General features: G+C 70.3%; 51 protein-coding genes and 1 pseudogene (1 of these 52 only partly in view). 20 read left to right on the top strand and 32 right to left on the bottom strand.

Going from position 1 to position 55,614, the window contains the following annotated elements:
- Positions 1-126, top strand: partial view of a Crp/Fnr family transcriptional regulator gene (locus Q0741_RS05580; protein WP_298232201.1) — the final stretch only. 567 nt of this gene lie to the left of the window's left edge; 126 of the gene's 693 nt are visible here — the last part of the coding sequence; the start codon falls outside the window, past its left edge; the stop codon is at positions 124-126.
- Between the two features lie 39 nt (positions 127-165).
- Here Q0741_RS05580 and Q0741_RS05575 read toward each other — a convergent pair whose 3' ends face one another.
- From Q0741_RS05575 to Q0741_RS05535, 9 genes and pseudogenes are all read right to left on the bottom strand, one after another.
- Positions 166-1,746 (bottom strand): nitrite reductase, encoded by a 1,581-nt coding sequence (locus Q0741_RS05575; RefSeq protein ID WP_298232230.1) that lies wholly within the window; start codon positions 1,744-1,746, stop codon positions 166-168.
- Positions 1,747-1,805: 59 nt separating this feature from the next.
- Positions 1,806-3,032, bottom strand: coding sequence for a heme d1 biosynthesis radical SAM protein NirJ (gene nirJ / locus Q0741_RS05570; RefSeq protein ID WP_298232200.1), 1,227 nt, complete (start codon positions 3,030-3,032; stop codon positions 1,806-1,808).
- Positions 3,033-3,043: 11 nt separating this feature from the next.
- Entirely contained in the window at positions 3,044-3,517 is a 474-nt protein-coding gene (locus Q0741_RS05565) for an Lrp/AsnC family transcriptional regulator (RefSeq protein WP_298232229.1), read from the bottom strand.
- Positions 3,518-3,634: 117 nt separating this feature from the next.
- Positions 3,635-3,829: pseudogene (locus Q0741_RS05560) on the bottom strand (Lrp/AsnC family transcriptional regulator); the annotation flags it as partial.
- A 250-nt stretch (positions 3,830-4,079) separates the two neighbouring features.
- Positions 4,080-5,066, bottom strand: a complete 987-nt coding sequence (locus tag Q0741_RS05555; RefSeq protein ID WP_298232199.1) for an Lrp/AsnC family transcriptional regulator — start codon at positions 5,064-5,066, stop codon at positions 4,080-4,082.
- Positions 5,063-6,271 carry a cytochrome D1 domain-containing protein gene (locus tag Q0741_RS05550; protein ID WP_298232198.1) on the bottom strand — a complete coding sequence of 403 codons (1,209 nt, stop codon included), beginning with the start codon at positions 6,269-6,271 and terminating at the stop codon, positions 5,063-5,065. Before Q0741_RS05550 ends, Q0741_RS05555 begins: the two co-directional genes overlap by 4 nt.
- Positions 6,268-6,597 (bottom strand): cytochrome c, encoded by a 330-nt coding sequence (locus Q0741_RS05545; protein WP_298232197.1) that lies wholly within the window; start codon positions 6,595-6,597, stop codon positions 6,268-6,270. Before Q0741_RS05545 ends, Q0741_RS05550 begins: the two co-directional genes overlap by 4 nt.
- A gap of 7 nt (positions 6,598-6,604) precedes the next feature.
- Entirely contained in the window at positions 6,605-6,919 is a 315-nt protein-coding gene (locus Q0741_RS05540) for a c-type cytochrome (RefSeq protein ID WP_298232196.1), read from the bottom strand.
- Between the two features lie 93 nt (positions 6,920-7,012).
- Entirely contained in the window at positions 7,013-8,749 is a 1,737-nt protein-coding gene (locus Q0741_RS05535; protein ID WP_298232195.1) for a nitrite reductase, read from the bottom strand.
- 148 nt (positions 8,750-8,897) lie between these two features.
- Here Q0741_RS05535 and cobA point away from each other — a divergent pair, with 148 nt between their 5' ends.
- On the top strand, positions 8,898-9,725 hold the full coding sequence (gene cobA, locus Q0741_RS05530) for a uroporphyrinogen-III C-methyltransferase (protein ID WP_298232194.1): 828 nt from the start codon (positions 8,898-8,900) through the stop codon (positions 9,723-9,725).
- A 13-nt stretch (positions 9,726-9,738) separates the two neighbouring features.
- On the opposite strand, the gene Q0741_RS05525 is transcribed toward cobA, so the two are convergent.
- The 5 genes from Q0741_RS05525 to ppk1 form a co-directional block, all read right to left on the bottom strand.
- Complete coding sequence (locus Q0741_RS05525; RefSeq protein WP_298232193.1) at positions 9,739-11,682, bottom strand: diguanylate cyclase; 1,944 nt, start codon at positions 11,680-11,682, stop codon at positions 9,739-9,741.
- Between the two features lie 367 nt (positions 11,683-12,049).
- Entirely contained in the window at positions 12,050-12,880 is an 831-nt protein-coding gene (locus Q0741_RS05520) for a PPK2 family polyphosphate kinase (protein ID WP_298232192.1), read from the bottom strand.
- A 25-nt stretch (positions 12,881-12,905) separates the two neighbouring features.
- On the bottom strand, positions 12,906-13,433 hold the full coding sequence (locus Q0741_RS05515; protein ID WP_298232191.1) for a riboflavin biosynthesis protein RibA: 528 nt from the start codon (positions 13,431-13,433) through the stop codon (positions 12,906-12,908).
- Positions 13,434-13,553: 120 nt separating this feature from the next.
- Positions 13,554-14,018 carry a histidine phosphatase family protein gene (locus Q0741_RS05510; RefSeq protein ID WP_298232190.1) on the bottom strand — a complete coding sequence of 155 codons (465 nt, stop codon included), beginning with the start codon at positions 14,016-14,018 and terminating at the stop codon, positions 13,554-13,556.
- Positions 14,019-14,024: 6 nt separating this feature from the next.
- Positions 14,025-16,130, bottom strand: coding sequence for a polyphosphate kinase 1 (gene ppk1 / locus Q0741_RS05505; protein ID WP_298232228.1), 2,106 nt, complete (start codon positions 16,128-16,130; stop codon positions 14,025-14,027).
- A 138-nt stretch (positions 16,131-16,268) separates the two neighbouring features.
- Here ppk1 and Q0741_RS05500 point away from each other — a divergent pair, with 138 nt between their 5' ends.
- On the top strand, positions 16,269-16,589 hold the full coding sequence (locus Q0741_RS05500) for a winged helix-turn-helix domain-containing protein (RefSeq protein ID WP_298232189.1): 321 nt from the start codon (positions 16,269-16,271) through the stop codon (positions 16,587-16,589).
- Between the two features lie 56 nt (positions 16,590-16,645).
- Here the strand turns inward: Q0741_RS05500 and Q0741_RS05495 are convergent, their stop codons facing one another.
- Both Q0741_RS05495 and pstS read right to left on the bottom strand, forming a co-directional pair.
- On the bottom strand, positions 16,646-17,629 hold the full coding sequence (locus Q0741_RS05495; RefSeq protein WP_298232188.1) for a sulfite exporter TauE/SafE family protein: 984 nt from the start codon (positions 17,627-17,629) through the stop codon (positions 16,646-16,648).
- Positions 17,630-17,845: 216 nt separating this feature from the next.
- On the bottom strand, positions 17,846-18,889 hold the full coding sequence (gene pstS, locus Q0741_RS05490) for a phosphate ABC transporter substrate-binding protein PstS (RefSeq protein WP_298232187.1): 1,044 nt from the start codon (positions 18,887-18,889) through the stop codon (positions 17,846-17,848).
- Between the two features lie 277 nt (positions 18,890-19,166).
- Between pstS and Q0741_RS05485 the strand changes: the two genes are divergently transcribed.
- Positions 19,167-20,666, top strand: coding sequence for a Ppx/GppA phosphatase family protein (locus Q0741_RS05485; protein WP_298232186.1), 1,500 nt, complete (start codon positions 19,167-19,169; stop codon positions 20,664-20,666).
- A 40-nt stretch (positions 20,667-20,706) separates the two neighbouring features.
- Here Q0741_RS05485 and Q0741_RS05480 read toward each other — a convergent pair whose 3' ends face one another.
- The 5 genes from Q0741_RS05480 to Q0741_RS05460 all read right to left on the bottom strand — a co-directional run bounded on the left by Q0741_RS05480 (position 20,707) and on the right by Q0741_RS05460 (position 24,413).
- The gene (locus Q0741_RS05480) at positions 20,707-21,402 is read right to left on the bottom strand and encodes an RES family NAD+ phosphorylase (protein ID WP_298232185.1); all 696 of its coding nucleotides are present in this window, start codon (positions 21,400-21,402) and stop codon (positions 20,707-20,709) included.
- Positions 21,399-21,806, bottom strand: a complete 408-nt coding sequence (locus Q0741_RS05475) for an antitoxin Xre-like helix-turn-helix domain-containing protein (protein ID WP_298232184.1) — start codon at positions 21,804-21,806, stop codon at positions 21,399-21,401. Before Q0741_RS05475 ends, Q0741_RS05480 begins: the two co-directional genes overlap by 4 nt.
- Positions 21,807-21,939: 133 nt before the next feature.
- Entirely contained in the window at positions 21,940-22,257 is a 318-nt protein-coding gene (locus tag Q0741_RS05470; protein ID WP_298232183.1) for a polyhydroxyalkanoic acid system family protein, read from the bottom strand.
- A 99-nt stretch (positions 22,258-22,356) separates the two neighbouring features.
- Positions 22,357-23,868 (bottom strand): CYTH and CHAD domain-containing protein, encoded by a 1,512-nt coding sequence (locus tag Q0741_RS05465; protein WP_298232182.1) that lies wholly within the window; start codon positions 23,866-23,868, stop codon positions 22,357-22,359.
- A gap of 17 nt (positions 23,869-23,885) precedes the next feature.
- Complete coding sequence (locus tag Q0741_RS05460; protein ID WP_298232181.1) at positions 23,886-24,413, bottom strand: histidine phosphatase family protein; 528 nt, start codon at positions 24,411-24,413, stop codon at positions 23,886-23,888.
- Positions 24,414-24,630: 217 nt separating this feature from the next.
- Between Q0741_RS05460 and Q0741_RS05455 the strand changes: the two genes are divergently transcribed.
- Positions 24,631-26,178, top strand: a complete 1,548-nt coding sequence (locus tag Q0741_RS05455; RefSeq protein ID WP_298232180.1) for a methyl-accepting chemotaxis protein — start codon at positions 24,631-24,633, stop codon at positions 26,176-26,178.
- Positions 26,179-26,191: 13 nt separating this feature from the next.
- Here Q0741_RS05455 and Q0741_RS05450 read toward each other — a convergent pair whose 3' ends face one another.
- From Q0741_RS05450 to Q0741_RS05435, 4 genes are all read right to left on the bottom strand, one after another.
- Positions 26,192-28,051, bottom strand: a complete 1,860-nt coding sequence (locus tag Q0741_RS05450; protein ID WP_298232179.1) for an EAL domain-containing protein — start codon at positions 28,049-28,051, stop codon at positions 26,192-26,194.
- A gap of 209 nt (positions 28,052-28,260) precedes the next feature.
- Positions 28,261-28,812, bottom strand: coding sequence for an isochorismatase family protein (locus Q0741_RS05445; RefSeq protein WP_298232178.1), 552 nt, complete (start codon positions 28,810-28,812; stop codon positions 28,261-28,263).
- 2 nt (positions 28,813-28,814) lie between these two features.
- Positions 28,815-29,420 (bottom strand): GNAT family N-acetyltransferase, encoded by a 606-nt coding sequence (locus Q0741_RS05440; RefSeq protein WP_298232177.1) that lies wholly within the window; start codon positions 29,418-29,420, stop codon positions 28,815-28,817.
- Positions 29,421-29,537: 117 nt separating this feature from the next.
- Positions 29,538-30,491, bottom strand: coding sequence for a LysR family transcriptional regulator (locus Q0741_RS05435; RefSeq protein ID WP_298232176.1), 954 nt, complete (start codon positions 30,489-30,491; stop codon positions 29,538-29,540).
- Between the two features lie 160 nt (positions 30,492-30,651).
- Between Q0741_RS05435 and Q0741_RS05430 the strand changes: the two genes are divergently transcribed.
- The 3 genes from Q0741_RS05430 to Q0741_RS05420 all read left to right on the top strand — a co-directional run bounded on the left by Q0741_RS05430 (position 30,652) and on the right by Q0741_RS05420 (position 34,996).
- Positions 30,652-31,656 (top strand): TRAP transporter substrate-binding protein, encoded by a 1,005-nt coding sequence (locus Q0741_RS05430; RefSeq protein WP_298232175.1) that lies wholly within the window; start codon positions 30,652-30,654, stop codon positions 31,654-31,656.
- A 51-nt stretch (positions 31,657-31,707) separates the two neighbouring features.
- Positions 31,708-33,489 (top strand): IlvD/Edd family dehydratase, encoded by a 1,782-nt coding sequence (locus tag Q0741_RS05425; protein WP_298232174.1) that lies wholly within the window; start codon positions 31,708-31,710, stop codon positions 33,487-33,489.
- A 310-nt stretch (positions 33,490-33,799) separates the two neighbouring features.
- Positions 33,800-34,996: a fumarylacetoacetate hydrolase family protein gene (locus Q0741_RS05420; protein WP_298232173.1), complete on the top strand. Its 1,197-nt coding sequence runs from the start codon at positions 33,800-33,802 to the stop codon at positions 34,994-34,996.
- Positions 34,997-35,079: 83 nt separating this feature from the next.
- On the opposite strand, the gene Q0741_RS05415 is transcribed toward Q0741_RS05420, so the two are convergent.
- The 3 genes from Q0741_RS05415 to sugE form a co-directional block, all read right to left on the bottom strand.
- Positions 35,080-35,559, bottom strand: coding sequence for a VOC family protein (locus Q0741_RS05415; RefSeq protein WP_298232172.1), 480 nt, complete (start codon positions 35,557-35,559; stop codon positions 35,080-35,082).
- Positions 35,560-35,612: 53 nt separating this feature from the next.
- Positions 35,613-36,125, bottom strand: coding sequence for a hypothetical protein (locus tag Q0741_RS05410; RefSeq protein WP_298232171.1), 513 nt, complete (start codon positions 36,123-36,125; stop codon positions 35,613-35,615).
- 308 nt (positions 36,126-36,433) lie between these two features.
- Entirely contained in the window at positions 36,434-36,754 is a 321-nt protein-coding gene (sugE, locus tag Q0741_RS05405; RefSeq protein WP_298232170.1) for a quaternary ammonium compound efflux SMR transporter SugE, read from the bottom strand.
- Between the two features lie 93 nt (positions 36,755-36,847).
- On the opposite strand from sugE, the gene Q0741_RS05400 reads away from it, so the two are divergent.
- From Q0741_RS05400 to Q0741_RS05390, 3 genes are all read left to right on the top strand, one after another.
- A complete protein-coding gene (locus tag Q0741_RS05400; protein WP_367184070.1) occupies positions 36,848-37,747 on the top strand; it encodes a LysR family transcriptional regulator in 900 nt (299 codons plus the stop codon).
- A gap of 179 nt (positions 37,748-37,926) precedes the next feature.
- On the top strand, positions 37,927-40,041 hold the full coding sequence (locus Q0741_RS05395) for a TonB-dependent receptor (RefSeq protein WP_298232168.1): 2,115 nt from the start codon (positions 37,927-37,929) through the stop codon (positions 40,039-40,041).
- Between the two features lie 184 nt (positions 40,042-40,225).
- Entirely contained in the window at positions 40,226-40,558 is a 333-nt protein-coding gene (locus tag Q0741_RS05390) for a DUF4148 domain-containing protein (RefSeq protein WP_298232167.1), read from the top strand.
- A 47-nt stretch (positions 40,559-40,605) separates the two neighbouring features.
- Here the strand turns inward: Q0741_RS05390 and Q0741_RS05385 are convergent, their stop codons facing one another.
- The 3 genes from Q0741_RS05385 to Q0741_RS05375 form a co-directional block, all read right to left on the bottom strand.
- Positions 40,606-41,706: a hypothetical protein gene (locus Q0741_RS05385; protein ID WP_298232166.1), complete on the bottom strand. Its 1,101-nt coding sequence runs from the start codon at positions 41,704-41,706 to the stop codon at positions 40,606-40,608.
- A gap of 62 nt (positions 41,707-41,768) precedes the next feature.
- Positions 41,769-42,035, bottom strand: coding sequence for a hypothetical protein (locus tag Q0741_RS05380; protein WP_298232165.1), 267 nt, complete (start codon positions 42,033-42,035; stop codon positions 41,769-41,771).
- Positions 42,036-42,504: 469 nt separating this feature from the next.
- The gene (locus Q0741_RS05375; protein ID WP_298232164.1) at positions 42,505-44,226 is read right to left on the bottom strand and encodes an alpha/beta fold hydrolase; all 1,722 of its coding nucleotides are present in this window, start codon (positions 44,224-44,226) and stop codon (positions 42,505-42,507) included.
- 138 nt (positions 44,227-44,364) lie between these two features.
- On the opposite strand from Q0741_RS05375, the gene Q0741_RS05370 reads away from it, so the two are divergent.
- On the top strand, positions 44,365-45,189 hold the full coding sequence (locus Q0741_RS05370; RefSeq protein ID WP_298232163.1) for an alpha/beta hydrolase: 825 nt from the start codon (positions 44,365-44,367) through the stop codon (positions 45,187-45,189).
- A 105-nt stretch (positions 45,190-45,294) separates the two neighbouring features.
- On the opposite strand, the gene Q0741_RS05365 is transcribed toward Q0741_RS05370, so the two are convergent.
- Positions 45,295-46,575, bottom strand: a complete 1,281-nt coding sequence (locus Q0741_RS05365) for a nucleotide sugar dehydrogenase (RefSeq protein ID WP_298232162.1) — start codon at positions 46,573-46,575, stop codon at positions 45,295-45,297.
- A gap of 756 nt (positions 46,576-47,331) precedes the next feature.
- Between Q0741_RS05365 and Q0741_RS05360 the strand changes: the two genes are divergently transcribed.
- The 8 genes from Q0741_RS05360 (at position 47,332) to Q0741_RS05325 (ending at position 55,470) form a co-directional block, all read left to right on the top strand.
- Positions 47,332-48,198 carry a TauD/TfdA family dioxygenase gene (locus tag Q0741_RS05360; protein ID WP_298232161.1) on the top strand — a complete coding sequence of 289 codons (867 nt, stop codon included), beginning with the start codon at positions 47,332-47,334 and terminating at the stop codon, positions 48,196-48,198.
- Between the two features lie 70 nt (positions 48,199-48,268).
- The gene (locus Q0741_RS05355; RefSeq protein ID WP_298232160.1) at positions 48,269-49,285 is read left to right on the top strand and encodes an ABC transporter substrate-binding protein; all 1,017 of its coding nucleotides are present in this window, start codon (positions 48,269-48,271) and stop codon (positions 49,283-49,285) included.
- 20 nt (positions 49,286-49,305) lie between these two features.
- Complete coding sequence (locus Q0741_RS05350; protein WP_298232159.1) at positions 49,306-50,097, top strand: ABC transporter ATP-binding protein; 792 nt, start codon at positions 49,306-49,308, stop codon at positions 50,095-50,097.
- The gene (locus tag Q0741_RS05345) at positions 50,094-51,047 is read left to right on the top strand and encodes an ABC transporter permease (protein ID WP_298232158.1); all 954 of its coding nucleotides are present in this window, start codon (positions 50,094-50,096) and stop codon (positions 51,045-51,047) included. Before Q0741_RS05350 ends, Q0741_RS05345 begins: the two co-directional genes overlap by 4 nt.
- Before the next feature lie 231 nt (positions 51,048-51,278).
- Positions 51,279-52,034: a GntR family transcriptional regulator gene (locus Q0741_RS05340; RefSeq protein WP_298232157.1), complete on the top strand. Its 756-nt coding sequence runs from the start codon at positions 51,279-51,281 to the stop codon at positions 52,032-52,034.
- A gap of 18 nt (positions 52,035-52,052) precedes the next feature.
- On the top strand, positions 52,053-53,786 hold the full coding sequence (locus Q0741_RS05335) for a fumarate reductase/succinate dehydrogenase flavoprotein subunit (protein ID WP_298232156.1): 1,734 nt from the start codon (positions 52,053-52,055) through the stop codon (positions 53,784-53,786).
- Positions 53,787-53,801: 15 nt separating this feature from the next.
- Positions 53,802-54,044 (top strand): ferredoxin family protein, encoded by a 243-nt coding sequence (locus tag Q0741_RS05330; protein WP_298232155.1) that lies wholly within the window; start codon positions 53,802-53,804, stop codon positions 54,042-54,044.
- 25 nt (positions 54,045-54,069) lie between these two features.
- Positions 54,070-55,470 carry an ABC transporter substrate-binding protein gene (locus Q0741_RS05325; protein WP_298232227.1) on the top strand — a complete coding sequence of 467 codons (1,401 nt, stop codon included), beginning with the start codon at positions 54,070-54,072 and terminating at the stop codon, positions 55,468-55,470.
- Positions 55,471-55,614: the final 144 nt, after the last annotated feature.

Raw genomic sequence — 55,614 nt, 5'->3', positions numbered from 1 at the left:
TCCATCACGCCGGAGTACTTCTCGCGCGTGCTGGGCGAGCTCGAAAGCGCGGGGCTGATCGAGGTGGACAAGCGCGACATCCGCATCCTGGATACGCAGCGGCTGGCGCGGTATCCGATGCAGTGAGGGCGCGGATGGCGGGGCTCTCCCGCCCGGCCCTTGCGCTCAATGCGAGGTCCCCTCCGAGCGCGTGATCTTGTTCCACACGTTGTACTTGCCCACCGGCTTGCTCATGGGCAGGCGTTTCACTTCCTTGAGCGTGCGCGCGTCGTAGACCACCAGCGCGCCGTCCTTCTCCCACACGCTCACCAGCGCGTAGCGGCCGTCCTTGGTGAACTCGGTGTGCGCCAGCGTGCGCCCGGGCTCGCGGATCTGCGCCGCCACCTGCAGCGTGCGCTTGTCGATGAGCGTGAGCGTGTCCCTGGCGCCGGGGCTCATCATCGAGTCGGTCCAGGCGTAGGGTGTGGCCTCGTGGCTGCGCATGAAGAAGCCCGGGCCCGGCGTGGGGATGCTGCGCAGCGGCTTCCAGGTCTTCATGTCGATCACGTCGATGGCCCCGCCCTGCAGGTTCGGGCTCGCCAGCACCGTGGTGCCTTCCCACGCGAAGGTGGTACCAGAGCCCAGGTGCGGCATGCCGGCGATGGGCAAGTCGGCGATCTTCTTGCGCACGTCCAGGTTCACGACCTGCGCCGTGGGCGTCGGCGCCGCTGCGGCGCCTGAAGCTCCGGAGGCGGCCGGCGTTGCCGCCGTCTTCGGCCGCGTCGCCCCCAGCGCGTGGGTGTAGCTCTGGTCGAAGAAGAAGTCGTCCAGCGGCTCGTCCAGCAGCGTGCGGCGCACGTTGAAGGTGCCCGGCTTGGCGATGCCCTCGCCCATCTTGTAGTCGTGCACGTAGCCGTCGAAGATCGGCGCGGCCTTGGGGTCGTAGCTGATCTCCCACAGCTCCGGCAGGTCCTTGAGCGCCACCACGAAGCTCTTGCGCGGCGCCGCGTCGTAGACGGCCGAGACGCGCGAGCTGCTCTTGCCGTCCAGCGTGGCGGCGGCGTAGCCCTTCACCAGGTTGAGATCGGCATCGAACAGCGCCAGCGTGTGCGGCAGGTAGTTGGCCGCCATCACCCACTTCCCGTCGCCGCTCACGGCCACGTTGCGCATGTTCAGCCCGGCGCGCACCTCGGCCACCACCTGCAGGTTCCACAGGTCGTACTTGGTGATCCAGCCGTCGCGCGAGCCGAAGAACACGAAGCGCCCGTCCGGAGTGAACTTCGGGCCGCCGTGCAGCGCGAAGCGCGAGGCGAAGCGGTGGATGACCTCGAAGCGGTCGCCGTCCACCAGCGAGACGTGGTGGTCGCCGCCCTCCACCACCACGAACAGGTTCATGGGGTCGGCCTTCCACAGCGGCTTGTGGGGCAGCTCCTTCGCCTTGGGCGTCTCGGTGCGCGAGGCGCGGATGTCCGCCTCGGCCCAGGCGGGCGCGGGCGACACCGGCGCGTAGATCCACTGCGCCAGCGCCTGGATGTCCTCGGCGCCGAGCTGCGCCTTGAAGGCCGGCATCTGCGTCGCGGCGCGGCCGTGGGTGATGACCTGCTTCGCCTCGGCGGGCTTCAGCCGCTCCAGGCTCTGCGGCAGCAGCGCCGGGCCCATGCCGCCCAGGCGCTGCTCGCCGTGGCAGGCGGCGCAGTGCTCCTTGTAGAGCGCGGCGGCGCGCACGGTGGCGTCGGTGCCTTGCGCGTGCGCGAGGTCCACGCCCATGGCGACCAGGCCCGCGGCCACGGCCACGCGCCAGGCGGTGCTCAGCCAGGCGGTGTCCATCACGCGGCCCTCACGGTGATGGTGCGCGGGCGGTGCTTGAAGGGCGTGATCTCGACGCGGTGCGAGGGCTGCCGCAGGCCGATCTCGGCGTCCTCCAGGTAGCAGCCCGGGTCCTCGGCCCACGGGTCGCCGGTGAGCTGTTGCGCGCGCACGCGCGTGTTGCCGCCGCAGATGGCCAGGTGCCGGCAGTCGGCGCAGCGCCCCGTCACGGCGCGCGGCTGCTGCTTCAGGCCCGCCATCAGCGGGTCGGAGAGGTCGTTCCAGATGGCCGAGAACGGCCGCTCGCGCACGCTGCCCAGGTCGTGGTGCCACCACATGGTGTCCGGGTGCACATGGCCGAGGTTGTCGATGTTGGCCACATTCAGGCCCGAGGCGTTGCCGCCCCACTGGCGCAAGTGCGCTTGGAGCTGCGGCGCCCAGTGCGGCAGGTGCCGTTGCGCCCACATCAGCAGGTAGGGGCCGTCGGCGTCGTTGTTGCCGGTGACGTACTCCTCGCAGCCGCCACGGCGGGCATCGTCCCAGGCGCGGTCGAACAGCAGGTCCAGCGCCTCGCGCGTGGCGGCGAAGCGCGCGTCGCGCCCGCGGTGGATGTTGCCGCGCCCGGCGTAGTTCAGGTGCGAGAAGTAGAACTTCGGGATGCCCTCGGCGCGCATGAGCTCCAGCAGCGGGCGCAGGTCGCCGGCGTTCATGTCGGTCATGGTGTAGCGCAGGCCCACGCGCACGCCGCGGTCGCGCAGCAGCCGCACCGCCTTGAGGCTGCGGTCGAAGGCGCCTTCCAGGCGGCGGAAGCGGTCGTGCACGGCGCCGATGCCGTCCAGGCTGATGCCCACGTAGTCGAAGCCGACCTCGGCGATCCGGTCCGCCAGCGCGGCGTCGATGAGCGTGCCGTTGGTGGACAGCCCCGCGTAGAAGCGCATGTCGCGCGCGCGGCGGCCGATGTCCAGGATGTCCGATCGCAGCAGCGGCTCGCCGCCGGAGAGGATCAGCACCGGCACGCCGAAGGCCTTCAGGTCGTCCATGACCGTGAACACTTCCGCCGTGTCCAGCTCGCCGGCGTAGTCGTGGTCGGCCGAGAGCGCGTAGCAGTGCTTGCAGGTGAGGTTGCAGCGGCGGATCAGGTTCCAGATCACCACCGGCCCGCGCGGCTTGCGGCTGCGCGTGTCGGGATAGAGGCCGGTGCGCTCGGCCTGCGCCAGCGCGTGCATGTAGTGGGAGATGCGGAACATGGTCAAACCCCTTACGGGTGCAGGCGCAACCCGGTCTTCTTGAGCACCGCGCTGCTGAAGAGGATGTCGTGCGCGCGGCAGGCCGGGCCCAGCACTTCGGCGATGGCGCGCGCCTGCGCGTGCACCGCCTCGCGCGAGCGGCCGTGCAGCATCGCGAACAGGTTGTAGGGCCACTCGGGCGCATGGCGCGGGCGGCGGTAGCAGTGGCTCACGCCGGGCAGGCGGCCTACGGCCTCGCCCAGCGCATCGACCTGCGCGTCGTCCACGTCCCACACGCTCATGCCGTTGGCGGTGAAGCCCAGCCGGACGTGGTGCGGCACGGCGCCGATGCGCCGGATCACGCCGCGCGCGAGCATGTCCTCCAGTGTCAGCCGCACCGTGAGCGCATCGGCACCGACCACGGCGCCCACGGCTTCGTAGGGACGCTCCACCAGCGGCAGCCCGCTTTGCGTGGCGGCCACCAGCGTGCGCTCGAAGTCGCTCAGCGGCTGCGCCTCGCCGGGACGCGGCCCGGGGCGCGGCGGGGCCTTGGGCAGCGGCGCGTCCTTGCCGCCGGCCGCCGCGCGCAGCGGCAGGCGCAGCTCCACGTGGTACTCGCGTTCCTTGGGGAAGGCCCAGACCTTGAGCGCCGTGGCCTGGGCGATGCGTCCCAGCGCGGCCTGCGCGCCTTCGGGCGTCTCGGCCGCGACCACGAACCACATGTTGAGCTCGTGCTCGCGCCGGTAGTTGTGCGCCACCTCGGGCATGGTCTGCAGCAGCGCGGCCACCTGGTCGAAATCGGCCTCGGGCACGGCCATGGCGGCCAGCACGAACAGGCCGCCGGCGCGCTCGATCTGGTACAGCGGCCCGAAGCGCGAGAGCAGCCCGCGCGCCAGCAGCCGGTGCAGCCGCTCGATGACCTGCGTCTCGCCCATCTCCAGGCGCCGGGCGACCTCGGCAAAGGGCCGCTCGGTGAGCGGGAAACCACCGTGCAGCGCCTCGATCAGCAGCGCGTCGGCCATGCTCAGCGGCGGCTGCGCCGCACTGGCCGCAGTGAGGTTGCTGGAATCACGCATGTCGAAACTCCCGCGGCGCGCCGAAGTAGCGTGCGCCGCGCTGGGTGAAACGTCGCCGGCTGAAGAGCACGGCGCGGGGCACGGCGAGCAGGTCCACCGCCGTGGCGGCGGCCTCCACCTGCGCCAGCACCTGCGCGCGCTCGCGGCCGTGCACCATGGCGAAAAGGTTGTAGCGCCAGCCCGTGTCGCGCTGGCGCCGGTAGCACAGGGTCACGCCCGGCTGCCGCGCCAGCAGCGCGCCGGCGGCATCCACCCGGTCGTCGGCCACGTCGAACACGCACATCGCGTTCTGGTCGAAGCCCAGTTCGTGGTGGCGCACCACCACGCCGAAGCGGCGCAGGGTGCCCTGCTCCAGCCAGCCCCGCAGCGTGGCGAGCACCGCGCCGGTGGATCGGCCCAGCCGCGCGGCCCAGGCGGCGTAGGGCTCCTCCACCAGCGGCAGCCCCTCGCCGGCCAGCGCGGCCAGCGGCCGGTCGGCCTCGGCCACCGGGGCCGCGGCCCGCGCGGGGCGCTGTGCCTTGCACTGGCGCCGCGTGCCGAGCAAGTCGAAACCCAGGTCGATGCGGTAGGGCCGCAGCATGGGCAGGCGCAGCGCGCGCAGCCCCGTGGCGGCGTCGAGCGCGTCGATGCCGGCCTGCACCGCGGCACGGTCGCTGCCGGTCATCACGAACCACAGGTTGAAGGCGTGCTCGCGCTCGTAGTTGTGGTTGACGCCCGGATGCGCCGAGACGGTGGCGGCGACCGCCTCCAGCCGTTGCGGCAGGGTTGCGTAGGCGCACAGCGCCGCCGCGCCCCCGGCGCCGGCGGCGAACACGCCGCCGATGCGGCTGAGGCTGCCCGCCGCCTGCAGCGCGCGGTATTGCCGCAGCACCTCGGTGCGCTCGCAACCCAGCTCGCGGGCTAGCGCGTCGAAGGGGCGCGGCCGCAGCGGAAAGCCGTGCTGCCAGTCGTTGAGCAGGCGCAGGTGGGGGGCGTTCACAGTCCCACCCTCGCGGCGCGGCTGGTGAAGAAGATGCCGCTGGGCGCTTGCAGCGGCAGTTGAGCCAGCGTGTCGAAGCTGTCGGTGGCGATCACGGACACCCGGTTGGCGTCGCGCGAGCTGATCCACACCGCCTCGCCGCGCGGCGTGAATTCCATGTGCAGCACGGCCTCGCCCGGCTCCAGCGTGCGCACCACGCGGCGCGAGGGCGTGTCGATGACCTGCACCCGGTTGTAGTGGGGCACGGCGAAGTTGACCCACACCTGGCGCCCGTCGGGGCGCGCCATGGCGAACACCGGCTGTCCGGCCACCGGGATGCGGTCCACCTCGGCCCAGGTCTCGGTGTCCACCACCAGCACCTCGTGGCGGCCGATGGCGGGCAGGTACGCGTGGCGCCCGGCCACGGCCCAGCCGCGCAGGTGCGGCATCTTGAACACCGGCAGCGGCGCCTGGCCGCGCCCGTAGCCGGCGAGGATGCGGCGCGCGCGCGGCTGCTCGTCCCACAGGTCGATCAGCGCCAGGCCGTCCTCGCCGAACAGCCCGGCGATGTAGTGGCGGCCGTTGGGCGTGACCAGCGCGTCGTAGGGCTGCCGGCCGATGTCGCGGAACTTCGTCACCTTGGGGGCCTTGGGCTCGGACAGGTCGGCGATCCAGATCTCGCCCGCGTCGAAGAGCGCGTAGATGAAGCGGTGGCCCGGCAGGTCGGCCAGGCCCACCACGCGCGAAGCCTTGCCGTCGGCACCAATGGCGGGGATGTCGGCCACGAGCTCCAGCGTGCGGGCGTCGAAGACCTTGATGCCGCCGGGCTGGTAGTTCTGCGCGGCGACGAGGCGGCCGTCCTGCGAGATGGCGCCGCCGATGGAGTTGCCGGCCTGCATCACGCGGCCGGTGAGGCGGCGCTGCAGCAGGTCCACGCGGCTCATGGCGCCGTCGCGGCCGAAGACGAAGGCGCTGGCGGCGTCGCGCGAGAACACGACGGAGGCATGCGACAGGTCGCCCAGCCCCTCGACCTCGGCCAGCACGCGCGGCTGGCTGGTGTTGACGATGGCGAGTTTTCCGGTGGCGCGCTCGACCACCACGCCCAGGTCGCCGGTGCCGGTGCTGGATGCGGATGCAACGGAGAGCGGCGTGCCGGCGCAGCCGGCCAGGCCCAGCAGCGCGGCGCTGCCGGCGGCGGACTGCAGCCACTGGCGGCGGTTGATCATGGGGTCTCCTCCGGCACGCCCGCGAGCAGCAGGCGGGCGAGCCATTGCGCCTCCTCGGCGCTCATGAACGAGCTCCACGGCGGCATGGGCGTGCCGGGCCGGCCGTGGTAGATGGTGGCGGCCAGGCTGTCCAGCGGCACGTCCGCCAGCGCCTGGCGCGTGAGGGCGGGGCCGAGCCCGCCGGTGAGCCGCATGCCGTGGCAGGAGCCGCAGTCCTGGCGCAGCAGGCGCTGGAGCTGTGCCTGGCGCGCGGGGGACACGTCCTGCGCCCAGGCACCGGCGCAGGCCAGTGCGAGTCCGAGGGCGGCCAGCAGCGGCTTCGTCATGGCCGGCTCAGGACTTGAGGATCTGCTCGACCGCGGCCTTGAGGTCGCCGTCGCTGATCTTGTCCGCGCCGTGGGGCGGCATGGGGATGGGGCCGAAGTTGCCGGCACCGCCCTTGCGCACCTTCTCGGTGAGCCGCGCGGTGGCGTCCTGGCCCTTGTACTTGGCGGCGACGTCCTTGAAGGACGGACCCACGAGCTTCTTGTCCTTGGCATGGCAGGCCATGCAGCCGGCCTTGTTCATGGCGGCGTCGGCATCGGCGAAGGCGGGGGCCGACAGCAGCGCCGCCGTGGCCGCGGCGGTGGCGATGAGCAGGGATTTCATGGTGGTGTCTCTCCTGTGCGCCGGCCCTCTCCCCTGCCCCTGTCCCGCCTTGCGGGCGGGGGGCAGGGATGGACCGGTTGCCGTGTCAACGGGTCAGTAGACGTCGTGCTGGGTGTTGTGGATGTTGAAGTGGCCCGTGGGCGTGACCAGGCGCGGGTCCTTGATCACGGCCTTGAGCTTGAGGGTCTTGTCGTCCACCACGACCAGCGCGCTCTGCTTGTCCTTGGCCGACCACACCGCGAACCACACCTCGTCGCCGTCCTTGTTGAACTCCGGCTGCACGACCCGCATGGCGCCGCCGTCCTTGATGCCCGACCATTCGGCGATCGGCAGCACGGTGAAGCCCTTGTCGAGGTTCTTGATGTCGTACACCGCCACCGACTGCGACAGCTTCGGGTCGGGGTTGAGCGGCGTGTCCACGTACAGGTGCTGGGACTTCGGATGGCTCTTGAGGAACAGCGAGCCGCCGCCCTGGCCCTTGAGCGTCTGCACCACCTTGAAGGCGTGCTGCTTGTTCTTGACCGGGTCGGTGCCGATGAGCGAGATGGTCTCGTCGCCCAGGTGGCCGGTGGACCACACCGGGCCGTACTTCGGGTGCACGAAGTTCGCGCCGCGGCCCGGGTGCGGGATCTTGCCCACCTCCACCAGCGCGGCGAGCTTGTCTTCCTTGGCGTCGATCACGCCGACCTTGTTGCTCTGGTTGGCCGCCACCATGAAGTAGCGCTTGCTCGAATCCCAGCCGCCGTCGTGCAGGAAGCGGGCGTTGGCGACCTCGGTCACCTTCAGGGCGTCGAGGTTGGAGTAGTCCACCATCAGCGTCTTGCCGGTTTCCTTGACGTTGACGACGAACTCGGGCTTGAAGTGCGAGGCCACGATCGAGGCCACGCGCGGCTCGGGGTGGTACTCCTGCGTGTCCACGGTCATGCCGCGGGTGCCCATGATCTTGAGCGGCTCCAGCGTGTCGCCCTTCATGATCACGTACTGGGGCGGCCAGTAGGCGCCGGCGATGGCGAGCTTGTCGGTGAAGTCGCCTTCCTTGCCCTTGTACTTGCTGGTGTCCACCGAGCGGGCTTCCAGGCCGATGCGGATCTCGGCCACGTTGTCGGGCTTGGGCATCCACAGGTCGATCATGTTGACCTTGCCGTCGCGCCCGATCACGTACAGGAATCGTCCGGAGGCCGAGGTGCGCGAGATGTGCACCGCGTAGCCGGTCTTGACGATGTTGATGATCTGCTTGGTGTCGCCGTCGATCAGCGCCACTTCGCCGCTGTCGCGCAGCGTGGTGGAGAAGATGTTGGCGATGTTGTAGTTGTTCTCCTTCTTCGTCGGGCGCTTCTCGGGCGGGATCAGCACCTTCCAGGTGCCTTTCATCTCGGCCATGCCCCACTCCGGCGGCTGCGGCGGGTCCTGCTGGATGTAGCGGGCCATCAGATCGACTTCCTTGTCATCCATCTCGCCCGAGGTCAGCCAGTTGGGCATGCCCGCGGCGGAGCCGTAGGCGATGAAGACCTTGAGGTAATCGGTGCCCTTTTCCAGCGTGATGTCGGGCGTCAGCGGCTTGCCGGTGGCACCCTTGCGCAGCACCCCGTGGCAGCCGGCGCAGCGCTCGAAGTACACCTTGCGCGCCTTGTCGAACTCCGCCTGCGTCATCGGCGGGGCCTTGGGGTTCGTGCTCTGGTACATGGGCTCGTTGCCCACGGGAGAGCCGCCGGCCTGGTAGCCGGCCTCGGACGGCGAGACGTGAGGCTTGGCGTCCTGCGCGTGGGCTTGCAGCGCCACGGCCGCGATGAACGCCGCGGTGGCCAAGGGGGTGAGTTTGTGGATGTTCATGCGCTTTCTCCGGCTGGTGCAGCGTCCTTGCTGTGCCGGGGGCGATGCTCCGCCTGCCCCTGCGGGCCGTCCTTGAACTGGTTTAAGGACGCCGGTTCAGCCCGCGCGGAGCATTGCGCCAACGCAATTCATCCCATGCCGGTGAGCCATGAGCGTCCTCGACGAACCGCTGTTCTTCAGCCCCGCGCCCTTGCCGGCTTCGCCGCGCGCGGCCCGCGTCACGCTCGTGGGCGCCGGCCCGGGCGACCCGGAGCTGCTGACGGTGCGCGCGGAGCGCGCGCTGCGCCGGGCCTCCCTGGTGCTCTACGACCACCTGGTGTCGCGCGACGTGCTGCGCCTGGTGCCCGAAGGGGCCGACCTGATCTACGTGGGCAAGGAGAGCGCGCACCACACGCTGCCGCAGGAGGACATCTGCGCGCTGATGATCCGCCTCGCGCGCAGCGGGCGCGCGCTGGTGCGGCTCAAGGGGGGCGACCCCTTCATCTTCGGCCGCGGCGGCGAGGAGGCGCAGGCGCTGGCCGCCGCGGGCGTGCCCTTCGAGGTGGTGCCGGGCATCAGCGCGGCGCAGGCCGCCGCGGCCGAGGCCGGCATGCCGCTGACGCACCGCGACCACGCGGCTTCGGTTGTGCTCGCAACCGGCCACCGCCGCAGCGAGGCGGGCGTGCTGGACATGGACTGGGCCGCGCTGGCGCGCCCGCGCCAGACGGTGGTGATCTACATGGGCGTGTCCACGCTGGCGTCCATCTGCGCGCAGCTCACGGCGCATGGGCTGGGCGCCGACACGCCCGCGGCGCTGGTGGAGCGCGCCTCGCAGCCCGACAGCCGCCGCGTGGTGGGCTCGCTGCGGACGCTGCCCGGGCTGGCCGTGCTGCACGCGGTGCGCTCGCCCGCGCTGCTGATCGTGGGCGGCGTGGTGGGCCTGCACGCCACCCTGGCCGCGCCGGCCCGCTGCGCGCTCGCCGGGCAGCCTGGCTGAAGCCAGAGGTTGCTCAGGCCAGCTCCCGGGCCGGTAAGCCGTGGACGCGGTTGCGTCCGGCCTTCTTGGCCTGGTACATGGCCTCGTCCGCGGCCGTCATCAGGCTCTCGGGCGTCGTGTGCCGAGGACCGTGGAACTCGACGCCGATGCTGGCCGATACCGTGCACGGGCCCTTGCCCGGAATGATGATCGGCTCGGACACCACGGACCGTATGCGCTCCAGAATGGCTGCGCACTGGGCCCGTTCCTCCAGATCGTTAAGGATCACGACGAACTCGTCGCCACCGATGCGGGCCACGGTGTCGCACGCGCGAACGGCGCCCTGCATGCGTTGCGCGGCAACGCGCAGCACCACGTCGCCGGCATCGTGCCCATGCGCGTCGTTCACGGCCTTGAAGCCGTCCAGATCGATGAAGGCCACGGCGAGCTGGCTGGTGAATCGCTCGCAGCTCTGCATGCACAGCTTCAGGCGTTCGAGCATCAGCCGCCGGTTGGGCAGGCCGGTCAGCAAGTCGTAGAGCGCCGCGTGCACGACCTCGTCGTGCTGCAGCTTGTCCTTGGTGATGTCCAGCGTCATCCACACCATTTCGCCGGGCTGGCCTTGCATCCACGTACCGCTGGCGTCCACCCAGATCGGCTCGCCGCTCTTCCTGCGCAGCATCAGCGGGGCGCGGAACGCACGGCCGGCTTCGAGGTGGGGATAGGCAAGCTTGCCGAACTCCTCGAAGGTCTGGTCGTCGCCGTAGAAGATCCGGGCCGATTGGCCGATGAGCTCATCGGCCCGGTACCCGAACATGCGCTCCAGCCCCTTGTTGACCCAGGTGATCCGCCGGTGCTTGAGCCGCACGATGCCGATCAGCTCGCTGTCGAGCATCAGCGCCTGCTCGGCTACCAGCCGCGACACTTCCTGCTGGGCGTGGTATTGGCGCGTGCGCGACCGCAACACCAGCGCCGAGGAACCCGCGAGCAGGAGCGTCAGCGCCGCGAGCAGCGCAATGTTTGCGGCCGCATCGACACGCCAGGGTGCGAAGAACTCGTCCGTGGCGAGGCCCGCCAGAATGTAGAGCGGAAACGAATCGATCCGGCGGTAGGCGTTGGTGCGCTCGATGCCGTCCAGCTTCGTGCGCGACACGAAGAATCCCTGCGCCGGCGCGGCCTTCACCGCGGCAGCCAGTTCGGCCGACACGCGGGCGCTGCCCACGGGCTGGGGCCCCGTGTCTCCCGGCGTATGGCGGGCCACCAGCCGCAGCGAGCCGCTGCGCAGCGTGATGGCGCCATGCTGGCCCAGCGCCATGCCCTCGAACATGGCACTGAAATGCCCGGTGAGCAGCGTTCCGTACACGACACCGGCAAAGCGTCCCTCGGTATCCGCCATGCGCCGCGCCAGTACCACGATCCACTTCCCGTTGATGCGGCTTTCAAGGGGTTCCGAGACGAACACCTCATCGCTGGAAGCGTCGCGTGCACGGCGGAAGAAGTCGAGGTCACTGATGTTGACCCGCGGGGCCGTCGGCACGCCGGCGCCGAAGAGCAGGTTGCCTTGCGCATCCGTGACACGCAGGCTCTCCATCTGCGGCACGAGCGACTGCTGCTCCGACAGCACGCGATGGACCTCGTCGCGCTCCAACGGGGCGTGCTGCCGCAGATGCCCGAGCGCGAGCCGCGTGTTCAGCAGCGCGCTGTCCACGAGTTTCAGGTGGGCCGAGATGCTGTCCTTGAGCCCTTCGACGAGGTTTTCGGTCGCATTGCGGGCGCGGTTCGCGTGGACCTCGTGGCTGGCGTTCAGGGCCTGGAAGATCGCCAGCGCCAGCACGCCGCCGACGATGACGTTGACGGCAACCAGCCAGCGCACGAAGCGCCTGAGCTCCCTGGCAGCGACGCAGGGAACCGGCGCATTCGCCTCAGCTTCGGCTTGCCGCGGCGCGGTCGCGCTGGACTTTGAACCGGGGTACTTCATACGGAACCGCAAGGCTTCCGGCAACCGTCTCGTGAGGCGTTGTCTCTACACAGCGCAAGCCGCTCACGCGTCCCGCCGCTGACGCGGAATCCGCGAAACAACGAACATCCACAGGGCGAGTGCCCGGCGCTCCCTCAAGTGCTGCTCACTCCATTCGGCCGACGTCCCTGTCATTCGGCCAGCGCATCAGTGAGTTGAGCGCGCGGGCCGTAGAAATCGGCGATGGCGTAACAAATTACCGAAAAGCGCAATGCCCGCTGTCGCGGGCATTGGAAGGGATGGCGGCGTCAGCGGCGCCCGTCATGGCAGGGCATCGCGTGGCGTGTTCAAACCCCCACCGTCCCGCCGTCCGTGATCGGGCTCCGTGCTACTCGATGCGCAGCCCCTTCAGCGCCGGGTCGCCCTCCGGGTAGTGCAGCTCCAGCCCCTGCAGCGCGCGCTCCAGCAGCGTGGCGATCATCAGGTTGCGGTGCGTCTTGGAGTCCGCCGGCACCACGGTCCACGGCGCCCAGGGCGTGCCCGTGGCCGAGAGCAGGTCGGCGTAGGCCGCTTGGTAGTCGTCCCAGTGGCGGCGCGCCTCCACGTCCTCCATCAGGAATTTCCAGTGCTTGGCCGGGTCGTCCAGCCGCGCCTGCAGCCGCCGCTGCTGCTCCTGGCTGGAGATGTGCAGCATGAACTTGCAGACCACGGTGCCGGTCTCGGTGAGCATGCGCTCGAAGTCGTTGATCTGCGCGAAGCGCTGCTTGAGCTGCCTGGGCGTGAGCTGGCCCTTGACCGCCGGCACCAGCACGTCCTCGTAGTGGCTGCGGTTGAACACCGTGATCTCGCCCGCGGCGGGCACGCGCTGGTGGATGCGCCAGAGGAAGTCGCGGGCACGCTCGTCCTCGGTGGGCGCGCGCCAGGAGACGGCATGCACGCCCAGCGGGCTCATGCGGCCGAAGACGTGGCGCAGCGTGCCGTCCTTGCCCGAGGCGTCCGTGCCTTGCAGCACCACCAGCAGCTTGTAGCGGCGGTCGGCCCAGAAGCGGTTCTGCAATTCGTCCAGGCGCACGGCGAGTTGCTCCACCGCCGCCTTGTCCCGGACCTTGTCGCCCTGGGAAAAGGGCTTCGAGGACGGATCGATGCCGGAAAGGTCGATCCGCGCCTTGGGATCGCGGTGCACCAGGCCGTTCAGGCGCTTGTCGTCGGACCTGCTCATGCCTGGTGCTCCCGTGTGGATGCGGTCACAGCGACCGCAACGGTTCAGCGCCGGCGCGGCGCAAGGCGGCGACGGCGGCCTGCGCCCTCAGCTCGTTCATCGGGTGCACGACCACCGCGTGGGCGCCGCGCGCCAGGGCCGCGCGCACCTTGCGGATGACGATGGCATGGTCCGGGCGCAGCGTCAGCAACCCGGCGACCAGGCCGCCGAAGAAGGCGCCCATCATCCCGAGGAACCCCATGGCGAAATAGGGCGAGTCGGCCACCGCTCGGATGTCCGCCGCGGCCAGCGCCAGCGCAACGGCCACGCCCAGCAGCGCGCCTGCGGGCATGAACAGCGCATGACTGCGCAACAACGTGCGCCAGATGCCCCGCTGCTCCGGTTCGAGTTTGCGCCCGATGCGCCGGTCGCCCGGGTGAAGGACGGTGGTGTGCAGGCCCGGGGCCTGGCGCAGCGAGGCCGCGGCCTGCTCGGCGCTTTCCACGTCATCGAAAACGCCGGCCACCAGGGTCAGCGAGTGTTCACCAAAGGGACTCAGTGAGCTGTTGTTCATGTTTGACCTCTCGTTTCGTGAAACGCCATGCAGCCATTGGGCTCCACGCGCCGTTGCGCCGCCATCGAACGGCGCCGCGTTTCCTGGTCAGACTTCTCCTACACCCTTGGCAGCCGCGGCTCAGAGCAGCGAAGGCGACTGCACCGTCAACAGCGCCACCTGCTGGCCGCCGTTCCTTTCCCTGCAGCGCAGCCACCAGATGGCACCCTTGCGGATGCTCCAGGGCTGCGCGGTGCCGCAGAGCAGGCAGGCCGCCGCCAGCCCCAGCGTGGGCTGGTGGCCCACCACCAGCACCGGTTCGCGCGCCTCGGGCCAGCGCGCCGCGTCCAGCAGCGCGTCCACCGAGCCGTCGGGCGCCAGCGCCGCCACGGTCCTGAACTTGCGCTCCAGCGCCGCGGCCGTCTGTTGCGTGCGCACCGCGGGGCTCGCCAGCACGCGCGTGGTGGCCGGCAGCACCTGGTTGAGCCAGTGCGCCATGCGCGCGGCGTTGCGCTCGCCCTTGGGCGTGAGCGTGCGCGCGAGGTCGTTGGTCTCGCCTTCGCGCAGGTCATGGGCCTCGGCATGGCGCCACAGGATCAGGTCCATCTCGCTTCACCCCTGGTAAAGATCCATCAGCGCCTGCTGCGCCCCGATGCCCTGCGGCTCGGCCAGGCTGCGCCAGCTGCCGTCAGGCTGCAGCGCCCAGGCGTCGCGCGTGTCGTGCAGGTAGGGCACCAGGCATTCGTCGATGACGCGCTGGCGCAGCACGGGGTCGCGCATCGGCCAGGCCACCTCGACGCGGCGCAGCATGTTGCGGCTCATCCAGTCGGCGCTGCTGAGATACAAGGCCTCGTCCTCGTCGCCGGGGCCCCAGCGGAAGTAGAAGACGCGCGTGTGCTCCAGGAAGCGCCCCACCACCGAGCGCACGCGGATGCGGTCGCTCAGGCCCGGCACGCCGGGCGGCAGCATGCAGGCGCCGCGGATGATCAGGTCGATGCGCGCACCGGCCCGGCTGGCCAGCACCAGCGCGTCGATGAGCAGCGGGTCGGTGAGCGCGTTGCACTTGACCACCACCCGCGCCGGCAGCCCGTGCAGCGCCGCCTGCGTCACCTGCACCAGGTGGTCCAGCATGGCCGCCTGCAGCGCGAAGGGCGCGGCCAGCAGCCGGTGCAGCTTGCCCAGTTCCACCTGGCCGGTGAGCTGCTGGAACACCGCATCCGCGTCCGCCGTCAGCTCGGGGTCGGCCGTCATGCAGCCCAGGTCCGTGTAGAGCCGCGCGGTGCGCGCGTTGTAGTTGCCGGTGGACAGGTGCGCGTAGCGGCGCAGCACGCCGTCCTCGCGCCGCCCGCTGGCGGTCCTGGCACCTTCGCGCCGCGTCACCAGCAGCAGCTTGGCGTGGGTCTTGAGGCCCACGATGCCGTACACCACCTGCGCGCCCACGGCCTCCAGCCGCTCGGCCCAGTTGATGTTGGCCTCCTCGTCGAAGCGTGCCTTGAGCTCGACCACCACCGTCACTTCCTTGCCACGGCGCGCGGCTTCGAGCAGTTGTTCCATCAGCACCGACTCCGTGCCGGTGCGGTAGATGGTCTGCTTGATGGCCAGCACGTCGGGGTCGGCCACCGCCTCGCGCAGGAACTGCACCACCGGCTCGAAGCTCTCGAAGGGATGGTGCAGCAGCACGTTGCCCTGCTGCAGCCGCTCGAAGATGGAGGTGCCCTGCGGCAGGCTCGCCGGCCAGGCCGGCTTCCACGGCGGAAAGCGCAGCCCGCGCGCGTCGGCCTGGTCGATCAGCTCGGTCAGCCGCACCAGGTTGACCGGGCCACCCACGCGGTACAGCGCCCAGGGCGGCAGCTGGAACTGTTGCAGCAGGAACTGCACCAGCGTTTCGGAGCAGCTGTCCACCACCTCCAGCCGCACGGCCTGGCCGAAGTGGCGGGTGTAGAGCCCGCTGCGCAGGGCCTGGCGCAGGTTGGTGGCATCGTCCTCGTCCACCTCCAGCTCCGAGTCGCGCGTGACGCGGAACTGCGAGAAGGCCAGCACCTGGCGCCCGGGGAACAGCTCGTCGAGGTGCGCGCGGATCACGCTGCTGAGCAGCACGAAGGCCTGCCGCCCCTCCGACACCTCATCGGGCAGCCGGATCACGCGCGGCAGCACGCGCGGCACCTTGACGATGGCGATGGCGTTCTCGCGCCCGAAGGCGTCGCGGCCACCGAGCTGCACGATGAAGTTCAGCGTCTTGTTGGCCACCGTCGGGAACGGGTGCGCCGGGTCCAGCCCCACGGGCACCAGCAACGGGCGCACCTGCGCCTGGAAGAAGCCCGCCACCCAGCGCCGCTGCGCCGCGTTGCGCTGGTGGTGCTGCACCACGCGCAGGCCTTCGCGCTCCAGCGCCGGCATCACCTCGTCGTTGAACAGGGTGTACTGCTCGTTCACCAGCGCGCGCGCCTCGGCCGCGATGGCCTGCACCTCGCCCACGGTCACCGCGGTGCCGGGCAGCCGCGCCGCTTCCATCACGTCGGCGAAGCGCACCTCGAAGAACTCGTCCAGGTTGGAGGAGACGATCGTGACGTAGCGTAGCCGCTCCAGCAGCGGCACGTCCTCGCGCCGCGCCTGCGCCAGCACCCGGCGGTTGAAGGCCAGGATCGCCTTCTCGCGGTCGAGCATCACCAGGCCCGGCGCGGCGGCCGCCGCGCTGGCCGGGGCGGCGGACACGGGCATGGAGCCGGCCTCCGTGGATGAGAAATCGTTCATCGGCAAGGACTCTATGAAGCGATTGCGACAACTCCGTGACCAGGCGGGCGTGCCTGCTCCGTGAAAGGTGTGCCACGCACGGCGGACGCGCCAGCCGCAACGGCCATGCGGCAAGCGGCCGGCCTTGGCACGCTGCGCCACGAGGGGCGCGTGGCGCGCGGCCACAAGACCGCCGTGATCTCGCCGCCACGCGCGGAGCTGGAGTTGCTGCGCTGCCTGGTCGAGCACCAGGGGCGCGTGGTCAACCGCGAGCAGATCATCGCGGCGGCCTGGGGCCCGGACCACGCGGTGGACGTGCGTACCGTGGACGAGCACATCAAGCGGTTGCGCCGTCACCTGGACGGCAGCCGGGGCCGCTCCATGGTCCGGACCCGGCGCGGCGACGGGGACCGGCTCAACGTCGGGGCGTTGGGCGTGCAGGCCTGAAATGAAAACGGCGCGGGAACACCCGCGCCGTCGTCCTGGTCCTCAGGGCTGCAGTTTCAATGCAGCGCCTTGTAGATGTTGAAGGCGCTGATCAGCGTGATCAGCACGCCCACGATCGTCATCAGCGTGCGCGGCTTGAGGCTCTTGCACAGCAGCGCGGCCAGCGGCGCGGCGAACATGCCGCCGAACACCAGCCCCGCCACCATCAGCCAGGTCGCGGGCTCGCCGGCCAGCAGGATGAAGGACGTGGCGCTGGAGAGTGTCAGGAAGAACTCGGCGAAGTTCACCGAGCCGATGGTGGTGCGCGGGTCGCCGCCGGCGCCGATGATGTTGCTGGTGACCACCGGGCCCCAGCCGCCGCCGCCCGCGGCGTCCACGAAGCCGCCCACCAGGGCCAGCTTGCCCACGTGGCGCGGCTCCTGCTGCTGGTTCTTGAACTTGCCGCGCCAGGCCTTGCGCAGGATGTACACGCCCATCAGCAGCAGGTAGGCCGAGATGAAGGGCTTCATCACCGCGCCGTCGAACTGCGTCACCAGCACCGCGCCCAGCACCGCGCCCAGGATGCCCGGCACCAGCAGCCGCACGAACAGCGACTTGTTGACGTTGCCCAGCTTCACGTGCGAGATGCCCGACAACCCCGTGGTGAAGACCTCGGCGATGTGCACGCTGGCGCTGGCCGCCGCCGGCGTGGCGCCAGCCGTGAGCAGGAACGTGGTGGCCGTGATGCCGTAAGCCATGCCCAGCGCGCCGTCCACCACCTGCGCCAGGAAGCCCACCGCCAGCGCGCTCCAGAAGGTGGGACTGGACAGCGCGCCGCTGATCAGCTCGAAGCCGCTGTGGCCGCCGTTGTCCCCGAAGAACAGCCGCCACACCACCGCCACCACCAGCGTCGCCAGCACCGCCACTGCCGCCCACATCGCCATGCGCAGCACCGGGTGCTGGTCCGGGTGCGAAACGACGTCCTCCACCGGAGGCAGACCTGCCGCCTGGTGCTGCAGGTTGATCGGGCTGGCGCTGAGATCGAGGTCGCGAATTTTCATGATGTGGGAAGGTCAGCCCGATAATTCATGCCTTATGACTGACTTGTATAAGCAAGCGCACAAAGATACGCTGCACTGCTTATGACCCAAAAGAAGATTTGCGAGCTTGAGTATGCGTTTTACGTGCTTAAAGCTTCAGCGCCGTTGGAAGCTCGTGGTGCGTGAGGGAGTCCGCACCACCGGCCGTACCCGCGTCGCCGGCGCCAGCAGTCCGCATCAGTTGACGGCGGCCAGCACCTTGCCGTCGGCGCTCTTGATGGTCGTCCATTGCTTGCGCACCAGGGCCTTCAGGGAGGCGGGCAATGCCACGTACTCCAGCTCGGTCGCCATGGCGTCGCCGTTGGCGTAGGCCCAATCGAAGAACTTCAGCGCCGCGGCGGCGTTGGCCGGCTTCTCGGGCGTCTTGTGCATGAGGATGTAGGTCGCCCCGGTCAGGGGCCAGGCGTCCTTGCCGGGCTGGTCGGTGAGCACCTGGAAGAAGCTCTTGTTCCAGTCGGCGCCGACGGCGGCGGCCTTGAAGGTCAGGTCGTCCGGCGCCACGAAGTGGCCGGCCTGGTTCTTCAGCAGCGCATAGCTCATCTTGTTCTGCTTGACGTAGGCGTACTCGACGTAGCCGATGGCGCCCGGCAGGCGCTGCACGAAGGCGGCCACGCCCTCGTTGCCCTTGCCGCCCGCGCCCGTGGGCCAGTTCACCGCCGTGCCCTCGCCCACCTTGGCCTTCCAGTCGGCGTTGACCTTGGACAGGTAGTTGGTGAACAGGAAGCTCGTGCCCGAGCCGTCGGCGCGGCGCACCACGGCGATGGGCGCATCGGGCAGGCTCACGCCGGGGTTGATAGCGGCGAGCGCGGGGTCGTTCCACTTGGTGATCTTGCCCAGGTAGATGTCGCCCAGCACCTGGCCGGTGAGCTTCAACTGGCCGGGCTGCAGGCCCTGGACGTTGACCACCGGCACCACGCCGCCGATGGCGGTGGGGAACTGCAGCAGGCCCTCGGCGGCCAGCTCCTCGTCCTTGAGCGGCATGTCGGAGGCGCCGAAGTCCACTGTCCTGGCCTTGGTCTGCTTGATGCCGGCGCCCGATCCGACGGACTGGTAGTTCACGCGCACGCCGGTGGCCTTGTGGTAGGCCTCGGCCCACTTGGCGTAGATCGGCGCGGGGAAGGTAGCGCCCGCACCGGTGACGTCCTGGGCGGCGGCGTTGCCGGTGGTGGCGACGAACAGGGCTGCGGACAGCAGCGGCAGGGTGAAGGCAATGCGATTCATCACGGCTCCTGGGTGAAAAGCGGATGGCGCCAGCTTCGTTGCGGCGTGTGTCACGGCGATGACAGCGGTGCGGCGCTTCGCGGCCGCATGGCGCGTGTGCCGCGGCAGCTGCGGTCCCTGGTGGTGACGGCCGCGCATGTCATGGAGGCGTCACGCGGGCGCCTTAGGCTTGGCGGCGCTTCCCTGCCGTGGAAGACGAGAAGTACGAATATTCGCGAGGGCCGCATGGCATGCGGCCTGCCCCGCGCCTGAAAGCCCGCCCCTGCCCGCCACGCCCATGAACGACGCCGCGACTTCACTCCCCCTGGCCGCCATCGACATGGGGTCCAACAGCTTTCGCCTGGAGATCGGCCAGCTCAAGGGCGGGCGCTACCAGCGGCTGGACAACCTCAAGGAGGTGGTGCGGCTGGGTGGCGGGCTGGACGCGCAGGGCCTGCTGCAGGAGGAGGCGGCCGAGCGCGGGCTGCAGACGCTGCGGCGCTTCCGCGATCGGTTGTCGGGCTTCGAGTTGGGCGGCCTGCGCGCCGTGGCCACGCAGACGCTGCGCGAGGCGCGCAACCGTGACGAGTTCCTGGTGCGCGCCTCGGAGGTGCTGGGCTCGCCGGTGGAGGTGATCTCCGGGCGCGAGGAGGCGCGGCTGATCTTCATTGGCGTGGCGCAGCTGCAGCCCTCGGCCTTGCCGCGGCTGGTGGTGGACATCGGCGGGCGCTCCACCGAGCTGGTGCTGGGCTGCGGCCGGGTGCCGGGCGAGGCGGAGTCCTTCCAGGTTGGCAGCGTGTCGCTGTCACTGCGCTACTTCGCCGACGGGCGGCTCACGCCCCAGGCTTTCGAGGCCGCGCGCGTGGCGGCGCAGGCCGAGTTCGAGGAGGCCGAGACCAGCTTCGAGCCGCACCTGTGGCGGGAGGCGCTGGGCTCCTCCGGCACGGCCGGCGCGGTGTCGCTGCTGCTCGCGAACCACGGCATCACCGACGGGCGCATCACGCCCTCGGCGCTGAACTGGTGCATCGAGCGCTGCATCGATGCCGGTCACATCGACCGCTTGCAGCTGCGCGGCCTGCGCGACGACCGCCGTCCCGTGATCGCCGGCGGGCTGGCGATCCTGGCGGCGCTGATGCGCGAGTTCGGCATCAAGGAAATCGCGCCGGCCAAGGGCGCGCTGCGCCAGGGGGTGATCGTGGACCTGTACGAACGCCAACGCAGCGCCGGCGGCGAGGTGCCGGACCTGCGCGACGCCTCCGTCGCGGCGCTGCAGCAGCAGTTCCACTGCGACCTGGCGCAGGCGCGGCGTGTGCACGACGCGGCGCTGGCGCTGCATCACGACATTGCCCCGGACGCCGGCGCCGACGAGCGCCGCGAGCTGGCGTGGGCCTGCGCGCTGCACGAGATCGGGCGCTGCGTCTCGCACCACGACTACCACCGCCACAGCGCCTACCTGATGGGCCACGTGGACGCGGCCGGCTTCTCTCAGAGCCAGCAGCGGCGCATCGCCGAGCTGATCCTGGCGCAGCGCGGCGGGCTGAAGAAGGTGGAGGCCTCGATGGCGCGGCGCTCCTTCGCGCGCCAGGCGCTGTGCCTGCGGCTGGCGGCCATCCGCTGCCATGCGCGGCGCGACACCGACGGCCCGCAGCTGCGCATCGACGCCCAAGGCGCCAGCCGGCTGGCGCTGCGCTGGGAGCCCACGGGCGTGCCGGCCGACCCACGCACGCTGCACCTGCTGCGCGAGGAGATCGCGCTGTGGGCGCAGCAAGGGCATTTCACGCTCTCCCTCAAGAGCTGAACCGATGGCGCAGGACGGCGGCCTTCTGAATCTCTGACCGTCAACGATTTCCAGGAAGCGGGTGGTGGTCCGACTTGCGGTACCAGCCCGAGATGGCCTGTCCGTCCCAGACCAGGCTGACGTGCGCGCCCTGCACGACGGGAATCTGGACCGCCTTGGGCCTGAACACCGCCACGCACTCGCCTCCCTCGCGCCGCACAGACCGGTACAGCAGTCCCCACGAGCCGGCCGCCCGGTATTCACGCGCCAGTTGCTTGGAGGCGGCGTAGCCGTGCGGATCGTGGGCTGGTGCCCAAGGCTCACCGCGGATGTCGTGCATGGGTTGCACGATGTGGGCGACGCAGGCCCGGTAGTCCACCTCGATCGGCGGCTGACGGGTTTCGCCGAGGAAGCGCTCGGCGTGAAAGCTCGCCTCGGCGATGGCCGTCTCCAGGCTTTCGCCGGCGTAGTACACGCCCCAGGTGCCGTCACTGAATCGGGAGCCGCCGCGGTTCAGGTACGTGAAGGCCGCCATCACTGGGGTGCTGCCGGTCCCGAACACGCGCTCACCTTCCGGCACGAGATCCAGCTCACCAAGCTCTTGGCGCAAGCGGGGGTTGGTGTAGGCCTGTACGGCGAATACCGCGTCCAACTCGTCCTGGCTGGCCACGTCGTCGAACAGCGACACCGGCGGGAAGCGGCTCGGGATCACGCGGTACGAGGGACGCCACGGGACCTCGATGCACGCCGCGATCAAGCGAAGTCCCCGCCGCGCTGCGCATCCAGGAAATCGGCCACGTCCTTGAGGTCACCCACCCGGCCGCCCAGCATGTGTGCGAGTGCCGTGCTGCCGCCAAAGAGCGGCGACGAATTCGGCTGCCGGGGCCACGCGTAGGCCCGCTCGGGAATCGGCAGCAGCACCTTCAGCGCGGCGTGGATGCGGAAGACATAGCTCAGCCGCTCCAGGGTCGCCGGGTCCAGCGGTGCCGTGATCTTCCCGGCCTGCCATCGGTAGAAGACCGAGCGGCTGGTGCCCAGGAGCGTCTGCTTCTCGGACGGGTTCAGGCCCCACAAATCCGCGATACGGAAGAACACGGCCAGGGCTTTCGCTGAGGTATCGGACGACCGCAGGTCGGCGCGGTCAGCAGCGTGATCAAGCATGGACGCCTCCTGTCCATGATTGTGCCACCCGGGACCAAACAATGATTCCTATCCCCAATGGGATATTGTTGCCAGGAAGCGGGCCGGATCGGCTCTTGGCTGGCATCCACCAACTTTCCTGGCCAGCTTCGCCTCAAACCCTCGCCCCCTGCCCCGCTTGCGCCTTCTCGATCTGCCGCTCCAGCTTCTGCGTCAGCTGGGTTTCGATGGTGCCGGCGAACACGCTCATGAGCAGGCCCAGCTGCACGTCGATACGGAAGCGGTCGGCCGTCACGTCCAGCGTGCCGCTGACGCCGGAGCGGCTGAAATGCAATTGGTCGGCGCTCGCGCCCTGGTCGAAGCGGCAGTGCAGCCCATGCTCGGTCACAACCTTCTCGGCCCAGCGCCGGGCCAGGCGGCGCGCCGTGGGCAGGCCCAGGCTGTGCACGCGTTCGATGTGGATGCGGGACATGGTTCGACCTCGTAACAAAAAACCATGCGAGTTTCACCCGGCTTCCCGGCATGGCTGCCATGCGCCGGACATCGCGACGCCGCAACGCGGTTGCATTGCTCAGGACTTGCCTTTTTTCTTCCAGAAGCGCGGCGCCTCGGCCACCTTGCGCAGCGCGCGGCGGCAGTCGCGGGCGCTCTGCTGCTGCCGAGCCTCCAGCCAGCCGACGGCGAACCAGGCCTCAGGCTGCGCTGCCGTGGCGCGGCGGAAGGCCTCCAGCCCCACGGCCTCGTCGTTGTGTTGCCCCAGCGCGTCCTGCGCCGGACGCAGCGAGTCGACGTAGCGCTCCACCGCGTGCGTGCCGTACAGCGGCGCGACGAACTCGCTCAGGTAGCGCAGCCGCTTGAGGCGCTTGCGCACGCGGTGCTGCCGCTGCACCGGCAGCTCGGTGAAGCGCTCGCCGTCGCGCACCACCTGCTTGTGCAGCTTCGCCAGCCGCTCGCGCAGGGCCTTGCGGCAGCCGCCGTCGTGCTTGCAGCCGGGCTGCTCCGGCGCGTCCTCGGCCAGGGTGAAGGCCAGCAGGTCCAGCAACACGGTCTGGAACGCGGTATCGCGCACGGCCCGCGCCGGCGTGTGCGGCTCGCCCTCGGGATCGGGCCAGCGCAGCCCTTGCGGTGCGCCCGCCTCGGCCAGCCGAGCCAGCACGGAGCGGCTCACCTCCTGCTGGTCGCGCGTCTCGCCCAGGTGCGAAAAGGCGGTGGCCAGCACGGCCTGAGCTTCGTCGTCCAGCACCGCGCCGAAGCCGCCGAGCTCGCGCAGCGCGGTGCGCAGCCGGCGCAGGCCCACGCGCGCCTGGTGCACGTGCTCCGGGTCGGCGCTGCCGGTGGCAACCTCGCCGGCGTTGGGCAGGATCTGGTCCAGGCAGCACCCCACCACCGCGCGCAGCAGCGCCGGTGCCGGCATCGACCACGCCAGCGCCGGCACCCCGGCCTTCACCGGCGGGGCATGCTCGCGCCCGGCGGCCAGCAGCGTGCCGCGCTGGGCCTTGGAGGCGGTGGACAGCCACAAGCCCTGCGCCGCCACCCAGGGCCGCGCCAGCGCGAACAGGCCTTCGGCGGGGCCGTCCTTGAGCTCCAGCTCCAGCTCGCACACCGGGACGCCGCGCCCCTGCGCGTGCAGGCTGCCGAGGTCCAGCGCGACCTCGACCCGCGCGTCGCCCTGGCACATCTCGCACGTGCGGCGCTCGATGCGGGTGTGGAACTGTTCCACCACCAGCGTGGAGAGGTCGTCCAGCGAGCCGCCCAGCGCCTGGGCCAGCGCACGGCCGGCGGGGCTGTCGCGATGGCGGGCGATGTCCGGGCGCGGCATGGCGCGGCCTTCCTCCGGCGGCACTTCCACCTCGTGTTCCAGGCGCTGCAGCCGGTGCCCGCCGGCGCCCTTGAGCGTCTGCACCCAGCGCTCGTTCTCGCGGCGCAGGCGCCAGGAGAAACCGTGCGCGGCGAGTTGCCCGCCCGCCGTGTCGAAGTAGTGCGCTTCCAGCCGGGTGCGCGGCCACTGCGCGGCGTTCAGCGCCTTTTCCAGCGCGGCGCGGCTCTCCGGGGGAATCCGCAGCTTGAGCTCGAGTTCATGCATGGCGGGTCATTCCCTCCTCAACCATCGTGGTGCAGCAGCCGCTGCCGCAGTTCGGTGAAGCGCCAGCCTTCGCCCTGGTGCTCGAAGACCCACACCAGGTCATAGCGCGCGGCGTCCCAGGTTCGCGGCGCGCCGTCGCACAGCGCCTGCGCGATGTCGCCCATGGCCTGGTGGCGCCAGCACAGCAGCACCGGGCCCGGGCTGGCGCGCAGGGCGTCCAGCAGCGGCGCGACTTCTCCTTCGGAGCCGAAGCGCGTATCCACCCGCAGCCCCAGCAGCCGCGCCAGCGGCAGCACGGTGCAGAGCGGGCGGTGGCTCTTGCCGCTGTCGGTGGCGGCAAAGATCGATGCGGGCCGCGCCAGCGGCTGCGGCGGCATGCCGCCGCAGGGCGCGAACAGCCGCGCCAGCGCACCGGCGCGCTGCCAGCCCCGCACCGACAGGGCCTCGCCGTCAGGCCGCCCCTGCTCGTCCACGCCCAGGATGCCGGTCGCCTGGTCGGGCTCCTCGGCATGCCGGATCAGCATCACGTGGCGGGTGGAAGACATGGTTCGACTGCAGGCAAGCACCGGGCCCGGACAGCTCCGGAAAGCACCAGGCCGGCAGCTTGGCGCGCGCCGTGTGACACGGTGATGACAGGGCCGTGAAACCGCACGCGGACTCGGGGGTGTCACGGAGATACAGCTGGTCACGTGGCTGAATCGCGGCTTCGATGCAGGTGCAACCAGCCTGCAGTGATCCGCTGTGCAACTTCCGAGCCTGACCATGACTCCTGGACCCCGTGCCTCCCTGCGTGCCAAGCTGGCCGCCGGAGCCGTCGCTTCCATCCTCACGCTGCTCGTCGTCGTGGCCGCCGCGACGCTGGCGCTGCGCGACATCAACGCCGAGTTCGCTTCATTTGCCGATACGGAATTCGCGGCGCAGTCGGGCGTGGCCAGCCTGCGGCTGCACCTGGGCGACGTGATGCGCCAGGAGAAGGAAACGCTGATCAACATCGACGACCTGCAGGCCGCCAAGGCGAGCCAGGCGCGCTGGCAGGCGTCGCTGCGGGCCGCGCGCGCGAGCCTGCAGCCCCTGCGCCAGGCCGGCGGTGCCGATGCCCGACAGCTGGAGGCGCTGCTGGCCGACTACGAGAAGGCCGCCGCCCCGGTGCTGCGGGACTGCATCACCGGGCGCATCGTCACCGCCACCGAGGGCTACCAGGTGCTGGCCGGCGCGCGCCAGCAGGCGACGAGCATCGACGCGCTGGTGGGCCGGCTGTCGGCGGAGGTGGCACGCCGCGGCGAGGAGCGCCGTGCCGAGGCGCAGGCGCGCTCGGACCACTGGCAACGAGCCATGCTGGCCATCGCGGCCGTGGCCGCGGTGGTTTTCGCCTGGCTGGCCTGGTGGGGCGTGCGCGCCGCCACCGCGCCGCTGGCGCATGCCGTGGCGGTGGCGCAGCGCATCGCCCGGGGCGACCTGGCCGGCGAGGTCAGCGCCGGCGGCCTGCGCGAGTTCGCTCAACTGCTGCAGGCCATGGGCGCGATGCAGGCGCGGCTGCGCGAGCTGCTGCACGACATGCAGCATTCCAGCCACGCCGTTGCCGAGGCCAGCGCGCAGATCGCCGCGGGCAATGGCGACCTGTCCGCGCGCACCGAGCGCACCGCCGCGGACTTGGTGCAGACGGCCTCGGCCATGACCGAGCTGGCGCGCAGCGTGGGCGACACCGAGCAGACCGCGCGCGCCATGGCGCGGCTGGCGCACTCGGCCACCAGCGCCGCGCGCGACGGCAACGAGGCGGTGGCCGCCGTCAGCGGCGCCATGGTCCAGCTGGACCGCAGCGCGGCGCGCATCACCGAGATCACGGGCCTGATCGAGCGCATCGCGCTGCAGACGCGGCTGCTGGCGCTCAACGCGGCGGTGGAGGCGGCGCGCGCGGGCCAGCAGGGCCGCGGCTTCGCGGTGGTGGCCCAGGAAGTGGGTGCGCTGGCCGAGCACGTGGCCTCGGCCTCGGCGGAGATCGCCAAGCTGGCCGGCGAGTCGGTGCAGGTGGTGGATCGGGGCAGCCAGGCCGCGCAGGAGGCCGGGGCGCGCATGGCCCGCGTCAATGCCGCAGTGGAGCGCATGGCCGGCGCCATGGAGCAGCTGCTGGGTGCCGCGGCCGGCCAGAGCAGCCGCATCCGCGAGCTCAGCGGCGCCGTCTCCGACGTGGAGTCGGCCACGCAGCAGAACGCCGCGCTGGTGCAGCAGTCGGCCACCACCTCCGCCACGCTGCGCCAGCAGGCGCAGCGGCTGGCGGGACTGGCGGGGCATTTCAGGCTGGCGGCGGGGTGATCCCGCCCGCGCGCTACGCGCCCTGTCCCCGCCCGGCCTGCTGTGCCAGCCAGGCCTCCAGCGCCGGCGCCGGCATGGGCCGGGCGACGCCGAAGCCCTGGAGCTGGTGGCAGCCCAGCTCGGCCAGGGTACGGGCATGGTCCGGTGTCTCCACGCCTTCGGCCACCGTGGTCAGCTTGAAGGCTCGGGCCAGGCCGATCACGGCGCGCACGATGTGCATGTCCCCGTCGCTGCCCAGCATGTTCATCACGAAGCTGCGGTCGATCTTGAGCGCCTGCACCGGCAACTGGCGCAGGTAGCTCAGCGAGCAGTAGCCGGTGCCGAAATCGTCCAGCGCAATGGAAATACCCTGCCTGGCGCAATCCAGGATGGCCGCGCGCGCGGCGCCCAGGTCGTTGAGCGCGGTGCTTTCCAGCACTTCGAGCTCGATGGCCGCGCAACCTTCCGGGCTCAGGGCCGGCAGGCCCGCCGCGGCCATGATGCCGGCCACCCGCGCCGCCAGCCCGGGCAGCGCCAGCGTGCCCGCGGTGACGTTGATGCTCAGCGGCAGCGGCCGGCCCGCGGCGTGCCAATCGGCCAGTTGCCGCACGGCGCGTTCGATGATCCAGAGGTCCAGCTCCACCTCCAGCGGCGTGCCGGCCAGCACCGGCAGGAAGGCGCCTGGAGCCAGCAGCCCGCGCGCGGGATGTTGCCAGCGCACCAGCACTTCCGCGCCCCGCGGCTCGCGCGTGCGGGCGCAGACCTTGGGCTGGTAGTGCAGCACGAGCTGGTCGGTTTCCATCGCCAGGCGCAGCTCCTCCAGCAGGGCCTGGTCGGCCAGCGGGCGGTCCGGGTCCAGGCCGGTCAGGCACGCGCGGTTCTTGCCCATGCGCTTGGCGCGGTACATGGCCTGGTCGGCGGCGCGCAGCAGCTGCTCGGCCATCTGGCCGTGGTCGGGGTACAGGGCCACGCCGATGCTGGCCGTGAGCTGCAGCGTGCGCTCGGCCAGCGGGTACGGCTGCGCCATGCTCTCCAGCACGCGGTCCACCACCACGTGCACCTCGGCCACGCTGTCGATGCCGTCCAGCAGCAATACGAACTCGTCGCCGCCCAGCCGCGCCGCGAAGTCGCTGTGGCGGATCACGCGGCGCAGCCGCTCCGCCGCCGCCACCAGCACCGCGTTGCCGGCCTCGTGGCCGAGCTGGTCGTTGACCACGCAGAAGCCGTCGAGGTCCAGGTAGCACAGCGCCAGGCGGCGGCCGTTCCTGACGTCGTCCATCATCTTTTCGAGCCGGGCCAGCATCAGCGCCCGGCCCGGCAGGCCGGTCAGGCCGTCGGTCGAGGCCTGGTGCATCAGCCGCGCGATGGTTTCGGTCGCTTCCAGGTGCCGCGCCTCGGCCTCGCGCGTGCGCCTTTCGAGCTGGAGCTGCGACGCCATGGCCTGGCCGATGAGGGCCACGGTCTCCAGCTCGGCCGCGCCCGGCGCCGCCACGCTCCGGCTGGCGCCGCAGAGAAAGCCCACCGTGCGCTCCGACGCTGCCAGCGGCAGCGCGAAGAAGCTGCGCAGGCCGCTTCGTACGGCCTCCGCGCTGCCGCCAAAGTCCCGCGGCACGTCGCTGCTGCAGACGGTCCCGCCGTCGAAGGCCTGCTGGCACAGCGCGTCGCACCAGGCGGCCCGGCTGCCTTCGGCCACCAGCGCCTCGCCCGTGTTCAGCGCGAGCACGATGTCCTGGGAGCGGGTGCTCCAGTCGGTCAGGGTGAGAAAGGTTGTCTCTACACCGGTGAGCCGCTGCACGGCCACGAGCAGGGGCTGCACCATCGCCTTGGAGCCAGCCTGCAGCGTGCAGTCGAAGGGCTCCTCATGTGCCGTTGCGCCGAGCGGGTTCGAGTCCATGACAAAACGTCGTGATGCGTCCTGCTCATGGTGATCCGGGTCGGGCCCGGTCGCCAGCAATTTCAAGGCCATGAGCCCCATGGTTGGAACCCGCTCATGCTCCGGCGGGTGCAGGGCACTGGCCCCGCGCGCGGGCCCGATGCCGTGTTTCTCAGCCCCGGCCGCGGCCCGCACTTCCTTGCCAACGAGGCCGACGCCTCGCGAAGCCCTCAGTCAGCGGCCTTGATGAGTTCCAGGACTTCCTTGAAGCGCGGATGCTTGCAGTCGTCGAGCCACTCGAAGAGCACCATCTCGTGCGTGACGATGGTCGCCCCGGCGGCTGCCAGCCTTCGCATGGCGGCCGCGTGGTCGGATGGCCGGCGCGAGCCGCTGGCGTTTTCGACGACCCACACCTGCTTGCCCGCCCGCAACAGCCCCAGTGCGGTCTGGAGCATGCAGACGTGAGCCTCGCACCCGGCGACGACCACCTGGTCACAGCTTGCCTTGGCCCCGTGCAGCGCCTCGACCAGTCCGTCGGCGCACGCGTTGAAATGCGTCTTGGACACGGTGCGCCCGCACAGGGCCTTCACCTGCTGCGCGTTGGGACCCAGGCCGGCTGGGTTCTGCTCCGTGCCCAGGACCGGGATCTCCAGCACCCGCGCCGCCTGGGCCAGCCGCACCGCCGTGGCCACGACGGCGCTTGCATCGTGGATCGCGGGCATCAGGCGCGCCTGGTAGTCCACGAGCACCAGGGCACAGGTGGCTGCATTGATTGTCTTCATCATCATTTCCGTGAGCCGTCCGTTGCCCGATGGGTGCGCTGTTCCAGGCCGGTATTGAAAGGACCGAGTGCAGCCTGCTGAACATCCGGAGGCTGCGGGTGGGACTCGGGGCCAGGATAGCGGCTCGCGCGGGCTCCAGGCGCCGGCTCGGCCGCCCTCCCGACCTCGGCCACGAAGCTCAGCCCGTGGCGCTTGAAACCCAGCCGCTCGTAGAAGGCATGGGCCTGCGTGCGGCTGGCGTTGGAGCTCAGCGCCAGCTTGTAGCAGCCGGCCTCCGCGGCGATGCGCAGCGCATGCGCCACCAGCGCCCGGCCCAGCCCGCGGCCCTGCGCGGCAGGATGTACCGCCACGTCTTCCACCAGCGCCGCGGGCGTGCCCCGGTGCGCCAGCAACGGCAGCACGAACAGCGTGAGCGTGCCCAGCACTGTGCCGTCGGCTGTGCAAGCCACCAGCACGCGCGCGCCGGGCAGCGCCATCAGCCGCGCGTAGTTGGTGCGCAGGATCTCGGGCTCGCTGCTGCCCGGGGCGTCCAGGCCCGAGGTCTCGTAGAGGGTGGCGATGCCGCCCAGGTCGTCGGGACGGGCGTCGCGCAGGGTCCAGTCAGGCATCTCAGGGTCTCCCGGGATGAGGCGAGTGTGGGCGGACGGTGTGGCGATTTCTTGAAGTTGCTGCGCGGCGCGGGCCCGCCGACACGCCCGGCCTCGGGTGCGGCGGGCGGGCTCGATTCAAGGCGAGCCCTCGCCCCCGCCCGCCAGCTCGCGCAGGATGTCCATGAATTCCTGCACCACCGGCGCCGGAATTTCGCCCTGGCGCGTGATCAGGCCGTAATCGGGCATGTGGTCCGGAATTTCCACGGGAATGCGCGCCAGCAGGCCTTTTTGCACGTATTTGTCCACCAGCGCCGCAGGCTGCAGCGACAGCATGGGCGTGGATTGCAGCAATTCCAGCGCGAACAGGAATGACGTGGTTTCCACGATGCCCGCGGCGGGCAGCAGGTTGGCGGCGTCGAAGATGCCGTCGGACACCTTTCTCAGCGCGGTGGGATGCGGGTAGAGAATCCAGGGCCAGTGCGCCAGCTCCCGCAGCGATGACGGGCGGAATTCGCGCAAGGGGTGCGCGGCGCCGGCCACCACGCACAGCGCTTCGCTGCTCAAACGCTCGTACTGGAAAGGCCCCCGCTGGGCGGGCTCGGTGAAGCGGCCGATCATCAGGTCGATCCGGCGCTCGGCCAGCCAGGCGATGAGCTGGTCGCTGCTCTGCTCGAAGAGTTTCAACACCAGCAGCGGTCGGCGCCGGTGCGCCTCCCGCACCGCGGCCGTCAGCAGGTGCGCGGCGGAGCCGGAAATGGCGCCCACCGCCACGTGCCCGTGCCCGCCCTGCTTCAGCGCGTTGAATTCATCGACGAATTTCTTCTGCCCGGCCAGCGTGGCCGCGGCATAACGCAGCACGAACAATCCCAGCTCGTTGGGGCGCATTTCCCGCGGCAGCCGCTCGAACAGCCGCGCCTCGAATATCTCCTCGATGTCCAGCAATATCTTGGTGGCCGCGGGCTGGGTGATGTGCATCTGCTCGGCCGTGAGGCGCAGATTGCGCGTGCGGCCCAGGATTTCCAGAAACTGCAAATGCCTGAAACGCAGCCGGCCGCAGGCCTGGGCCGTGGTTAAGGGTTTTCCCGACACGCTGATCCATCAATAACTTCCTGGAATGGATTTTAGCGAAACGGTGATTGGACCCATTTTCAGGACTGGCCTAGGCTGTGCCCTTGCGGGAGGGAGCACGAATCGGCCGGCCGCCGGGTGCGCAGACCCTCGTTCCAAGCACAAGCCTCAGGAGACAAGCATGAAATTCAAATCCCTCGCCCTGGCCGCGGCCCTGCTGGCGGCGCTGGCCAGTCCGGCCGCCGCGCAGGTCAAGGAGCGCGTGTTCAAGGTCGGCATCGGCCTGAGCGATGACCATCCGCAGGCGCTGGCCGTGAAGCGCTTCAACGAGCTGCTGGCGCAGAAGAGCGGCGGCAAGCTGGGAGCCAAGCTCTTTGCCAGCGGCACGCTGGGCAACGACGTGACCATGACCGCGGCGCTGCGCGGCGGCACGCTGGAGATGACGGTGCCCGACAGCTCCACGCTGGTGACGCTGGTGAAAGACTTCGGCGTGCTCAACCTGCCGCTGGCCTTCGCCAACGAGCGCGAGGCCGACGCGGTGCTGGACAGCGCCTTCGGCCAGAAGCTGCTGGCCAAGCTGCCCGAGAAGGGACTGGTGGGCCTGGGCTTCTGGGAGAACGGCTTCCGCCACGTGACCAATTCGCGCCGCCCCATCGCCAAGGCCGAGGACCTGGCCGGGCTCAAGCTGCGCGTGATCCAGAACCCGCTGTTCATCGACAGCTTCAGCGCCCTGGGCGCCAACGCCACGCCCATGCCCTTCACCGAGCTGTACTCCGCCATGGAGCAGAAGGCGGTGGACGGGCAGGAGAACCCGACCGCCACCATCCTGGCCAGTAAGTTCTACGAGGTGCAGAAGCACCTGGTGCTCTCGCGCCACATCTACAGCGCCTGGGTGCTGCTGATGTCCAAGAAGACCTGGGACAGCCTCTCGGCCGAGGAGCAGAAGCTGGTCACGGAGGCCGCGCGCGAGGCCACGCTCTACGAGCGCCAGACCATCCGTGCCTTCGGCGACAAGGCGCTGGGCGAGCTGAAGAAGGCCGGCATGCAGGTCACGGAATTGCCCGCGGCTGAACAGGCCAAGCTGCGCGAGAAGCTGCAGCCGGTGGTGGCCAAGTTCAGCAAGGAATTCGGCGAGGACAGCACGCGCGAGCTGATGGCCGAGCTGGACAAGGCGCGCAAGAAGTAAGCCCCCGGCGCGGGCACCGGGCCCGCGCCTCTACACGCACGGAAGTACCTCATGGACAAGAAGCCCCAGCGCCCATTCCGGTCGCGCGAGTGGTTCGCCGACCCGCACCGTTCGGACATGACCGCGCTCTACCTGGAGCGCTTCATGAACTACGGCATCACGCCGGACGAGCTGCGCTGCGGCAAGCCGATCATCGGCATCGCGCAGACGGGCAGCGATCTCTCGCCCTGCAACCGTATCCACCTGGAGCTGGCCAAGCGCGTGCGCGACGGCATCCGCGACGCCGGCGGCATTCCGATGGAATTCCCGGTGCACCCGATCTTCGAGAACTGCCGCCGTCCCACCGCCGCGCTGGACCGCAACCTGGCCTACCTGGGGCTGGTGGAGGTGCTGTACGGCTATCCCATCGACGCCGTGGTGCTGACCACCGGCTGCGACAAGACCACGCCGGCCGGGATCATGGCCGCCTGCACGGTGGACATCCCGGCCATCGTGCTCTCCGGCGGTCCCATGCTCGACGGCTGGCACGAGGGCGAGCTGGTGGGCTCGGGCACCGTGATCTGGCGCAGCCGCCGCAAGCTCGCGGCCGGGGAGATCGACGAGGAGGAGTTCCTGCAGCGCGCCTGCGACAGCGCGCCCTCGGCGGGGCACTGCAACACCATGGGCACCGCCTCCACGATGAACGCGGTGGCCGAGGCGCTGGGCCTGTCGCTGCCGGGCTGCGCCGCCATTCCGGCGCCCTACCGCCAGCGCGGCCAGATGGCCTACGACACCGGGCGGCGCATCGTGGAGATGGCCTACGAGGACCTGCGGCCCTCGCGCCTGCTCACGCGCCAGAGCTTCCTCAACGCGCTGTCGGTGGTGAGCTGCTGCGGCGGCTCCAGCAACGCGCAGGTGCACCTCATGGCGATGGCGCGCCACGCGGACGTGGAGCTGCGGCCGAGCGACTGGACCGAGCACGCCTACGACCTGCCGCTGCTGGTGAACATGCAGCCCGCTGGCAAATACCTGGGCGAACGCTTCTTCCGTGCCGGCGGCGTGCCGGCGGTGATGTGGGAGCTGCAGCAGGCGGGCAAGCTGCACGGCGACTGCCTCACCGTCACGGGCCGCAGCATCGCGGAGAACCTGGAGGGCCGCGAGGCCACGGACCGCGAGGTGATCCGTCCCTTCTCCGACCCGCTGCTGGAGGCGGCCGGCTTCCTGGTGCTCAGCGGCAACCTGTTCGACTTCGGGATCATGAAGACCTCGGTGATCTCGGAGCGCTTCCGCAGCCGCTACCTGAGCCGGCCGGGGCTGGAAGGCGTGTTCGAGGCGCGGGCGATCGTGTTCGAGGGCTCGGACGACTACCACGCGCGCATCAACGACCCGAGCCTGGACATCGACGAGGGCTGCATCCTGGTGATGCGCGGCGCCGGGCCCATCGGCTGGCCGGGCTCGGCGGAGGTGGTGAACATGCAGCCGCCGGACGCGCTGATCCGCCGCGGCATCGAGACGCTGCCCACGCTGGGCGACGGTCGCCAGAGCGGCACCGCCGACAGCCCCTCGATCCTGAACTGCTCGCCCGAGAGCGCCGCGGGCGGCGGGCTGTCGTGGCTGCGCACGGGGGACATGATCTGCATCGACCTCAATGCCGGCACCTGCAACGCGCTGGTGGAACCGGAGGAGATCGAGCGCCGCAAGCGTGAATTGCCCAAGCCCCCGGTGCCCGAGAGCCATTCGCCGTGGGAGGAGCTGTACCGGCAGAAGACCGGGCAGCTCGCCGAGGGCGCGACGCTGGAGTTCGCGCTCAAGTACCGGCGGATCGCGCAGAAGACGCCGCGGCACAACCACTGAGGGCGGCTCCATGCGGTGGCCCTTGCGGGCCATCGCCAACCGGCTGTCTTGAGCCGGTAGCCGCGAGCCGACACATCACGCCTACTGCTTCGTCATTCCCGCGAAGGCGGGAATCCAGGCGGTCCCACCTTGGTACGGAGTCATGGGTGCGGCGCTCCATGTCCTGGGAGTGCCTACGAATCAGCACATGGCTGACTTGGGGACCGCCTGGATCCCCGCCTGCGCGGGGATGACGAGGTGGGGTGCATGGCGCCTCAGCCTTCGGGACGCCGCGAACGCTACCAACCTCACGAATTGAAAGGACCCCGACATGACCACTGCCTCAACCCCCCTCACCCCTGAAACCCTCCTCCCCGTTGACGCCCTCACCGGCACGTTGATCGGCCGCGTCTGGGTGCCCGGCCCCGTGGCCGGCCCGGCCGTGGTTGCGCTGCGCAACGAAGGCGTGTTCGACCTGAGCGAGGCTTTCCCCACCGTGAGCACGCTGCTGGAGTCGGAGGACCCGGCCCAGGCCGTGCGCGAAACCGCCGGCCGGCGCCTGTGCGACGTGCAGGCGCTGCTGGCCAACAGCCTGCCCGGCGCCCGCGACGAAGGGCAGCCCTGGCTGCTGGCGCCTTGCGACCTGCAGGTCGTCAAGGCCGCGGGCGTGACCTTCGCCACCAGCCTCATCGAGCGCGTGATCGAGGAGCAGGCCCGCGGCGACGCCTCGCGCGCCCAGGCGCTGCGCGCGCAGGTGCTGGAGCTGGTTGGCAGCAACCTGGCGGACATCAAGCCCGGCTCGCCGCAGGCCATGGCGCTCAAGGCGCTGCTGCAGCAGCGCGGGCTGTGGTCGCAGTACCTGGAAGTGGGCATCGGCCCGGACGCGGAGGTGTTCACCAAGGCGCCGGTGCTCTCCTCGGTGGGCAGCGGCGAGGACATCGGCATCCGCGCCGACTCGTCCTGGAACAACCCGGAGCCCGAGGTGGTGCTGGCCGTCAACAGCCGTGGCCAGATCGTGGGTGCGACGCTCGGTAACGACGTCAACCTGCGCGACATCGAGGGCCGCAGCGCGCTGCTGCTGGGCAAGGCCAAGGACAACAACGCCTCCTGCGCCATCGGCCCGTTCATCCGGCTCTTCGACGCGAGCTTCACGCTCGACGACGTGCGCCGCGAGACGGTGCACCTGCGCGTCACGGGCGAGGACGGCTTCGAGCTGCGCGGCATCAACACCATGAGCAGCATCAGCCGCGACCCGACGGAGCTGGTGGCGCAGACGCTGGCGGCGCACCAGTACCCGGATGGTTTCATGCTGTTCCTGGGCACGCTCTTCGCGCCCATCGAGGACCGTGACCAGCCCGGCGGCGGCTTCACTCACAAGCTGGGCGACCTGGTGAGCATCCGCAGCGAGCGGCTGGGCGAGCTGCTCAACCGCGTCACGCACAGCGAGGCGGCGCCGCCGTGGCGCTTCGGGCTGCGGGCCTTCATCGGCAACCTGGCGGCGCGGGGGCTGCTGCGCGAGGGGCTTTGAGAAGCGACCTCGTCAGGGGCCGGCACCTGCACGGCCCGGCGCTTCGACGAGGCCAGGCCGGTTGCGCCGGCCAACTGATGCGCTCAGCCGCGCCGGGCCGCCTCGATGGCGGCGATGTCGATCTTGGTCATCTGCATCATCGCGTCGAAGGCGCGCTTGGCCGCGGCGCGGTCCGGATCGGCGATGGCGTCCGTGAGGGCGCGTGGCGTGATCTGCCACGACAGGCCCCACTTGTCCTTGCACCAGCCGCAGGCGCTCTCCTGGCCGCCGTTGCCGACGATCGTGTTCCACAGGCGATCGGTTTCGGCCTGGTCGTCGGTTGCCACCTGGAACGAAAAGGCCTCGTTGTGCTTGAAGGCCGGGCCGCCGTTGAGGCCGATGCAGGGAATGCCCATCACGGTGAACTCGACCAGCAGCACGTCGCCCTCCTTGCCGGAGGGAAAGTCGCCGGGGGCGCGATGGATCGCGCCCACCGAGCTGTCCGGGAAGGTTGCGGCATAGAACCGGGCCGCTTCAACGGCGGTGCCGTCGTACCAGAGGCAAACGGTGTTCTTGCTGACCACGGTGGCTCTCCAATCATCGATGGCAGGCGCGGGAGCTCGCGCCTGACCCTCTTTTACCGGCCGTCGCGGTCCGAGTCACCCGGGATGGCGCGCTCGGCCGCGTTGCTCACGCGGTGCCATGCGTCGCGCGAGGCGTGCTTGGCGCGTTCCCACTCCAGGCTTGAGCTGCCGCGCTGGGTGTTCCAGTCCCGGCCCAGGTCGGACTCGACGTCGTCGAAAGAGCGGTTGGGGTAGCGCGTGTAGGCATCCACGCCATAGCGGTACGCGGGGCCGTAGTCGTCGTAGCTTCCGCCGCTCACATACGGACGGCTCGAATAGTTGTCGCGCCAGTACTGGTCTTCGACGGCCGGATCGACGGCGTTCGCGATGCCCTTTCCAGCCAGGGCGCCGACCACTGCGCCCGCAACGGCGCCTACCGCCGCGCCGACCGGGCCCGTCATGCCGCCAACCGCGGCGCCCGCGGCAGCGCCGCCGGCAATGCCGCCAGCCGCGCCACCCACTACAGCACCGGTGCCCGTGGCAACCGGGTGGGATTTGTCCTTGTCAGCCGGGTTCTGAATGCTCATGAAGATCTCCTGTTCCATTTGAGGTCCCGCTGTCTGCGTTCCCGGGCGAAACCCTCGCCAGGGAACACGACGGGATAGAGCCACATCTGCAAACTGCGTACCCGGTAAGCCGAGTGTTTGAAGGCGCGCAGGGTTCAAGGCGGGCTTCCAGCCCGAATCTCCACCGCAGCGCGAAGTCCGCCATGCCTGGCGCCCCGCCTCAGCATCCGGGCTGACAAGGCATCGCGCTGCGGTTGACCCTGCAACTGCCCGCCATCCAAACCGGGCGGTGAGCCTTCACTCCCGGCTCGAAGCTGTTGTCGCATTCATCAATGCGGCGTCACGAACTTCAGCCCGACGATGCCCGCGGAGATCAGCGCCAGGCACACCAGCCGTCCGGCCGCTGCCGACTCGCCGAACAGCACGATGCCCAGCACGGCGGTGCCCACCGCCCCGATGCCGGTCCAGACCGCGTAGGCCGTCCCGACGGGCAACTGCTTCATCGCCAGGCCCAGCAGCACGACGCTCGCCACCATCGAGCCCACCGTGCCCAGCGTCGGCCAGAGGCGCGTGAAGCCCTCCGTGTATTTCAGGCCGATGGCCCAACCCACCTCGAACAGCCCCGCCACCACGATCAACCACCAAGCCACTTTGCACACTCCATGGAACTTCAAAAGATGCGGAACTTTATTTCTGGCCTGGTGATATAAGAAGTCAGATATTTTCAGTTCCGCTGACAGGTGGTGTTCAACTTCGACAATCTGACGGTGTTCCTGGCGGCGATGGAGCGTGGCTCGTTTTCCGCGGCCGCACGGCACCTGGGCCGAGTGCCGTCCGCCGTCAGCATGACCATCGGGAACCTGGAAGCCGAGCTGGGCTTGCTGCTGTTCGACCGCGGCGGGCGCGAGCCCAGGCCGACGCCGCATGCCCTGGCGCTGCTGCCGCAGGCGCGGCTGTTGATGGAGCAACTGCGCAAGCTCGACACGCACGCCCTGTCCCTGAGCCAGGGGCTGGAAACGCGGCTGACGCTGGTCGTGGTGCCCGAGTTGCTGGCCGCGGCGCCGTGGAGCCAGGCGCTCGCGACGTTGTCCGTGGAAGTCCCGCTGCTGGAAGTCGAGGTGCTGGCCGCGCCGCAGGCCGATGCGCTGGGCATGGTGCAGGACGGGCGCGCCCAGCTCGCGCTGGTGTTCGAACGCCTCGGCATGGACGCGCGCGAGGAGTTCCAGGAGGTGGCGCGAGAAACGCTGATCGCGGTGGTTTCGCCGGCGCACCCGCTGCTGGCGCGGGCGGGGCGCCAGGGCGTGCGCGACGAGCAGCTGCTGTCCGAGCGCCAGGTCATCGTGGCCGGCCGCCATTCCGAGGACGTGGACAAGCGCATCGCCATCTCGCGCCACCAGTGGCGCACCGACAACCCCGTCGCGGCACTGCAGATGGTGATCGCGGGGCTGGGCTGGGCCTGGCTGCCGCAAGGCTTCGTGCATGCCGCACTGGCCGCGGGCCAGCTGGTGGAGATCCCGGCACAGAACTTCACCAACGCCCTGAAGCTCTGGGTGGACGTGGTCTGGGCCAAGGACAAGCCGCCGGGGCCGGCGGCGCGCCGGTTCATCGAGCTGATGAGCGCGCGGCAGGCCAGCGCTGAGTGACCGGGCGCGCCGCCCGAAGCCCGGGTGCCGGGGCAGGCATCGATGGCGGCTCGCTGCCGATTCACGGTCGGGCGCGGCCCTGCCAGGCCTGACAATCCGCCTGCATCCCCTGCCTGCATCCAATCGGGCCGTGGCCGCGTACCGCTACTCCATCAACCTCTTCAGACTCCGCCGCCGCCATGAGCCGCTGCCCTTCCTCGCCCTGCCTTGCCTTCCACGCCGTCGCCCTGGCCGCCGTCTCGTGCGTTGCGGCCGCGACGGTCCACGCCCATGACGCACCCGAGACGGCCGAAGACGCGGTGCAGCGCGTGGACGTCACCGGGCGGCACTACGACAACGCCGTGGGCACCAGCGACGCGGCGTCGCAGGGCGTCATCCGCGCCGAGCTGCTCAAGAGCCGCCCGGCGCTGCGTCCGGGCGAGGTGCTGGAGTTCGTGCCCGGGGTGATCGTCACGCAGCACTCCGGCGACGGGAAGGCGAACCAGTACTTCCTGCGCGGCTTCAACCTGGACCACGGCACCGACTTCGCCACCAGCGTCAACGGGCTGCCGGTGAACATGCCCACGCACGCCCACGGCCAGGGCTACGCGGACCTGAACTTCCTCCTGCCGGAGCTGGTGGACCGCGTCGAGTACCGCAAGGGCCCCTATTTCGCGCGCAACGGCAACTTCTCAGCCGCGGGCTCGGCCGACATCGCCTACCGCAACACGCTGGAGCGTCCCGTTGCCGCGCTGACGCTGGGCCAGCGTGGCTACCGGCGGCTGGTCACGGCCGGCTCCACCGAGGTGGCGCCCGAGCTGTCGTTGCTGGGCGCGCTGGAGCTGCAGCGCAACGACGGGCCGTGGACCGTGCCGGAGGACCTCCACAAGCTCAACGGCGTGCTCACGCTCAGCGGCGGCAGCCGGGCGCAGGGCTTCAGCGCCAGCCTGATGCACTACGACGCGCACTGGACCTCGACCGACCAGGTGCCGCAGCCGCTCATCGACAGCGGCCGGCTCGGCCGCTTCGACTCGCTCAACCCCACCGATGGCGGCAGCACGCGGCGCAGCAGCGCCTCCGGCGAGTGGCACCGCCGCGGCGACGACGGCTCGGCCACGCGCGTGTCGGCCTACGCCATCGACTACCGGCTCAGGCTCTTCTCCGACTTCACCTACGACCTGCCGGAAGCGCTGGACGGCCGGCCCGATGCCGAGGGCGACCAGTTCGCGCAGCGGGACCGGCGGCAGGTGTATGGCTTCAACGCAAGCCACGCCTTCGACCACGCGCTCGCGGGCCTGCCCGCGCGCACGGAGTTCGGGCTGCAGTTGCGCCATGACCGCATCCGCGTGGGCCTGTTCGACACGGTGGCACGGCAGGCCGTGCGCACCACGCGCGAGGACCGCGTGCGTGAGACCCAGGCGGGGCTCTACGGCCAGACCTCGGTGGAGCTGGCGTCGTGGGCGCGCACGATCGTGGGCCTGCGTGGCGACCACGCGCGCTTCGAGGTGGACAGCCTCTCCAACGCCGCCAACTCGGGCCGCGCCTCGGCCCACCTGTTCTCGCCCAAGTTCTCGCTGATCCTGGGACCGTGGAGCAGGACGGAGCTGTTCCTCAACGCCGGCCGTGGTTTCCATAGCAACGATGCGCGCGGCACCACCGCCGCGGTGGACCCGCGCAGCGGGCAGCCGGTGGACCGCGTGCCCGGCCTCGTGGCCGCGCGCGGGCAGGAGATCGGCGTGCGCACCGAGTGGCTGCCGGGCCTGCAGAGCTCGCTGGCGCTGTGGAAGCTGGACTTCGACTCGGAGCTGGTCTACGTGGGCGACGCCGGCGCCACCGAGCCCAACCGGCCCAGCCGCCGCCGTGGCGTGGAGTGGAACAACCGCTGGATTCCGGCACCGTGGCTGCTGGTGGACGCGGACCTGGCCTGGTCCCATGCGCGCTTCGCCGATGCGGACCCCGCCGGCGACCGCGTCCCCAACGCCGTGGACCGGGTCGGCTCGGTGGCGCTCACGCTGCGCGAGCTCGGCCCCTGGTCGGCCAGCCTGCAGTGGCGCTACCTGGGCTCGGCCGCGCTGGTGGAGGACGACAGCCAGCGTTCGCGCTCCTCGCTCACCACCAACTTGCGCGTGGCGCGCCGGCTGGGCCGCGACGCCGAGGTGACGCTGGACGTGTTCAACCTGCTCAACCGCCGTGTCAACGACATCGAGTACTTCTACGAGTCGCGGCCGCGCGGCGAGGCGGACGTGGCGCCGGCCCGCCACGTGCACCCGGCCGAGCCGCGCACGTTGCGGGTGACGCTGAAAGTGGACCTCTGAATTGGTTGCCTGGAGCAACTTCGGGTTGCTGGCGTGCCTGCCGTACGCCTGCTGAGGTTGTAGGGCGGCGGCGTGACGAGGGCGTGTCAGCCGACGCGGCGGCGAACCCCTGCTGCCGGCGCTTGATTGGGCCGGCTCCTACAGTGCGGGCGGCTGGCCGGTGGCGGCCGGCGAGGAGACGTTGATGAAGTACCGGCTCCCGATATCCACGCTGGCGCTCCTGCTGGCATCCACGGCGGTCCTGGCTCAGGATCGGCCGCTCACGCGCGAGGAGGTGAAGGCCGAGGCGGCTCGCGCGCGCGACTCAGGCCAACTTGATGACCCCATGCGCCACGACTACAGCGGCTGGTGGGACAACCGCTCCGGCGCCGCGGCCGGTGCCCAGGGGCGCAGCGCCGAGGCGTCGGCCGCGCCGCAGGCGGGCACGGGCAAAACCCGCGCGGAAGTGAAGGAGGAGCTGCGCCGCGCCCGCGAGAGCGGGGAACTGGACCGCCTCGAGCGCAGCTACGGGTATTGAACGAAGGATGGCCGCGCGCCGGCTTGACGGCCGGCGCGCGGCGGGTTTCAGGGCTTGGGCACCAGCATGTAAGCCCGCACGTTGCGCGCCCCGGTCTGCCCCACCCCGACGATGACGCCGCGGTTGTTGATGGCCGTGGTCTCGCCCAGCGCGTACCAGCCCGCCGTGGCGGCCTCGGGCAGCACGTCCAGCGCGACGGGCTGCGCGTTGCGCCACAGGCGGCCGCGCTGGCGCGGGTCGCCCCCGGCGTCGAACTTGTGGCCCACGGTCTGGCGCGCGTTGTTGATGGCGGCGGCCGAGCTCGGCGAGCCGTTGCAGCAGGCATCGCTGCGCAGCCGCTTGAGCTGCGTGCCCACCAGCGTGAAGGCCTGGGTCTCGAAGCTCAGCCCGCCGGCCTTGTGCAGGTAGCCGGCGACGTCGCCGTTCTTGTTGATGGACTGCGGCACCAGCGCGTCGAAGCCCGCGGGCGGGCGCAGCAGCTGCGCCGCCTGGCCGCGCAGCACGCGCACGCCCTGGCGTACCAGCACGCCATCGCGCATCACCTCGCGGAAGCCCACGATGTCGCCGTTCTCGTTGATGCCCGTGGCCTGCGCGCTCACCCCGCCCCAGGTGCCGAGGTCCACCACCTTGCCGGCGTAGAAGTAGGCGGCATGCACCACGCCGGGCGAGACCTCGGACCAGCCCACGATCTCGGCGCGGTCGTTGATCGCCGCGGCATAGCTGCTGCCCCCCAGCGTGGGCAGCGGCGTGAGCCTGTTGCCCTTCCAGCGGAAGGCCTGCGTGGCCGCGCCCTGCATGTACCAGCCCACCACCTCGCCGGCGGCGTTCACGCCGGTGGCCTTGCCGGGCCCGTCGGTATATATCGGAACGGGTAGTTTGCCCAATTCAAACAGCGCCGGCCTGAAACTGCCGTCGATATTGAATGTCACATACCCGGCCGCCTTGCCGTTGCTGCTGACGCTGCGCGCGTCGCTCATGCCGTCTTCCACGGACCCCAATTCGTGCACCGTATAGGTCGGTCGGGCCAGATTGGCGGATACCGGTGGTGAATCACCCGAATTTGCGGCCAAGGCCGCCGGGCTGGCGTGCAGCAGCGCTGCGGCTGCCAGGAAATAGGCCGTCGAATAGGCCGTCGCCTTGAGGTTCATGCTGCCTCCTCTTGCATGTCCTGAGAATGCAGCGTAACGGTGCGTGAAAAATTGTCCAGTGTTCAACCTGTTTCTAAGGTTGTTACTGACACGGTCAATTCATTGGAGTATTTCGCGGGCGTGGGTGAAAAAGCTTGCCCAGTTGAGCCGAAATTTTGCGTTGGCGCTACGGAATCCGGATTTCCCCTGATTTCGACACGGCGGCTCGCCAGTGCGGATTCGGGTCTTCCGGGCTCGGCCGCAGCGGCCTCGCACATCTTGCCGGCCGAAAAATGAAAGCGCCGCAATGCCTTGCGCGTGGCGCGCCATGCGCATCGCATGGAATTCATCTTATTTCAGAAAACGCATGCCAATAAATGGAGCGACGATTGCTGAATATTCAGAAATGACTTGTTATGGTCCTCTTGGTGATTCGTGAAATATTGCCGATCTGGGGCGGCGTGAAAGTAGAGTGCCCTACCCGGTTGTTACATCAATTCCATGAACTCAGAGAGTACCGATACAGGCATGTATCCTTGGTGATGTGTTAGGTTACTCAAGACGCATGTGCTCACATTACCGCTTCTTGTTTTCTGGTGTGTGTGTCGCTGAAAAGAAAGGTATGTCCCTTGAAAAGCCGGCTGGATAAGGACAAACCGCAGCCGACGCCTTGATCAAATTGGTTTGAATGGTTCGGTTGCTGCAGCCTGAAAAAGTCGTGGGCAGGCGGGTTCGATCCTGGAAAAACATTTTTGGAAACTGCAGCCGCGAGTCGGGATGCTCTACAACTTCGGCCGCGCCTGCTTGGGCACCTGCCGGTCAGGGCCGCACTTCCACCGCCAGGAAGCCCATGCGCTCGATGCGCAGCGCGCCGGCCTGGCCACTGGCGGCGATGTCGATGCCGTGCAACCCCGGCTGTGTGGGGCGCCACTGCACGCTGCGCGCAGCGCCCTCGCCCGGCATCTCCAGCGTCTCGGTGCTGCCGTCGGGACGGTGCACCACGGCGCGCATCGCCACGCCCTCGGGCACGCGCTGCGGATGCTCCAGCGCCGCCGTCAGCCGCACCGGCTGGCCGCGCGCCGCCGTGAGCGGGCTGGCGCTGGAGCGCAGCACCGCGCCGCCCGCGACGCGGGCCAGGAGCGCGTAGTCGGTCGCCTCGCGCGGCGCGCGCAGCGACACGCGCCAGGGGCCGGGACGCGGACGGTCGAAGCCGTAGCCCAGCGTCAGCAGCGAGGACGGGTCCTCCACCCGCATCAGGCCGTGCTCCTGCGGCGTGAGGTTGATGACGCGACCACTGGCGCCGCGCACCGTCACCTCCAACGCGCGGCTGGGGTCGAAGAGCGCGAAGCCCGCCACCGCCACGTCGTCGAGCTGCACTTCGATCTCCACCGTCGCGCCTGCCTCCACCCGGCCGCCCACCACCTGCGTGAACTGCGCCGCCGCGTCGCCGGTGTCGTCCGGGACGCGGCGCGCGTCCTCCTCGGCCTCGCCCGCGCCGTGGCGCAGCAGCGGCAGCACGAAGCGCTGGAACACCTCGGCCGAGGCCGTCATGTCGGTGTGCAGCACCGGCAGCCGCTGCACGCGGCCGGGAATCGCGGAGGCGCTGTCCACGCTGACCACGCTGTCGCTGGGCACGCCGCTGCAGGGCGCGCGGAAGCCGTCGGCGATGGGATCGCCGGCGAGCAGGTGAAAAGGCACGCCGTGCCGGCGCGTGACGCCGCGGTTGAAGATCTGGCGCACGAAGGCCGGGCGCAGCTCCAGCGCCGCCGGCGTGAGCACGCCCAGCGCCGAGGCCAGGCCCGAGCATTCCGAGCCGCCGTGGGGTGAGCCCAGGGTGAGCAGCTGCGCCACGTCGCGCTCGCGCATCAGCCGCGCCACGTAGTAGCGCGCCACCAGGCCGCCCATGCTGTGCGCGACGAGGTCCACCTGCCGCGCGCCGGTGCGGCGCTTGACGCCCTCGATGTAGCGCTGCAGCGCCGCGGCGTTCTCGGGCAGCGTCTTGGTGGGGCTGCGCAGCCGCGCCAGGGCGCCGGTGTCCAGTGCCCCTTCGGCGCGCCCGTCGCCCACGGCGAAGCCCTGCAGCCCGGCCTGCGCCAGGAAGCCGCCCGGCGCGGTGTAGGCATCCCAGGTGTGGTGGTCGGACATGAAGCCGTGCACGAACACCACCGGTCGCGGCGCCACGGCCAGCTCGCGGCGCGCGCGCCAACCCGGCGCCGCCGCCTGGGCCCGCAGCTCGCGGCGCGGGCGCGCGTCGTCGCCCCCGGCCCAGTACCAGCCCAGCGTGCTCACCTCCGAGCTGCTGCAGGCGCGCGCCGCGCGCGGCACGGTGCAGCTGCCCAGCAGCCGCCCGTCGTCCAGGGTGAAGGAGACCTCCGTGGCGCGCCGCGCCGGGCGGTCGAGCTGGGCTTGCAGCCGCACGGCGTTGCCGTCCACCACCGCGGAGCGCGGGGTCCCGGCGGCGTCGAGCACGGACAGGGCCAAGGGCTCGGCCGCGCGGGCGGACGGCACCAGCCACAGGACTGAAACGAGGAGACAAGTCATCCGGCACATGGGCGCGATGGTGCGGCGGATCGGGCTCCGCCGTGGCAACACGGTGCGACATGAACTTCCGGGCGCGCGGGCGCAACCGAGGTGGCAGCACGGCGGCCACCGGGCCGCGGCGCCTGAAGGAGTTGTCACATGCCGTCCCCAGCCACCCCGCCGTCCCGCGGCCCGCACACCGGGCACGCCCGCGTGATCGCGCTGCACAGCAGCGCCAGCGGCGCGCGCCAGTGGGAGCCCTGGCGGGAATTCCTGCCCGGCGCGGTGGAGCTGGTGGCCCCCGAGCTGATCGGCTACGAGGACGGCAGCGGCTGGAGCCCGGCGGCGTCCCTCGAACTGGCGGACGAGGCGCAGCGGCTGGCGCCGCTGCTGGAGCGCGAGCCCGGCGGCGTGCACCTGCTGGGCCATTCCTACGGCGGTGCGGTGGCGCTGGAGCTGGCGCTGCGCTGGCCGCAGCGGGTGCGCAGTCTCACCCTTTACGAGCCGGTGCGCTTCGGCGTGCTGCAGGCGCCCGGGACGCGGGCGCTGCGGGCCGAGGCGATGGCGCTGGGCCACGCGGTGGGCGCGCTGGTGCGCGAGCAGCGGCTGCGCGAGGCGGCGGAGCGTTTCGTGGACTACTGGAGCGGTGCCGGCGCCTGGGAGGCGTGCAACGGGCGGCGGCGCGCGGGCATCGCGCAGGCCATGCCCAAGGTCATGGCGGAGTTCGGGGCGCTGTTCGCGGATGCGGTGCCGGTGCACGCCTGGCGCCGGCTGGCGATGCCGGTGCGGCTGCTGTGCGGGAATCGCTCGCCGGCGCCGACGCAGCGCATCGCGGAGCTGCTGGTGCAGATTTGCCCGCGGGCCACGCTGCAGCGGCTGGAGGGTCTGGGACACATGGGCCCGGTACAGGCGCCGGCGCGGGTGGCGGCGGCGGTGGACTTCAGGCGGATGCTCCTGTGCGCACCGCGGGCGGCGGCTGCGTAGGCCGCCGCAAAAAAATCCGCGGACCGGCATTTGGCCGGGCGATCGGCAGCACTGGAGGGAGGGAGAGAGGTGTGCTGGCGGGACGCCCGTGCCGGCCCGCGGAGCTCAGAGCCGCCAGAGGCGGTAGCCGGAGGCCTCGATGGCCTGGGCGTCGAAGGCGGCCTTGACGTCGATGAACACGCCGCCGCGCACCAGCTTGCGCCCCAGGTCTTCCACCTGCAGTTGGGCGAACTCGCGGTGCGCCACCGCCGCCACGATGGCGTCGGCGCGCGGCAGGTCGTTCCACTTCAGCAGCCGGATGCCGGTCTCGTGCAGGGCCTCGTCGCAGTCGGCCCAGGGATCGCTCACGAACACCTCCACGCCATAGCTCTGCAGCTCGTGGATGATGTCCACCACCTTGGAGTTGCGCAGGTCGGCGCAGTTCTCCTTGAAGGTCAGGCCCAGCACGTTCACGCGCGCGCCCTTGATGTAGCTGCCCGCGGCGATCATGTTCTTGATCGTCTGCTCCGCAATGAACTTGCCCATGCCGTCATTGATGCGCCGCCCGGCCAGGATCACCTGCGGGTGGTAGCCCAGCATGTCGGCCTTGTGCGTGAGGTAGTACGGGTCCACGCCGATGCAGTGCCCGCCCACCAGGCCGGGCTTGAACTTCAGGAAGTTCCACTTCGTGCCGGCGGCTTCGAGCACCTCGGTGGTGTCGATGCCGATCTTGTCGAAGATGATGGCCAGCTCGTTCATCAGCGCGATGTTGAGGTCGCGCTGGGTGTTCTCGATCACCTTGGCGGCCTCGGCGGCCTTGATGGAGCTGGCGCGGTGCACGCCGGGCTCGACGATGCGCTCATACACCTGCGCCACGCGCTCCAGCGTCTCGGGCGTGTCGCCGGAGACGACCTTGAGGATCTTGGTCAGCGTGTGCTCGCGGTCGCCGGGGTTGATGCGCTCGGGGCTGTAGCCGACGAAGAAGTCCTGCTTCCACTTCATGCCCGATTCGCGCTCCAGCACCGGGATGCACACCTCCTCGGTGGCGCCGGGGTACACGGTGGACTCGTACACCACGGTGGCGCCGCGCTTCATGTATTTGCCGGCGCTGGCGCTGGCACCCAGCAGCGGGCCGAAGTCGGGGATCTTGGCCGCATCCACTGGCGTGGGCACGGCAATGATGATGACGTCGGCCTCGGCCAGCAGCGCGGGGTCGCTCGTGTAGACGCAGTGCCGGGCCGCGGCCATCTCCTCGTCGGGCAGCTCGCGCGACGGGTCGGTGCCGCGCTGGCAGGCGGCCACCTTGTCGGTGGCGATGTCGTAGCCGATGGTGCGGGCGTGCTTGCCGAACTCCACCGCCAGCGGCAGGCCCACGTAACCAAGCCCGATGACAGCGATCACACTCATGAGATATCCCTCCTAACGCTGGCCCCAGCCAGGTGACCGACGAAATGGTCGATGCGTCAGCAACGATGCATCGGCTCTGCGCGAACGGGAGGGGAAGCAGGTCTTGGACGCCGCCACGGCCTTGGCCGGCCGCGGCCCGTCAGGCATGCGTTCCGATAAACGGTCAGGTCCCAGGGCCTGCCGAACCGGCGCACACAACGATGTCTCCCCCACCCATGCGTCACCGGGTCAGAGAGTGCTCCCTCGGACCGCGCGAAGCCACACCGCACTCTCGGGTGGCGTCGCAACCCCAAATGGAGGGAGCCCAGGGCCCACCGGCAGGGGAGAAGCGTGGCAGCAACGACGCCAACCCGCTATTTACAACATACACGTAGCCGCCGAAACCACGGATTCCCAGCACTGACGGCCACGGCCCGGCCATTCGTACAGGCCGTGGCCCTCCCCCTTCCTGTTCCTGACTTGCCCTCAACCTTCCTGGCATGGGCCGGAGCGCGCACACGGAGTCCGGGGTTCCTTGAGCTTCCAGCTGCTACGTGTATGTTGTATTTCAGGCCCGGTTGTCCACAGGCGAAACGGCCTACCCGTTGCCTGGGCAACCACCGCGGGACGGCGCACAGCGAGCGCGCCGCTTCGACGCGCTGCCGCCGGCCTACCCGGCCTGCTGAGCAAAACGACGAAGCACATTCGTTCTGCTTCGTTCCGTGTACGCAAGGTGCTCCCTAGACTGCATCGCACTGAAGCACCTTGATCCAGAACATGTCCTTGCACAACGAATTCGAAGTTCGCCCCCTGCCCGGTCCCCTGGGCGCCGAAGTGCTGGGGCTGGACCTGTCGCAGCCGCTGTCCGACGCCGGATTCCAGCGGCTGCACCGCGCGCACCTCGACTACCACGTGCTGGTCTTCCGCGACCAGCACGCGCTCACGCCGGACCAGCAGGTGGCGCTGAGCGCGCGCTTCGGCCCGCTGCAACGCCACGTGCTCAAGCAGTTCGCGTTGCCCTCGCACCCGGAAGTGCTGGTGGTGTCCAACATCGTCGAGGACGGCCGGCCCATCGGCCTGGGCGACGCGGGCCATTTCTGGCATTCCGACCTGTCCTACAAGGAACGTCCCAGCCTGGGCTCCTTCCTGCACGCGCAGGAGCTGCCCGCCGAGGGCGGCGACACGCTCTTCGCCAACCAGCACCTGGCCTACGAGACGCTGCCCGAGGAACTCAAGCGCGCCGTCGCCGGCCGCAAGGCCGAGCACTGGTACCTGACGCGCTACGCCGAGCTGCAGCAGCGCAGCCCCTGGCGCCCGAACCTCACGCCCGAGCAGATCGCCGAGGTGCCGCCGACCACGCACCCCATCGTGCGCACGCACCCGGAAAGCGGCCGCCCCGCGCTCTTCGTCAGCGAGCACTTCACGACCCGCGTGATCGACCTGCCCGAGGACGAAAGCCGCGCGCTGCTCGACGCGCTGTTCCAGCACAGCACGCAGCCCGAATTCGTCTACCGCCACCGCTGGCGCGCGGGCGACCTGGTGTTCTGGGACAACCGTTCCGTGGTGCACCTGGCCACCGGCTGCCCCGCGACGCAGCGCCGGCGCCTGTACCGCACCACCATCGAGGGCGATGTGCCGTTCTGATGCCAGCGCAACTTTCACGCCTTTCCCGCGCACCTCACGCACGCCCCGGCCACCCGCCATCGACCCCGTCATGAAGAAGAAGCCCCTCCTCCACCGCCTGGCCGTCCTGGGCCTGGGCGGCCTGCTCGCCCTGGGCGCCGCCGGCGCGCGGGCCGAAGGCCAGATCCGCATCGCCGACCAGTTCGGCATCGTCTACCTGCTGCTGGACGTCGCCAAGGACCAGAAGCTCATCGAGAAGCACGGCAAGGCCCAGGGCCTGGACATCGCCGTGTCGCAGGTGACGCTTTCCGGCGGCAGCGCCATGAACGACGCGCTGCTTTCGGGCTCCATCGACATCGCCGGCGCCGGCGTGGGCCCGCTGCTCACGCTCTGGGACCGCACGCTGGGCAAGCAGAACGTGCGCGGCGTGGCCTCGCTGGGCAACTTCCCGTACTACCTGGTGAGCACCAACCCGGCGGTCAAGACCATCGCCGACTTCGGCGACAAGGACCGCATCGCGCTGCCGGCCGTGGGCGTGTCGGTGCAGTCGCGCATCCTGCAGCTGGCCTCGTCCAGGCTCTGGGGCGAGGCGCAGCACGCCAAGCTCGACAAGATCAGCGTCGCGCTGCCGCACCCCGAGGCCACCGCCGCCATCAGCAAGGGCGGCACCGAGATCACGGCGCACTTCGCCAATCCGCCCTTCCAGGAGCAGGAACTGGCCGCCAACCCCGCCGCCAAGGTCGTGCTCAAGAGCTACGACGTGCTCGGCGGCCCGTCCTCGGCCACGGTGCTCTACGCCACGGAGAAGTTCCGCCGCGAGAACCCCAAGACCTACCGCGCCTTCACCGCCGCGCTGGCCGAGGCCGCGCAGTGGATCCACGCCAACCCCGAGGCCGCGACGGACCTGTTCCTGCGCGTGAACAAGAGCAAGATCGACCGCAAGCTGGTGCTGGACATCATCAAGAGCCCGGACGTGCAGTTCAAGCTCACGCCGCAGAACACCTACGCGCTGGCCGAGTTCATGCACCGCGTGGGCGCCATCAAGAACAAGCCCGCCTCGGCGCGCGACTACTTCTTCGACGACCCGCACAACGCGGGCGCGAACTGAAGCTGCAAAGGAAGTAAAGCATGCAACCGACGACGCCCCTGCTGCAGGTCGCCGGCGTGAGCCTGGAGTACGTGGCCGGTGCGCGCGTGGTGCGCGCCACGCACCGCGTCAGCTTCGACCTCCACGCCGGCGAGCGCCTGGTGCTGCTGGGCCCCTCGGGCTGCGGCAAGTCCTCGCTGCTCAAGGCCATCGGCGGCTTCCTCGCGCCGGTGGAAGGCCGCATCACCCTCGGCGGCGCCCCGGTGACGGCGCCGGGGCCGGACCGCGTGATGGTGTTCCAGGAGTTCGACCAGCTCCCGCCCTGGAAGACGGTCAAGCACAACGTGATGTTCCCGCTGCTGGCCTCCGGCCGCGCCAGCCGCGCCGAGGCCGAGCGCCGCGCGCTGCGCGTGCTGGAGCAGGTGGGGCTGGCGGGCTTCGCCGACGCGCATCCGCACATGCTCTCCGGCGGCATGAAGCAGCGCGTGGCCATCGCCCGCGCGCTGGCGATGCAGCCGCGCATCCTGCTCATGGACGAGCCCTTCGCCGCGCTGGACGCGCTCACGCGCCGGCGCATGCAGCAGGAACTGCTGGCGCTGTGGGCGCAGGTGCGCTGCTCGCTGGTGTTCGTCACCCACTCCATCGAGGAGGCGCTGGTGGTGGGGCACCGCATCGTGCTGCTGTCACCGCACCCCGGGCGCGTGCGCGCCGAGTTGCACGCGCACCCCTTCGACCTCGACAGCGTCGGCAGCCCGGACTTCCAGGCGCAGGCGCAGCGCATCCACCACCTGCTGTTCGATGAGACGGCACAACCCGAGGCAGCAGCGGCATGAGCGCAGTCTTCACGTCCCTTCCCCGTCCCGACCGCCACGGTGACGTGTCCGCCTCCGCCGCGGACCCGTCCTTCATCCACCCCGCGGCGGCCAACGCCCCGGTGCTGCCTGAAGCCGAGTACGCGCTGGAGCCCTACACCGCGGCGCCCGTGGAGCGCGCGCTGCCGCTGGCGCAGCGCCTGCGCGAGAACGTGGTGCTGCGGCGCGGCGCGATCCTGGCGGCGCTGGCGCTGCTGTGGGAGGCGCTGGCGCGCTGGACCGACAACGATCTGTTGCTGCCCACCTTCAGCGCCACCGCCATCGCCTTTGCCGAAGGCGTGGCCAGCGGCGAGCTGCTGGAGAAGGCCGGCATCTCGCTGGGCCTGCTGCTGCGGGGCTACGTGCTGGGCATCGCCGCGGCCTTCGCGCTCACGGCGCTGGCGGCCACCACGCGGCTGGGCCGCGACCTGCTGTCCACGCTCACCGCGATGTTCAACCCGCTGCCGGCCATCGCGCTGCTGCCGCTGGCGCTGCTGTGGTTCGGCCTGGGCTCGCAGAGCCTGCTGTTCGTGCTGGTGCACGCCGTGCTGTGGCCGCTGGCGCTGGCCGCGCACGCGGGCTTCCAGAACGTGCCCGAAGTGCTGCGCATGGCCGGGCGCAACTACGGCCTCAGCGGGTTGCGGCTGGTGCTGCACATCCTGATCCCGGCGGCGCTGCCGGCCATTCTCTCGGGCCTGCGCATCGCCTGGGCCTTCGCCTGGCGCACGCTCATCGCGGCCGAGCTGGTCTTCGGCGCCACCTCGGGCCAGGGCGGCCTGGGCTGGTACGTGTTCCAGAACCGCAACGAGCTCTACACCGACCGCGTCTTCGCCGGCCTGGCCTGCGTGATCGTCATCGGGCTGGTGATCGAAAACCTGGTGTTCGCGACGCTGGAGCGCGTCACCGTGCGCCGCTGGGGCGTGCAGCGCTGAGGACGCGGCGCGCACTGCCCCATTTCCCACGGCCCGCCCTACGGCGGGCCGCTTTCTTTTGTGCCCACCCGCTTTTTGCCTATACGTTGCTCTCTCAACGTACTCAAGCGCCGCGAAGCGCATATGCCGCCAGCGGCTATGCACCACGGATTTCATTCGTTGGCGATCGCGGCACCGGCTTCTAGAGTCCGCAGCACTCAACGCGAAATGCCCCGCTGCTCCCAACCTGTCATGACAAGTCCCGTCCGCTTCGCAACCGCCGCGCCCGCCGTGCAGCAGCCCACGCTGCACAGCCGCATCCGCGAGGAGCTGCGCGAGCGCATCCTGTGCGGCGCCTGGCAGCCGCACGAGCGGCTGCCTTCGGAGAGCAGCCTGATGGCGCAGTACGGCGTGAGCCGCATCACCGTGCGCCAGGCGCTGGGCGACCTGGAGAAGGCGCGGCTGATCTTCAAGGTGCCGGGCAAGGGTTCCTTCGTCGCGCAAAGCAAGCCTTTCCAGGAACTGGGCCGGCTGCAGGGCTTCGCCGAGGCCATGAACGGGATGGGGCACGAGACCTTCAACCGGCTGCTGTCGCTGTTGACCGTGGCGGCCGACGAGCGCGTGGCCGACCGGCTGCAGCTGGACCTGGGCACGCCCGTGACCGAGGTGCGCCGCGTGCGCTACCTGGACCACCAGCCCGTGTCGCTCGATCTCACCTGGTTGCCTCTGCACCTGGGCCGGCGCCTGCGCAGCGACGACCTGGCCTCGCGCGACATCTTCCTGATCCTGGAAAACGACTGCGCCACGCCGCTGGGCCACGCCGACCTGGCGCTGGACGCCGTGGGCGCCGATGCCGCCACGGCCGCGCTGCTGGGCCTGCCGCCGGGCGCGCCGATGCTGCACATCGAGCGCCTCACGCACGACCGCGAAGGCCGGCCCATCGACTACGAACACCTCTACTGCCGCTCGGACACCTTCCAGTACCGCATGCGGCTGCAACGACGCTGACACCCAAGGAAAGGAACCATGGAAACGATCGAAACCGAAGTGGACGTGCTGGTGATCGGCGGCGGCACCGCCGGGCCGATGGCCGCCGTCAAGGCCAAGCAGGCCAACCCCGCGCTGCGCGTGCTGCTGCTGGAAAAGGCCAACGTCAAGCGCAGCGGCGCGATCTCGATGGGCATGGACGGCCTCAACAACGCCGTCATCCCCGGCCACGCCACGCCCGAGCAGTACGTGCGCGAGATCACCATCGCCAACGACGGCATCGTCAACCAGAAGACGGTGATGGCCTATGCGCAGAACAGCTTCCCGATGATCGAGGAACTGGACCGCTGGGGCGTGCGCTTCGAGCGCGACGAGACCGGCGACTACGCGGTCAAGAAAGTGCACCACATGGGCACCTACGTGCTGCCCATGCCCGAAGGGCATGACATCAAGAAGGTGCTGTACCGCCAGCTCAAGCGCACGCGCGTGGAGGTGACGAACCGCCTGGTCGCAACGCGGCTGCTCACGGCCGAGGACGGCCGCATCGCCGGCGCCATGGCCTTCGACTGCCGCACGGCCGACTTCCACGTCATCCGCGCCCGCTCGGTGGTGTTGTGCTGCGGCGCGGCCGGGCGCCTGGGGCTGCCGGCCTCGGGCTACCTCTTCGGCACCTACGAGAACCCGGCCAACGCCGGCGACGGCTATTCCATGGCCTACCACGCCGGCGCGGAGCTCTCGGGCATCGAATGTTTCCAGATCAACCCGCTGATCAAGGACTACAACGGCCCGGCCTGCGCCTACGTCACCGGCCCCTTCGGCGGCTTCACCACCAACGCGGAAGGCCAGCGCTTCATCGAGAGCGACTACTGGAGCGGCCAGATGATGTGGGAGTTCTTCCAGGAGCTGCAGGGCGGCAAGGGCCCGGTGTTCCTCAAGCTCGACCACCTGGCCGAGGAGACGATCTCGACCATCGAGACCATCCTGCACACCAACGAGCGCCCCAGCCGCGGGCGCTTCCACGCCGGGCGCGGCACCGACTACCGCGAGCGCATGGTGGAGATGCACATCTCCGAGATCGGCCTGTGCAGCGGGCACTCGGCCTCGGGCGTGTGGGTCGACGAGCACGCCCAGACCACGGTGCCGGGCCTGCACGCCGCGGGTGACATGGCCTGCGTGCCGCACAACTACATGCTGGGCGCCTTCGTGTACGGGCGCCTCGCGGGCGAGAGCAGCGCGCGCTTCTGCGCGCAGCACGACTTCGCCGCCGTCGATGCCGGCCAGGTGGAGCGCGAGCGCCAGCGCGTGTGGGCGCCGCTGCAGCGCGAGCGCGGGCTGCCGCCCAACCAGGTCGAATACAAGCTTCGGCGCATGGTCAACGACTACCTGCAGCCGCCCAAGGTCACGCGCAAGATGGAGATCGGCCTGGAGCGCTTCGAGGGCATCCGCCACGACCTCGACGAGCTCAAGGCCAACGATGCCCATGAACTCATGCGCGCGCTGGAGGTGCACGCCATCCGCGACTGCGCCGAGATGGCGGCGCGCGCCTCCCTCTTCCGCACCGAGAGCCGCTGGGGCCTCTACCACGCCCGCGTGGACTACCCCGAGCGCAACGACGCCGAGTGGTTCTGCCACGCCCAGCTGCGCAAGGACGAGCAGGGCCGCATGGCCAGCTTCAAGCGGCCCATCGAGCCCTACATCGTGCCCATCGCCGACACCGAGAAGAACGCCTACCACCGCCTGCGCATCCCGGCCGCCGAGGCCGTGGTGGCCTGAGCCAGGAGACCTTTCATGCAAATCGCCCCCATTGCGCTGCACCCCGCGGCCGTGCCCGTGACGGTCGATGCCGACAAGTGCATCGCCCACAAGGGCTGCACCGTCTGCGTGGACGTGTGCCCGCTCGACGTGCTGGCCATCGACCTGAGCAAGGGCACGGCCTACATGAAGTTCGACGAATGCTGGTACTGCATGCCGTGCGAGAAGGACTGCCCCACCGGCGCCGTGCACGTTGACATCCCGTACCTGCTGCGATAACCCGAGGGAGACCGCCTTGAAACCGATCCTCAAACCCCTGCTGGGCCTGGCCCTGGCGTCGGCGCTGGCCGGCGCCCAGGCCGCCGAAACGATCCGCGTCGCCATCGGCACGCAGGACACTACCATCAACTGCGCCACCGGCGGCCTGCTCATCCGCGAGCTCAAGCTGCTGGAGAAATACCTGCCGCGCGAGGGCCGCTACAAGGACGTGCAGTACGACGTCCAGTGGAAGAACTTCACCTCGGGTGCGCCGCTGACCAACGAGATGGTGGCCGACAAGCTGGACATCGGCTCCATGGCCGACTTCCCCGGCGCCAACAACGGCGCCGCGTTCCTGAAGGCCGGCAAGCAGAGCCTGTTCATCACCGTGCTGTCGGGCAGCACGCTGGGCAGCGGCAACGGCATCGTGGTGCCGCGCGACTCGAAGGTGACGGCGCTGTCCGAGCTCAAGGGCCGGACCATCTCCGTGCCCTTCGCCTCCACCGCGCACGGCATGCTGCTGCGCGCCGTGGCCAGCCAGGGCTGGGACCCGCAGAAGGACGTCAACATCATCACGCAGGCGCCCGAGGTGGCCGGCCCGGCGCTGCAGGCCGGCAAGATCGAGGCGCATGCCGACTTCGTGCCCTTCGCCGAGCTGTTCGAGCACCGCGGCTTCGCGCGCAAGATCTTCGACGGCGCCCAGGCCAATGCGCCCACGTACCACGGCTCGCTGGTCAGCGCGGAGTACGCGCGCAAGTACCCGGAAGTCGTGGTCGCGTTCCTGCGCGCGGCCATCGAGGCGGACCGGCTCATCGCCGCCGAGCCCGAGAAGTACAGCGAGCTGATCGAGAAGGTCACGGGCATCGAGGCCGCCGTGTCCTACCTCTACCACGGCCCGCTGGGGCTGCAGACGCGCGACTTCACCTGGAAGCCCGAGTACCGCGCCGCGCTCAAGACCTCCATCGAGACGCTGAAGCTCCTGGGCCGCGACTCGCCGCTGGAGGCCACCGGCTTCGTGGACGATCGTTTCATCCGCACCGCCTTCAAGCAGTCGGGCCTGGATTACGACGCGCGGCTGGCGCGGCACGACAAGGTGCCGCTCAAGGCCAACGATGCCATCACGGGCAAACCCATCACCGACGTGCAGCGCGCCGCCGGCATCTGGGTGCAGGGCGAACCCAAGGTGCGCCACTACGCCAGCATCGAGAACGCCTTCGCCGACCTGCAGAAGCTGCAGCAGGCCGGCAAGAAGCCGCGCGCCGTGTACGTGCACGACCTGATCCACCGCATCAAGCTGCTGGCGCCCAACACCTGGTTCGCCGTCGATGCCAAGGGCCAGCTCAGCGCCTTCCTGCAGAAGGACGCCGCCAGCGCCTACGCCGCGGCCAACAAGGGCCGCGTGCTGGACTTCGCCGGCGCGCAGGCCGCCGCCAAACCCTCGTTGTGACGCCGCCATGAACGCCGTCACGCCTCCCGCATCCCTGGCCGCCGCGGCCCGGCCGGCGGCGTCCGAGGCGCCGCGCCGGCCCGCGAGCGCCACGCCGCGCACCGCCCCCCTGGGCCGCCTGGCCGTGCAGGCCGGCTCCGTGGC

Source organism: uncultured Azohydromonas sp. (genome assembly GCF_937926365.1).
In the GTDB taxonomy this organism is placed as follows: domain Bacteria; phylum Pseudomonadota; class Gammaproteobacteria; order Burkholderiales; family Burkholderiaceae_C; genus Azohydromonas.
The sequence above is the reverse complement of the archived record's forward strand: the minus strand, read 5'-3'. Positions and strand labels throughout refer to the sequence as shown.

Excerpts from the sequence above, each read along its gene's own strand:
- Q0741_RS05575 (WP_298232230.1), bottom strand. The coding sequence starts at position 1,746 with ATGGGCGTGGACCTCGCGCACGCGCAAGGCACCGACGCCACCGTGCGC.
- nirJ (WP_298232200.1), bottom strand. The coding sequence starts at position 3,032 with ATGTTCCGCATCTCCCACTACATGCACGCGCTGGCGCAGGCCGAGCGC.
- Q0741_RS05550 (WP_298232198.1), bottom strand. The coding sequence starts at position 6,271 with ATGATCAACCGCCGCCAGTGGCTGCAGTCCGCCGCCGGCAGCGCCGCG.
- Q0741_RS05545 (WP_298232197.1), bottom strand. The coding sequence starts at position 6,597 with ATGACGAAGCCGCTGCTGGCCGCCCTCGGACTCGCACTGGCCTGCGCC.
- Q0741_RS05540 (WP_298232196.1), bottom strand. The coding sequence starts at position 6,919 with ATGAAATCCCTGCTCATCGCCACCGCCGCGGCCACGGCGGCGCTGCTG.
- Q0741_RS05535 (WP_298232195.1), bottom strand. The coding sequence starts at position 8,749 with ATGAACATCCACAAACTCACCCCCTTGGCCACCGCGGCGTTCATCGCG.
- cobA (WP_298232194.1), top strand. The coding sequence starts at position 8,898 with ATGAGCGTCCTCGACGAACCGCTGTTCTTCAGCCCCGCGCCCTTGCCG.
- Q0741_RS05525 (WP_298232193.1), bottom strand. The coding sequence starts at position 11,682 with ATGAAGTACCCCGGTTCAAAGTCCAGCGCGACCGCGCCGCGGCAAGCC.
- Q0741_RS05520 (WP_298232192.1), bottom strand. The coding sequence starts at position 12,880 with ATGAGCAGGTCCGACGACAAGCGCCTGAACGGCCTGGTGCACCGCGAT.
- Q0741_RS05515 (WP_298232191.1), bottom strand. The coding sequence starts at position 13,433 with ATGAACAACAGCTCACTGAGTCCCTTTGGTGAACACTCGCTGACCCTG.
- Q0741_RS05510 (WP_298232190.1), bottom strand. The coding sequence starts at position 14,018 with ATGGACCTGATCCTGTGGCGCCATGCCGAGGCCCATGACCTGCGCGAA.
- ppk1 (WP_298232228.1), bottom strand. The coding sequence starts at position 16,130 with ATGCCCGTGTCCGCCGCCCCGGCCAGCGCGGCGGCCGCCGCGCCGGGC.
- Q0741_RS05500 (WP_298232189.1), top strand. The coding sequence starts at position 16,269 with ATGCGGCAAGCGGCCGGCCTTGGCACGCTGCGCCACGAGGGGCGCGTG.
- Q0741_RS05495 (WP_298232188.1), bottom strand. The coding sequence starts at position 17,629 with ATGAAAATTCGCGACCTCGATCTCAGCGCCAGCCCGATCAACCTGCAG.
- pstS (WP_298232187.1), bottom strand. The coding sequence starts at position 18,889 with ATGAATCGCATTGCCTTCACCCTGCCGCTGCTGTCCGCAGCCCTGTTC.
- Q0741_RS05485 (WP_298232186.1), top strand. The coding sequence starts at position 19,167 with ATGAACGACGCCGCGACTTCACTCCCCCTGGCCGCCATCGACATGGGG.
- Q0741_RS05475 (WP_298232184.1), bottom strand. The coding sequence starts at position 21,806 with ATGCTTGATCACGCTGCTGACCGCGCCGACCTGCGGTCGTCCGATACC.
- Q0741_RS05470 (WP_298232183.1), bottom strand. The coding sequence starts at position 22,257 with ATGTCCCGCATCCACATCGAACGCGTGCACAGCCTGGGCCTGCCCACG.
- Q0741_RS05465 (WP_298232182.1), bottom strand. The coding sequence starts at position 23,868 with ATGCATGAACTCGAGCTCAAGCTGCGGATTCCCCCGGAGAGCCGCGCC.
- Q0741_RS05460 (WP_298232181.1), bottom strand. The coding sequence starts at position 24,413 with ATGTCTTCCACCCGCCACGTGATGCTGATCCGGCATGCCGAGGAGCCC.
- Q0741_RS05455 (WP_298232180.1), top strand. The coding sequence starts at position 24,631 with ATGACTCCTGGACCCCGTGCCTCCCTGCGTGCCAAGCTGGCCGCCGGA.
- Q0741_RS05450 (WP_298232179.1), bottom strand. The coding sequence starts at position 28,051 with ATGGACTCGAACCCGCTCGGCGCAACGGCACATGAGGAGCCCTTCGAC.
- Q0741_RS05445 (WP_298232178.1), bottom strand. The coding sequence starts at position 28,812 with ATGAAGACAATCAATGCAGCCACCTGTGCCCTGGTGCTCGTGGACTAC.
- Q0741_RS05440 (WP_298232177.1), bottom strand. The coding sequence starts at position 29,420 with ATGCCTGACTGGACCCTGCGCGACGCCCGTCCCGACGACCTGGGCGGC.
- Q0741_RS05430 (WP_298232175.1), top strand. The coding sequence starts at position 30,652 with ATGAAATTCAAATCCCTCGCCCTGGCCGCGGCCCTGCTGGCGGCGCTG.
- Q0741_RS05425 (WP_298232174.1), top strand. The coding sequence starts at position 31,708 with ATGGACAAGAAGCCCCAGCGCCCATTCCGGTCGCGCGAGTGGTTCGCC.
- Q0741_RS05420 (WP_298232173.1), top strand. The coding sequence starts at position 33,800 with ATGACCACTGCCTCAACCCCCCTCACCCCTGAAACCCTCCTCCCCGTT.
- Q0741_RS05410 (WP_298232171.1), bottom strand. The coding sequence starts at position 36,125 with ATGAGCATTCAGAACCCGGCTGACAAGGACAAATCCCACCCGGTTGCC.
- Q0741_RS05395 (WP_298232168.1), top strand. The coding sequence starts at position 37,927 with ATGAGCCGCTGCCCTTCCTCGCCCTGCCTTGCCTTCCACGCCGTCGCC.
- Q0741_RS05390 (WP_298232167.1), top strand. The coding sequence starts at position 40,226 with ATGAAGTACCGGCTCCCGATATCCACGCTGGCGCTCCTGCTGGCATCC.
- Q0741_RS05385 (WP_298232166.1), bottom strand. The coding sequence starts at position 41,706 with ATGAACCTCAAGGCGACGGCCTATTCGACGGCCTATTTCCTGGCAGCC.
- Q0741_RS05380 (WP_298232165.1), bottom strand. The coding sequence starts at position 42,035 with ATGAATTCCATGCGATGCGCATGGCGCGCCACGCGCAAGGCATTGCGG.
- Q0741_RS05375 (WP_298232164.1), bottom strand. The coding sequence starts at position 44,226 with ATGACTTGTCTCCTCGTTTCAGTCCTGTGGCTGGTGCCGTCCGCCCGC.
- Q0741_RS05370 (WP_298232163.1), top strand. The coding sequence starts at position 44,365 with ATGCCGTCCCCAGCCACCCCGCCGTCCCGCGGCCCGCACACCGGGCAC.
- Q0741_RS05365 (WP_298232162.1), bottom strand. The coding sequence starts at position 46,575 with ATGAGTGTGATCGCTGTCATCGGGCTTGGTTACGTGGGCCTGCCGCTG.
- Q0741_RS05360 (WP_298232161.1), top strand. The coding sequence starts at position 47,332 with ATGTCCTTGCACAACGAATTCGAAGTTCGCCCCCTGCCCGGTCCCCTG.
- Q0741_RS05355 (WP_298232160.1), top strand. The coding sequence starts at position 48,269 with ATGAAGAAGAAGCCCCTCCTCCACCGCCTGGCCGTCCTGGGCCTGGGC.
- Q0741_RS05350 (WP_298232159.1), top strand. The coding sequence starts at position 49,306 with ATGCAACCGACGACGCCCCTGCTGCAGGTCGCCGGCGTGAGCCTGGAG.
- Q0741_RS05345 (WP_298232158.1), top strand. The coding sequence starts at position 50,094 with ATGAGCGCAGTCTTCACGTCCCTTCCCCGTCCCGACCGCCACGGTGAC.
- Q0741_RS05340 (WP_298232157.1), top strand. The coding sequence starts at position 51,279 with ATGACAAGTCCCGTCCGCTTCGCAACCGCCGCGCCCGCCGTGCAGCAG.
- Q0741_RS05335 (WP_298232156.1), top strand. The coding sequence starts at position 52,053 with ATGGAAACGATCGAAACCGAAGTGGACGTGCTGGTGATCGGCGGCGGC.
- Q0741_RS05330 (WP_298232155.1), top strand. The coding sequence starts at position 53,802 with ATGCAAATCGCCCCCATTGCGCTGCACCCCGCGGCCGTGCCCGTGACG.